This window comes from Sphingomonas colocasiae (genome assembly GCF_019880585.1).
Lineage (GTDB): Bacteria > Pseudomonadota > Alphaproteobacteria > Sphingomonadales > Sphingomonadaceae > Sphingobium_A > Sphingobium_A colocasiae.
Window position 1 is genome coordinate 1,185,485 of sequence record NZ_JAINVV010000004.1, and the last position, 56,880, is coordinate 1,242,364.

The following is a 56,880-nucleotide window of genomic DNA, read 5'->3' on the forward strand; positions in this document are numbered from 1 at the left end:
AATGAACCGCCTGATCGGTCAGGCCGCTCAGCAATATCCGGCCGACCAGCGCGAGCGCTTCATCCAGTTCATCCAGCAGGAGCCGATGGCGGCGGCGCAGCTTCGCGCGCCGCTCTACGAGGACAAGGTCGTCGACTTCCTGTTCGGCAAGGCCGAGATCAGCGACCGTGCGGTGAGCCGCGAGGAACTGGAAGCGGCGATCGAGGCCGAGGATGACGGCCATGTCCATGGCCCGGGCTGCGGCCATGACCATCACGACCATGATCACGCCGCCAAGCCGAAAAAGGCCGCGAAGAAGGCCGAGCCGAAGGACAAGGCCGAGGCCAAGGAAGACGTGAAGGCCGACGAGGCCGAAGCGCCGGCCGAGAAGGCGAAGCCCGCTAAAAAGGCGGCGGCGAAGAAGACGGCCGACGACGCGGAAGCGGCGGCCGAGGAAAAGCCGGCCAAGAAGCCCGCCGCCAAGAAGCCGGCGGCGAAGAAGTAATCGACGCCGGAGCGCTGGGGCATGGCGAACGGGGCGAGTGAGGCTGTCTTGCGGGGCGGCCTGCCGGCCGGGCTGCGCATCGCGGTTCTGCTGCCATGCTATAACGAGGAAGCCGCGATCGTGCAGACGATCGAGGGCTTCCGCGCGGCGCTGCCGGGCGCGACCATCTACGTCTACGACAATAACAGCCGGGACCGGACGGTCGAGGTGGCGCGCGCCGCCGGCGCGATCGTCCGCACCGAGCGGATGCAGGGCAAGGGCAATGTCGTCCGCCGCATGTTCGCGGACGTCGATGCCGATGTCTATGTGATGGCGGACGGCGACGCGACCTATGACGCGCCCGCCGCGCCGAAACTGGTGGCGCGGCTGGTCGACGAACAGCTCGACATGGTCGTGGGCGCGCGCAAGTCGGAGATCGAAGAGGCCTATCGCCGTGGCCACCGCTTCGGCAATGCGATGCTCACGGGTATCCTCGCCTGGATATTCGGCCGGACTTTCAGTGATATTCTCTCGGGTTATCGAGTCTTCTCAAGGCGATTTGTGAAGAGTTTCCCGGTGCTTTCGGCGGGTTTCGAGATCGAGACCGAGATCAGCGTGCACGCGCTGGAACTCCGCATGCCGGTGGCGGAGGTCGTCACCGCCTATGGCGCGCGGCCCGAAGGGTCGGTGTCCAAACTCTCGACCTATCGCGACGGCTGGCGCATTCTCAATACGATCGCGACCCTGTTCCGCATCGAACGTCCGGTTCTCTTCTTCGGGCTGATCGGCGGTGCGGTCGCGCTGCTGGCGCTGATCCTCGCGCTTCCGCTGGCGATCACCTATGTCCAGACCGGGCTCGTGCCGCGGCTTCCCACGGCGATCCTGTGCACCGGCCTCGTCACGCTCGCCGCGCTCAACGTCATGTGCGGACTGATCCTCGACACGGTGGTGCGCGGGCGCCGCGAGGTCCGTCGCCTGGCCTATCTGGCGTTCCCGGCGGTCGCCGCCGACGTCGAGCGCTGAAGCGGCGCGTCGATCCGCGCGCGATCAGCCACTTGAAGGCGGCTTGCCTTCACCCGATCTAAGCGCCTAGAGCCTGAACGTCAGCGGCGGAAACGGCGTAGTGTTTCCGCTGATGGTGTGAATCAGGCTCCAGTCAAAGGTCGAGACCTTGATTCACGTGTCAGGCTGTTTAGCCTGAGGCGACCAAGGCCTAGCAGAGAGCCTCACGGGCAAAGGACACGAGATTCCCATGAATAATCCGTTCGAGAACGGCCAGATCCACGACGCACTCGTCCCCATCGTCATCGAGCAGTCGAACCGCGGCGAGCGCAGCTTCGACATCTATTCGCGCCTGCTGCGCGAGCGGATCGTGTTCGTGACCGGCGGGGTGGAGGACCATATGGCCTCCCTTATCACCGCCCAGTTGCTGTTCCTCGAATCGGAGAATCCGAAGAAGGACATCTTCATGTACATCAACTCGCCGGGCGGGGTGGTGACGGCGGGCATGGCGATCCACGACACGATGCAGTACATCCGCCCGCGCGTCGGCACGGTGTGCATCGGCCAGGCCGCCTCGATGGGCAGCTTCCTGCTGGCGAGCGGCGAACCCGGCATGCGCATGGCGCTGACCAACGCCCGCATCATGATCCACCAGCCCTCGGGCGGTGCGCAGGGTCAGGCCACCGATATCGAGATCCAGGCGCGCGAGATCCTGCGTATCCGCCACCGGATGAACGAGCTTTACGCGAAATATACCGGCCAGCCGCTCGAAGTGGTCGAGAGTTCGATGGAGCGCGACAAGTTCATGTCGGCGGACGAAGCCAAGGCTTTCGGCCTGATCGACGAGGTGTTCGACAAGCGCCCGGTGCCGTCGGAAGAGACGAGCGCTGCGGCCTGATCTTCGCGCCCGACAGGCGGGCGTGACAGCGTTGTTGACGATCCTGCCGGCGTTGCTGATCGCAGCGCCGGCAAACGCTTCCGAGAAACAGGGGGCTGCGACGTCGATACGCGGCGGATCCGTCGATGCCGAACTGGCGGATCTTCAGCGCGAAGTGAGCGGACGCCAATATCGATCCGCGATCGATCGCCTCGATCGCATCGTGAAGATGCCATTGCCCGCCGAACAACGGCAACGCATGGCGATGCTGCAGGCCATGCTGTTCGTCGCCGACGGCGACCGGGCGAAAGGGTTGAAGGCGATCGCGGCCGTTCGGTCGCTCGATCCTCAGGCGATCGAGCCCGCCGTGATCATGCTGGAGTTCGCGCGCGGTTTCCGCGATCTGGAAATCACCCGGATGGCGATGGACGCGCTGATGGAACACGGTCCGACGGGCGCGCGGGAGATCGGCTTTCGCGACGCGATGTGGGTCGTCCGGAAACTGAATGAAGACAATCGCAAGTCCGAAGCGGATGCCTTTGTCGTCCGGCTGGAGGCGAGCGGCGGCGCCAGTGCCGAAATCGCCACGCGTGAAAGGCTGAAACTGATGGCCGCGCGGATCTCGATCAAAGCCGGGCGCATTGATGAGGCGGCACGGGCGATGCGGGGCGTGAATAGTCCCGGTCCGTTGCGGGAAGCCCTTGTCGACAGGATTTATGCGCCGATCTGGCCGGCGCTGGAGGCTCAGGCGGGCCCTCATATGCGGATCGCCGCCGCAGCCGCTGTCGAGGAGGCGCACACGGCCTGGGACGGATCCCGCGATCCTTCACCAGTCGTCATTCGCGCATTGGCCGAGGCCTATTTCCAGGCGGGCCGGTTCGAGGAAGCCGACGCTCTGGCTTCCCGCTTCGCGGCGACGGCCCAGGAGGCCGCTGCTGTCGGAAATGAGGGCGGCTGGGTGATCGATCTGCATGCCGACATTCTGCGCGTGATGGGGCGGGTGGAAGATGCCGACAAGCGCTATGCGGCGATGCCGAAGCTCGACGGCAGGGAAACGGCCTGGCTGGTCAGCATGATGATCAATCGTCTCCATATGCTGGTCGGCGATCGCCGTTGGACCGAAGCTTCGGCGCTGCAGGGCGATGTCGAACGCGCGGCGACGCAGCATGGGACGCCCTATGCCCGGCAGCTCGTTCGTCGAATGAAGCTGTGCATCGCGCACGCCGTGAAACCTGGGCAGGATCTCTCGGGCATGATCGGTGAAATCACTGCACACGAAAAGGATGCGGTCGGAAGCACGGCCGAGGCCCTGATGTGTGTCGGCCGGATGGATGAAGCCGAAGCGGAGGTGGTGAGGGCGCTTGCCGATCCTGATCATGCGGATTCGGCGATCGATTCGCTTCAGCCCTTTGCTTCCGCCCCTGATCATGTCCGCACGATCTGGACCGACGGATGGGCCGAACTTGGGCGGCGTCCGACGGTTCAGGCGGCGCTGGACAAGGTGGGACGCGTGCTTCCAGAAGCGCTTTGGCCGGTCAAAAAGGCGACGATGCGGTAGATTGGGGACGTCAACGGCTTGTTTCCGTCTTGCCAGTAGGCATATTGGGTATCCGGGCAACGCGGTCTTCGGTAGAATGCCGAATCCGGACGGCGAAGGGCCGGATCGAGAAGGTAAGTGATTTTATGACGAAATTGAGTGGCGGCGATTCCAAGAGCACCCTGTACTGCTCGTTCTGCGGCAAGTCGCAGCATGAGGTGCGGAAGCTCATCGCCGGCCCGACCGTGTTCATCTGCGATGAGTGCGTCGATCTCTGCAACGACATCATCCGTGAAGAGACCAAGACCGCGCTCGTCTCGAAGAAGGACGGCGGTGTGCCGACCCCGCAGGAGATCTGCGACTTCCTGGACGATTATGTGATCGGCCAGAAGCAGGCGAAGCGCGTGCTCTCCGTCGCGGTGCACAATCACTACAAGCGGCTCAACCACGGCCAGAAGGGCGCCGATGTCGAGCTGGCAAAGTCCAACATCCTGCTCGTCGGGCCGACCGGATCGGGCAAGACGCTGCTGGCGCAGACGCTGGCGCGCATTCTCGACGTTCCCTTCACCATGGCGGACGCGACGACGCTCACCGAAGCCGGCTATGTCGGCGAGGATGTCGAGAACATCATCCTGAAGCTGCTTCAGGCCAGCGATTACAATGTCGAGCGCGCGCAGCGCGGCATCGTCTATATCGACGAGATCGACAAGATCAGCCGCAAGGCCGAGAATCCCTCGATCACCCGCGACGTGTCGGGCGAGGGCGTTCAGCAGGCGCTGCTCAAGCTGATGGAAGGCACCACCGCCAGCGTGCCGCCCCAGGGTGGCCGCAAGCATCCGCAGCAGGAATTCCTGCAGGTGGACACGACCAATATCCTGTTCATTTGCGGCGGCGCCTTTTCGGGGCTGGAAAAGATCATCGGCGATCGCCTGCAGGGCAAGTCGATCGGCTTCGGTGCCTATGTGGCCGCTCCAGAGGAGCGCCGCACCGGCGAGGTGCTGCGCCAGACCGAGCCGGAGGATCTGCTGAAGTTCGGCCTGATCCCCGAATTCGTCGGCCGTCTGCCCGTCATCGCCACGCTTGAGGACCTCGACATCGAGGCGCTGGTGAAGATCCTGGCCGAGCCCAAGAACGCGCTGGTCAAACAGTATCAGAAGCTGTTCGACATGGAGGAGGTGAAGCTGGGCTTCACCGACGACGCGCTGACCTCGGTCGCGAAGAAGGCGATCGAGCGCAAGACCGGCGCGCGCGGCTTGCGTTCGATCCTGGAGGCGATCCTGCTCGACACCATGTTCGACCTGCCCGGCATGGACGGCGTCGACGAGGTGATGATCGACAAGGATGTCGTCGAGGGTCGCAAGGAGCCCGTCCGCGTCTTCGCGAAGAAAGAGAAGAAGGCCGGCGACGCCGCCTGATCTTGCGGCAACGCGATAGATAGGGATTGAACGAACGATGAGCGACGCGAGCGAACGCACGCGCCTGCGCCCCTTGCCGGCACTGATCTTCAGCTCGCGCTGGCTGCAATTGCCGCTCTATGTGGGCCTGATCGTCGCCCAGTGCGTCTACGTCGTGCTGTTCCTGAAGGAACTGAAGCATCTGGTGCTGCACGCCTGGGAGTTCAGCGAGCAGCAGATCATGTTGCTGGTGCTCGGCCTGATCGACGTGGTGATGATCTCCAACCTGCTCGTGATGGTGATCGTCGGCGGCTACGAGACCTTCGTGTCGCGATTGCGGCTGGAGGGGCACCCCGACCAGCCCGAATGGCTGAGCCATGTGAATGCCGGCGTGCTGAAGGTGAAGCTGGCGATGGCGATCATCGGCATCTCGTCGATCCATCTGCTGCGTACCTTTATCGAGGCGGGCGCGATGGGCACGGCGACCGGCCGCGTGACCGAGACCGGGGTGATGTGGCAGACGATCATCCATATGTGTTTCATCGCCTCGGCGATCGGCATCGCCTTTGTCGACCGGATGACGCAGTCGAAGCATTGATCTGCCGGCGGGCGGAATTTCGACACGGTAATTTTGCGTATATGCCGATTCATTGATCCTGCGGGATGGCGCGCCCATATAGGTGCTACCCGTTCACCGGAGTCTTCATGACCAAGTCCTATCCCGTTCTCCCCCTGCGCGACATCGTCGTGTTTCCGCACATGATCGTGCCGCTGTTCGTCGGCCGCGACAAATCGGTCGTTGCGCTGGAAAAGGCGATGGAGTCGGACAAGGAGATCTTCCTCGTCGCCCAGCTCGATCCCGCCGAGGACGATCCCGGCCGCGACGACCTGTACGATCTGGGCGTGATCGCCACCGTGCTCCAGCTTTTGAAACTGCCCGACGGCACGGTGCGCGTGCTCGTCGAGGGCAAGCAGCGCGCGACGCTCGAATCCTTCGATTCCGCGGGCGGCCATGCGGTTGCGTCGGTGACGCCGATCGAGGATCGCGTGACCGAGAAGGATACCGAGCTGAATGCGCTGATGCGCTCGGTGGTCGAACAGTTCGAGAATTACGCCAAGCTCAACAAGAAGCTGCCGGCCGAGACGGCGGTTCAGTTGAGCGAGATCGAGGATGCCACGCGTCTGGCGGATTCGATCGCGGCGAACATCTCGATCAAGGTCTCGGACAAGCAGGCGCTGCTTGTCGAACTCGATCCCGCGCGTCGCCTGGAGATGGCGTTCGCCTTCATGGAAGGCGAACTGGGCGTGCTTCAGGTCGAAAAGAAGATCCGCAGCCGCGTGAAGCGGCAGATGGAGAAGACGCAGCGCGAATATTATCTCAACGAGCAGTTGAAGGCGATCCAGCGCGAGCTGGGCAATGAGGGCGAGGAGGGCGAGGGCGACGAACTCGCCGAACTGACCCAGAAGATCGCCACGCTCAAACTGTCTCAGGAAGCGCGCACCAAGGCGACCGCCGAGCTCAAGAAGCTCAAGACCATGGCGCCGATGTCGGCCGAGGCGACGGTCGTCCGCAATTATCTCGACGTGCTGCTGGGCCTGCCCTGGGGCAAGAAGTCGAAGCTGAAAAAGGATATCGCGCAGGCGCAGAAGGTGCTCGACGAGGACCATTATGCGCTTGAGAAGGTGAAGGACCGGATCGTCGAATATCTGGCGGTCCAGGCGCGCACCAACAAGCTGAAAGGCCCGATCCTGTGCCTGGTCGGCCCGCCGGGCGTGGGCAAGACCAGCCTGGGCAAGTCGATCGCCAAGGCGACGGGGCGCGAGTTCATCCGCCAGTCGCTGGGCGGCGTGCGCGACGAAGCCGAGATTCGCGGCCACCGCCGCACTTATATCGGCTCGCTGCCGGGCAAGATCGTGACCAACCTGAAAAAGGCCGGCACGTCGAACCCGCTGTTCCTGCTCGACGAGATCGACAAGCTGGGCCAGGATTTCCGCGGCGATCCCGCATCGGCGCTGCTGGAGGTGCTCGATCCGGAACAGAACAACAAGTTCCAGGATCACTATCTCGAGATCGATATCGATCTGTCGGACGTGATGTTCGTGACCACCGCGAACTCGCTCAACCTGCCTCAGCCCTTGCTCGACCGCATGGAGATCATCCGGCTGGAGGGCTATACCGAGGACGAGAAGGTCGAGATCGCGCAGCGCCACCTGATCGCCAAGCAGATCGAGGCGCATGGCCTGAAGGACGGCGAGTTCACGCTGACCGAGGATGGCCTGCGCGCGCTCATCCGTCATTACACCCGCGAGGCGGGCGTGCGCACGCTCGAGCGCGAGATCGCCAAGCTGGCGCGCAAGTCGCTGCGCCGGATCCTGGAGGGCAAGGCGGAGACGGTGACGATCACGCCCGACAATCTCTCCGATTTCGCGGGCGTGCAGAAATTCCGCCATGGCCTGGGTGAGGAAGAAAACCAGATCGGCGCGGTCACCGGCCTCGCCTGGACCGAAGTGGGCGGCGAATTGCTGACCATCGAGGCTGTCACCGTGCCCGGCAAGGGCGCGGTCAAGACCACCGGCAAGCTCGGCGAAGTGATGAACGAGTCGATCCAGGCCGCCTTCTCGTTCGTCCGCGCGCGTGCGCCCGCCTATGGCATCAAGCCCAGCCTGTTCGCGCGCAAGGACATCCATATCCATTTGCCCGAAGGCGCCGTGCCCAAGGACGGTCCCTCGGCCGGCATCGGCATGGTCACGTCGATCGTCTCGACATTGACCGGCATAGCCGTCCGCAAGGACGTGGCGATGACGGGCGAGGTGACGCTGCGCGGCCGTGTGCTGGCGATCGGCGGGTTGAAGGAGAAGCTGCTCGCCGCGCTGCGCGGCGGCATCACCACCGTGCTGATCCCGGCCGATAACGAGAAGGATCTCGCGGAGATCCCGCAGAACATCAAGGACGGGCTGAAGATCGTGCCGGTGAAGCATGTCGACGAGGTGCTCGCGCTTGCGCTCACCGAAACGATCGAGCCGATCGACTGGACCGAAGCCGACGAACTGGCGGCCCAGCCGCCGCAGTCTCCGCCCGGCGGGCATGGCGAAGCGGACGGCTTGCGCCACTAGACTCACCCCGTTCGACCCGCACCCAAAGCGCCCGGATTTCCCGATTTGGCGGGATTTCCGAGTCGCTGGGCGCCTGCCAATGCCCCGAAATGCCTCGCACAGGCGTCCGGACGCTAAAAAACCACGATTCAGGGGCCGATCCCCCGTGTTTTCAGTGGTTTTGCTTTGACAGGTCCTGAATCGTCCGCCTTAAATGCGCGCCGGCATTTGCCGGAGACTGATTCCAACCACATGATAAGGGGGTTCCCAGGGCATGAACAAGCAAGAGCTCATCGGCGCAGTCGCCGACGCATCGGGCCTGAGCAAGGGCGACGCCAGCAAGGCCGTTGAGGGCGTTTTCGACGCGATTTCCGGTGCGCTGAAGAAGGGCGACGAAGTGCGCCTGGTCGGCTTCGGCACCTTCTCGGTTTCCAAGCGTAAAGCCTCGCAGGGCCGCAATCCGCGCACCGGCGAGCCGATGGCCATCAAGGCGTCCAGCCAGCCGAAGTTCAAGGCGGGCAAGGGCCTGAAGGACGCCGTCAACTGATCCTGTCGCCAGTGGCGCGATTCTGATCGTTTCAGGGTCAAGCGTTTTGGAGCGATTTGTAGTTCGATGGACTCATCGAGCGACTCGAAAATCGCGATAAAACAGGAATCTGGAGCATGTGATCCGCTTTCGGCCGATCACGATATGCTCTAGGACGGCGGCCCTGGATCGATATAGCCGCCCCAAGGGTGCGAAGCTGTGCTGCACCGGGGGCGGAAGCAGCATTGCTTTCGCCGGGCGGCCCGGGCTCGCGCCACTCGCTTCACCCCGACCGGCATTGGCCGGGAAATCGCCTCGGCGCTTTGCGTCAGGCGCAGGCGGCGCTCCGGCGTCGCCTTTTTTATTGCGATTTTTTGGCTGGCATGTTGCGTGTCCAATCGCGCGCCGCTATGGACCCGCCTCCGGCCGCTTTCCGGCGGACCGGCCCAAGCGTGGGCGCGTAGCTCAGTGGTAGAGCACACCCTTCACACGGGTGGGGTCGTAGGTTCAATCCCTACCGCGCCCACCACGCTTGAAACCCTCCTGACAATCCCGGTCCCCTGCGCTGGAGCGATGGTCAATAGACGCGGCAGATGCGGTTTGCGCCCATGGATGCCGCAGCGCAGTTTTCCCGATACTGGCTCTGGTTGAGCGCGCGCGCGTTCTCGAACGCCTTTTCCCAGCTCGAGACGAAGCCTGATCCCGAGGATGCCGGGGCGGTGGAGCGGTTGCAGACGATCGACTGGCGCTGCCAGCAGATCTGCCGCTTGATGTCCGGATCGAGCCGGAGGCCGAGCGCTTCATATTGCCCTTCCAATTGAGCCGCCATCACGTCGCGCTGCAGGTCCATCAATCGCCAGCCCTGGACCTTGCCGGCCTTTGCCTCCTGCATGCGCACCTTGATCGCCGCGATCCTTGCCTGGCTCGCCGCCTTCGCCTCGGCTTCGGCTTCCAGCTGGCGCTGTATCTCGCGCTGCTTGTTGGCGCGATCCTCCGCCATCACCTGCGCGACGAACGCTTTCAGTTCCGCTTCCCGTGCGGCGGTCGCTGCTTCCGGTGTCGGGAAGATCTTGCGCACGAACGGATCCATCCATCCGGCGGCGGTGCGCACCATCGCCAACCGATCGGTCAGATAGAGATCGAGATAGGCTTCGCCCGTCGGTTCGGCACCCAGAACCGGCTTGCCCGAATGATGCTGATGATAGCGCATGCCATTCGGCGTGCGGCGGACGATCCACATATAGGATCCGCCCTGGACCATGCCGACGATGCCGGGCGGCAGCGCCTGAGGCGTGCCGTCGCTGGCGAGCGGCGTGAGCAGGATGCTGCTCCTGCCCGTGCGAGCGCCCGGGCCCTTGATTTCAGCGGGTAGCGGACCGCTCTCGATGAAATATCCGTATCCATAGCCCGTATCCGAGCGGAGCTTGTACGCGGTGAAGGGATCCTCGCCGCGCACGTCGAGCTTTCGATCCCCGATACCGATCAGATTATAGGGCAAGGTGCGCGGCATGCTGGAGAAGATGAACGGATTGACATTCTCCACGCGCAGGCCGGTATCCCCGCCGCTCGCTTCCAGGATCGCCACCTTATGCGGCGCCTGCCATGTGGCGGGCTCGACGCCGAGCAGATAGGGCGGTCCGTCCGCGTCGCCGGCATTGGTCGGCCAGATGCTCCGCCACGGCGTCGCGCGGATTTCCCCGCTTTTGAGGTCGATCAGAAAGGCGCGCTGAGAGAGCAGCGTATTCTTTGGGTCGGTGGGCATTTCTCCCACAACGAGATTGCGCGAGACGGCGTAGACGCGATCGAAACGGGCGGCGGCGATCTCGCGCCCGTTCATATCGGCGACCCCCACTTTGGGCAGTTCCTTCTTCTTCTGCGCGGGGATGACGATCGCACGGGCCAACGGCGCGCCTTTCTCGTCCATCAGGATCGTGTCGCCATGATATTGCGTGCGCCCGCCCGGCTTGCCTGGGCAGGAACTCGCTTCCCGGCCAAAGGGGTCGAAACAGCGCTGCGCCAGGGCGGACTCGCCGGGCAGGAAAATCAGGGCCGTGAGCAGGGGAAGCGGGAAACGCCACATCATGGAACATCCTTGCCGGCGCGACCCGGAGCGGGCTTAGGATGGTTCGTCGCACGATGGAATATCGAAGGGCGTGAAAATCTCGACGCGGGCTTCATGCCGGCAATATGTGCTTGGGAAGCGTGGTTTCGATCACCTCGCCATTCCTTCGCGTCACGTGGAAGGCGTTGCTCTTGTCATCGAGCGCGACGACCTGCTTGACCGTGCCGTTCTCGAAATAGATGCCGGCGCGGTCGTCGCAGGCATAGCCCGGCTTGAATTCGCCGCTCTTGATCTTCGCATGATACAGCGGCCTGCGGCCCGCCTCCGCATCGTAATGCGGGCAATGGCTGCCGGCGATGAAACCCAGCCCCTCAACCGTGGAGAGGTCGCCGGGGCGTGAGTCCGTCGTGCCCTGTTCGAACCAGCAGAGCGATCCCGCGCTGCCGCCGCCCAGCACCACGCCATTCTCCCAGGCCGTCCTCAGCGCCTTGTCGATGCCTTGCGCTTTCCAGACGGCGATCATGTTCAGCGTATTGCCGCCGCCGACCAGAATGGCGTCCATGCCGGCAAAGACTTGCTCGAACGCCTCCTTCTGGTTGTGCGAGGAGATGAAGGCGCGCTGCACGAAGGGCCTGATCGGCAATTTCGTGCAGATCTCGAACCACCGCACGATATTGCCCGGCGCATCGCCAGACGCCGTCGGCAGGAAGCATATCCTGGGATCCTGCTTGCCCGTGAGCGACGCCGCATAGCGGACGAAGCCGGCATTGAAGTCTCCACCATAGATGAAGAGCTTCCGAACGGCGGCCTCGGCGCGGGCAGGGGATGGCCGCCACATCGGCAGGCCGGCAAATGACAGCGCCGCACCGGCGCGCAGGATATCCCGGCGGTTCATGATGGTCCTCCCCCTCAGGCACACCCAAGGCAACAAAGTCGCACCGGTTTGTCAAACCACCGGTGGGGATCTCCAGCTCCGCGAAAATCCGGCCGAGGACGACCAGTGCCCATGGTTCGCGGATTTATCCTGAAGGATTGGTGAAGCGGGGCTGCCCGAGCCCGGCGGCTGGTCACAAATCAGTCATATGACAGTCTTCGAACCGTCTCATAACTCGCACAAGCGCGTCACCAACCATCTCTAGGGCCGCAGCCGAGGGCGAAGGGGGCTGCGAGTCGGCCAAGCATATCGCCTCTCCACAAGCTCAAACCCCGGACCAGCCGGGAGCGGAGATATCATGGCCACGATCAAACGGATTAGCTCTATTCTTCTTGCCGGCTGCGCGTTTTCGACGCTGGCGGCGTGCGGCGCGGACGACGTCGCCTCGCCCGGCGATGGCGTGATCATCGTGCCGACCCCGACCCCGACTCCCACGCCGACCCCCACGCCCACGCCGACTCCCACCGGCGGTGCCTATACCGGCGCGACGCCGGCAGGGATGATCGATCGCGGCGTCGTCGCCAACAAGCGCGTCTTCGAACTGCCGACGCGTTTCACGGCCGACACCACCATCCAGAATCTCCCCGGTGCGGTCTATTCGATCTCCGGCCCGGTCAATGTCGGCACCGATGTCGGCGGCAATGGCAGCGCCGCCGGCGGCCAGCCGGTGACGCTCACCGTCCAGCCCGGCACCATCTTCATGGCCTCGTCGGGTAACGACTATCTCGTCGTCAACCGTGGTTCGCGCATCAACGCCGTCGGCACCGCGGCCCAGCCGATCATCTTCACCGCCCGTGCGAATATCGAGGGCACGACCACCGACAGCAGCCAGGGTCTGTGGGGCGGCATCATCCTGCTCGGTCGCGCCCCGATCAGCGATTGCAACACGCAGGTTGCCGGTGGTTCGGAAAATTGCCAGCAGGTGATCGAGGGAACGACGAGCTCGCTTTACGGCGGCGCCACGGCGGCCGACAACAGCGGTACGCTCAAATATGTGCAGATCCGCTATTCCGGGTTCGCGATCGCGCCGGGTAACGAGCTTCAGGGCCTGACCCTGGGCGGCGTCGGCAGCAACACCACGCTCGACTATATCCAGGTCCATAACAGCTCGGACGACGGCATCGAGATCTTCGGCGGCCGTCCCAACCTGAAGCATCTGGTGATCACGGGCGCCGACGATGACGGTCTCGACACCGATCTCGGCTATCAGGGCTTCATCCAGTACGTCATCGCCGTCCAGCGTGACTCCAGCAACGGCGACTCGATGATCGAGGCGGATTCGAACAACAACGAAGACGCGCTGCCCCGCCAGAAGACGATGGTCTCCAACGCCACCTTCGTTCAGCGTTCGACGGTTCAGGGCGGCAACACCATCCTGATCCGCGGCGGCGCCGACTATCGTCTGGTCAACAGCGTCGTCGTCGGCACGCAGAACTGCGTCGATATCGACCAGACCGGCACCACGACGATGCGTCCCGCCGATGCGGGTCTGCAGGATGACGGTCCGCCGGTCTTCCGTTCGGTGTTCATGTCGTGCCCGACTCCGTTCCGCAACGAGGCGGATGTTTCGTCGGACGCGATCGCGGCGCTGTTCTCGGGCAACAACAATGTTCCCAACGGAACGTCGACGCTCGCCAACGTCTTCATCAATGGTGCCAACGAGACTGCGGTGACGCCGTTCGACGCGAAGACGCTGAACGCCTTCTTCGACACCACCGCCTATATCGGCGCCGTCCGGAATTCGTCGGACACCTGGTATGCCGGTTGGACCTGCAATGCGAGCTATGTGAACTTCGGTGCCACCAGCTCGAACTGCACGGCGCTTCCCACCACCTGATCGCCCGAAAATGCGAGGGGGCGGACGGCAAAAAAAGCCGTCCGCCCCTGCGTTCCGCTGACAGACCAGGGGGAATATCGAGATGAAGAAGCCCATTGCCTTCGGGAGCCTGCTCCTGCTTTCCACGGCGCTGATCGCGCCCGCCGCCGTCGCGCAGACGGCAGATGCAACCCAGAGCGCCCCCCCGGCCGCCGCGACGGCGGACGCGCCGCAAGAGGAGCAAGTCGACATCTCGGCGCCCGGCGCGAGCAGCGACGAGGAAATCGTCGTCACCGGTCGCTATATCCCCGAGCCCGTTCGCGCGACGCCAGCAGTGGTGTCCGTCCTGTCGTCCGCGGACATCGCGCGCACCGGTGAAGGCGATATCGCCGGTGCCCTGCAGCGCGTCACCGGCCTCAGTGTCGTCGGCAACGGCTTCGTCTTCGTCCGCGGCCTTGGCGATCGCTACTCGCTGGCGCTGCTCAACGGATCGCCGCTGCCCAGCCCCGAACCGCTGCGCCGCGTCGTCCCGCTCGACATCTTCCCGACCAGTGTGATCGCGAGTTCGCTTGTCCAGAAGAGCTATTCGGCCAATTATCCGGGCGAATTCGGCGGTGGCGTGATCAACCTGACCACCAAGGCCGTCCCGAACGAACCCTTTCTGAGCATCGGCATTTCCGGGAGCGGCGACACCGAGACCACGGGCAAGCTCGGCTATACCTATTATGGGAGCGCCCTCGACGTCACCGGATTCGACAACGGCGCGCGTGACTTTCCGGCGGCGCTCGCCAGCGTGATGAAAGCGGGCACGTTCAACGGCACCACGAGCGCGCAGCGTCGCGATTTCGCGGCCAGCCTGACCAATGCGCCCACCACGCTGCTCCAGCGCAATGGCGATATTCCGATGAACTTCTCGGCGGACATCAACGGCGGCGCGTCGTTCGATCTGCCCGATGGTCGTATCGGCTTCATCGCGGCGCTCGGCTACAAGAACGACTGGCGCACGCGCGATACGTTGCAGCAGATCTCGACCGATCCGGAACTTGCCGGCATTCCGCAGCAGAATTTCCGCACCGTGATCACCGATAATCGCATCGTCGTGAACGGAATGCTGGGCATCGGTGCGGAGTTCGGCGATCACAAGGTGCGCTGGACCAACCTGTATATCCGCGACACGCTGAAGCAGGGGCGGCTGTCGGCCGGCTACAACCGCAACGTCGCCGACCAGGAACCCAATCTGCCGCCGTCGTTGCTGGAACAGAACACCTATTGGTTCGAACGCCAGTTGATCGACACCCAGTTCGTCGGCGAATTCAAGTTCAACGATCTCAGCGTCGACGTGCGCGGCACCTATGCGAATTCGCAGCGCGAGTCGCCCTATGAGCGTTCGATCGGCTATTCCTACCTTGGCGACGGCAACCCCGACACCAAGAGCACGAGCGACGTTGACGACTATATCAACAACCTCACTTCGGGCGGCCAGTATGCGACGGTCGGCTTCAGCGATCTGAGCGAGGACGTCTATGCCGGCGGAATCGATCTGGGTTACAAGCTGCCCGGATCGATGCCGATCACGCTGTCGGCGGGCTATAACTACAACAAGACCGAACGGAGCGCCTCGCGTTATCTGTTCCAGTATTTCCGTCCGGATGGCGCGCTGCCGTTGGGCGTGGCGCAGGAACGGCCGGATTATCTGCTCTCCGACTATAATATCTACACCTACAACATCCAGCTTCGTGACATTTCGGGTGCGGAGGGCGCGGCGGCCTATGATGCCGATCTGCGCGTTCACGCCGGATATGGCCAGGTGGAGGTGCAGCCCGTCGACGGTGTCCGCGCCACGCTCGGCGTCCGCTACGAAGACGCCGTCCAGACGGTTCGGCCGGTGGGCAATCTGGCGGCAACGTCGCTGTCGAACAGCTATTGGCTTCCCGCCGCCACGGTGACGTGGAACTTCGCGGAAGACATGCAGCTTCGTCTGCACGCCTCCAAGACGCTCGCCCGCCCGCAGTTCCGCGAACTGGCGCCGCAAATCTACCAGGATTTCGAGTCCGATCGCGAATTCACCGGCAATCCGTTCCTGCGCGACAGCAAGCTGTTCAACGCCGAAGCGCGCTACGAATATTATTTCGGGCGCGGCGAACGGCTGACGGTTGCGGGCTTCTATAAGAAGATCGACAATCCGATCGAGGCGGCAGCGTTCTTTGCGGGCGGTGGCCAGCTTCGCACCGGCTTTGCCAACGCACCCCAAGCTCAGCTCTACGGCGCCGAGATCGAGGTGCAGAAGCATGTCCCGCTCGAAGGCCTGGGGGGTGATTTCTTCTCCACCCGCCGGCTCGTCCTGATCGGCAACTACACCTACACCCAGTCGAAACTGAAGGTGGACGACTCGATGGTGATCGGTCCCGATCTTCAGCCGGTGGCGGCGAATCTGCTGTTCCAGGACGGTGCGCAACTCACCGGTCAGTCGGACCATCTCGCCAATATCCAGATCGGCATCGAGGATACGGACAAGATCTCTCAGGCGACGCTGCTTCTGACCTATGCAAGCAAGCGGGTCACCAATCGCGGTCCGATCCAGGGCCTGTCGCGTCAGCCCGATATCATCGAGAAGCCCGGCTTCCGCATCGATTTCGTGGCGCGTGAAGAGGTGACTTTCCTGGGTGCGAACATGGAACTGAAGCTGGAAGCACGGAACCTGACCGCGCAGAAATATCAGGAATTCCAGCAGTTCGGCGCGAACCGGGTCGACATCAACACCTATAATGTCGGTCGCAGCTTCTCGCTGGGCGTGCAGCTGAAATTCTGATCGAACGGGATGTGAACGCAGGCGGCGCGAGAGCAATCTCGCGCCGTTCTCGGTTCAGACGGGCCATGGCCTTTCCCTGAACCATTTGGTCACGACATATTTGGTGCCGGCGCGCACCTTCATGCCGTGGTGCAGCGTGGCGGGATTGGGGGTGCCGTCCGCGCGCTGGTTGTTCCAGCACAGCAGCTTTCCGGTTTCCGGCTGAACCAGTTTCCCGACGGTCAGGAACCGCGTGGCGCCGCCGGCTTCGGGTTCGTTGAGGTAGAGCATCGCCGTCCAGGTCCGTTGGCCGGATATGGCGCAATGTTCGTCGAAGTCGGTCCCCTTGGGCTCGAAATAGTCGGTATGTTGCTTGAATTCCTGGCCAACCGCATAGCGCTGGCCCTGGAGCGGTTCGCCGAAGCGGGGATCGATGCCGAGAAAGGCGGCGATCCGTTCCTCCAGCGCGGCGACGACCGGATCGGCGCGGTCGAGATCGCAGGTCTCGCTGGTCCGATAAAGCGGGTCGCCGTTCGAATCGGCGATGGTGGAAGGGCGGCGGCGCGCATCGATACGGTCGATGATCGCGGCGCATTCGCCGGGGTCGGAGAAACCCTTGCGGATGAACAGGCTGAGCTTGGGGCTGGGAACGCGCTGAACGCGCGGCTGGCCGATCAGATGATGGCCCGCATCCGGCCCGGTTCCATTGCTGATGATCGCGGTCATCGCACGGTTAAGCCGATGCGATGCGGCAATATCAAGCCGGAAATCGGGCGGTTGCCCGTTGAAATAATAGCGTCATATTACCGTCATCGACCGGCAACACTATCGCTCTAGCGGAGCGTGTCGCCGCGGGGGAAACCACATGCGTCTAAGTCTTGATGGCAAAGCCCGGCGCTGGTTGCGAAGCCTGCCGCGCGTCAATGTCTACAGCGTGGCCGAGGTCGCGCTGCTGTTGCTGCTCGCCGTCCAGTGCGCGCGGCTGGTCTGGACCGTGGTGACCCCCGTCGGGCCGCTGGGCGACTGGCGGCTTGCCGATCGCACCGCAGGCGCCGTCGCCAATCGCACCGAGCTGTTTCGTGGATTCGATCCCTTTTTCCGGCTCGCCGGGGGCGGTGAAGGGGCCGCCGTCGTCACCTCGTTGCAGCTCAAATTGTTCGGCACGCGGATCGACGAGGTCAATGGCCGTGGTTCGGCGATCATCGCGGGGCCCGATGGAATCCAGAACAGCATCGCCGTCGGTGACGAGATCATGCCGGGCGTGATCCTGAAAGGCGTCGCGTTCGACAGCGTGACCATCGATCGCGGCGGCACGATCGAGCAGCTCTTCATCGATCAGTCGGTGCCCGCGCCCGAAGCCGCGACGGTCGCGCCGGCACTGTCGCTCGACGGTGGCCAGCCGGCCGCCGCGCCGCCGCCGGGCGGGCGCACCATTTCCGCCGCGCAGCTTCGCGGCGGCATCGGTTTCGTGCCGCGCACCGATGGCGGTCTCGTCACGGGCCTGATCCTGCGCCCCAATGGCGACGGTGCGGCATTTCGCGGCGTCGGCTTTGCCGAGGGCGACATATTGGTGGCGGTCAATGGCCAGCAGATCACATCGGCGTCCGATGCCGAGCGGATGATCGCTCAGGCCACGCCCGGCGCCAATGTCACCGCCAGCGTCGAACGCGGCGCGAACGTCATTCCCATCGTCCTTTCGATTGCGAGATAATGCGTAAAGTATTGACCGGCGCCGCAACGGCCATCGCGCTTCTCCTGTGCCAGCCCCTGGCCGCGCAGCAGACAACATTGAACGTGCGCGACGCCGATGTCCGCGCCTTTATCCAGGACGCCGCCCGCGTCACCGGTCGAACCTTCATCGTCGACCAGCGCGTGCAGGGGAAGGTTTCGGTCGTGACCGACCGGCCGCTCTCCAAATCCGAATATTTCGAGGTTTTCCTGGCGACGATGCGCGCCAACGGGCTCGTCGCGATCCCGACGGGCGGTGGTGCGTTCCGCATCCAGCCCGCCGACACCGCCGCCGCCCAGCCCGGGCGCGTCGGCACGCGCGGCAGCCAGCAGAATGCCTTTGTCACCGAAGTCTTCCGTCTGCGCTCGATCGATGCCACCTCGGCCGTCGAGACGCTGCGCCCGCTGGTCAGCAAGGAAGGCTCGGTCACCGCCAATCGTGCCGGCAATTCGGTGGTGGTTGCGGATTATGCCGACAATGTCCGCCGTATCCGCCAACTCGTCCAGCAGATCGACCGCGACAGCGCATCGACGACGCTGATCGCGCTCAAGAACGCCGGCGCGCGCGAGATCGCGACGTCGCTCCAGCAACTCGTCGGCAATGGCGCGGCAGGGGCCGACGGCGCGGCGCGGGGGCCGTCCGCCACGATCGTCGCGATCGACAGCTCCAATTCGGTGGTGCTGCGCGGCGATCCTTCGACCGTCTCGCGCCTCGCCGAAGTCGCGCGCGATCTCGATAAGCGTGCCGAGAGCGGCACCGAGATCCGCGTCTTCTGGCTCGAATATGCCGATGCCGGCCAGCTTCTGCCGGTGCTCCAGCAACTGACCGGCAATCCCGCGAGCCAGGCGACAAGCTCGGTGGGGAGCGATGCGAGCGCCGCCAAGAGCGCTTCGGGCGCCACGGCGGCGCCCGCCCAGACCGCCGCCGCCATTTCCTCCGTGCCGGCCGGGCAGGGCATTCAGGGGCGCGCCCAGGCGATCGTCACCCGCTTCGAAGGCGCCAACGCCATCGTCATCGCGGCGCCGGCCGACGTGCAGCGTCAGCTCGGCGAGGTCGTTCGCCAGCTCGACACCCGGCGTGAGCAGGTGCTGGTCGAGGCGATCATCGTCGAGATTTCGGACAATGCCGCGCGCAACTTGGGCGTGCAGTTCCTGTTCGGCGGCAAGCCGGGCAGCGGCGTCCCCTATGGCGTCACCAACTATTCGAACGCGACGCCCAATATCGCGACCATTGCAGGGGCGATCGCGGCGCGCGAGCTCGACCGCACGACCACCGTCATCAATGGCACCACGGTCACCACCAGCAGCGGCTCGGCGATCAGCGATCAGCTCCAGGCGGCGGCGGCGCAGCAATTGCTCGCGGCCAAGGGCGGTATCGCCGGTATCGCCTTCGATATCGGCAAGGACGCGATCTTCGGTGCGATCATCAACGCGGTGAAATCGGACTCCAAGTCCAACCTGCTTTCCGCGCCCTCGCTGATGACGCTCGACAATCAGGAAGCCAAGTTCCTCGCCGGTCAGGAAATCCCGGTCACCACGGGAGAGGCGTTGTCGGGCAATTTCGACAATGCCTTCCGGACCGTGCAGCGCCAGAATGTCGGTATCCAGCTTGAAGTTAAGCCGCAGATCGGCGCGGGGGGATCGGTGAAGCTGTTCCTGCGCCAGGAAGTTTCGTCGATCGCGGGCCCTGTTTCCAGCGACTCGTCGGACCTGATCCTCAACAAGCGCGAGATCACCACCACCGTCGTCGTCGATGACGGCCAGATCGTCGCGCTGGGTAGCCTGCTCGACGACAATGAGCGGCGGACGATCGAGAAGATCCCCTTCCTGGGCGATCTGCCCGCGATCGGCGCGCTGTTCCGCTCCAAGGCGCGGTCGCGCGCCAAGACCAATCTCGCGGTCTTCATCCGCCCGACGATCATCAAGGGGCGCGACGACGCGCGGAGCATCGCGGAACGGCGCTACGGCTATCTGCGCGATCAGCAATTGCTCGACCGGCCCGATCGTGAACCGACGCTCGACGAACTGGTGCGCGACTATATGGGCGCCCAGCCGCCGATCCCGGTGCCGCAGACCGCTGCCGATCAGGTGGTCGCGCCGCCGCCCGCCGCGCCGGCCGTGGAGCCGAGGCCATGAAGATAGCGCGGGGCGAAGCGCCCGAGGAAGCGCTGCTGGCGTCGGCTGACGAGGCGGATGCCGTGCCGGTGCTCGTCGTCAACATTCCCTATGGCTTCGCGCGCAAGTTCGGCGTGGTGCTGCTCGGCAAGGATGACGGGCGTTTCGCGGTGGCGCTGCGTGACGGCAGCGATCCGCGCGCGCTGCTCGAAATCCGTCGCTGGCTCGGCCAGCCGCTGGCCGTCGAGACCGCCGATGCCGATGCGTTCGACCGGCTTTTATCCGAACGCTACGCGATGGATGGCCAGGCGGCGGCGATGGCGGCGGGGTCGCTCGGGCTTGGCGACGAACTCGATATGCTGGCGACCGACCTGCCGACCGCCGACGATTTGCTCGACAGTGCCGACGATGCGCCCGCGATCCGGCTGATCAACGGCATCATCGCCGAAGCGGCGCGCCAGGGCGTGTCCGATATCCATATCGAACCCTATGAAACCGGCCTGGTCGTGCGGATGCGTGTCGATGGCGTGCTGCGGGAGACGCTGCGGATGCCGGCGCATGTCGCGCCCGTGGTCGTCAGCCGCATCAAGGTGATGGCGCGTCTCGACATCGCCGAACGCCGCCTGCCGCAGGATGGCCGGATCGGCCTGACGCTCGGCGGCAAGCTGCTCGACGTTCGTGTTTCCACGCTGCCCAGCCGGGCGGGCGAACGCGTCGTGCTGCGTATCCTCGACAAGGAGAATGCCGGCATCACGCTCGACGTGTTGGGCATGACCGCCGACACCAACGCGCTGCTGCGCGAAGCCTTGTCGGAGCCGAACGGCATCATTCTCGTCACCGGGCCGACCGGATCGGGCAAGACCACCACGCTCTATGCCGGGCTGCGCCTTCTCAACGACGGGACGCGCAACATCCTGACCGTCGAGGATCCGGTCGAATACGCGATGGACGGTGTCGGCCAGACGCAGGTCAACGCCAAGGTCGGCCTGACCTTCGCCGCCGGGCTGCGCGCGATCCTGCGCCAGGATCCCGATGTGGTGATGGTCGGCGAAATCCGTGACCGCGAGACTGCCGAGATTGCGGTGCAGGCTTCGCTCACCGGCCATCTCGTGCTCTCGACTGTCCATACCAACGATGCCGTCGGCGCGATCACCCGGATGCGCGACATGCGGATCGAGCCGTTCCTGCTCGCTTCCACGCTGCGCGCGGTGGTCGCGCAACGGCTCGTGCGCCGGCTCTGTCCGTCATGCCGCCGTCCGGTCCAGGCGTCGGGTTCGGTCAGTTCGTTGCTCGGCTTCGATCCCGGCACCGTCATCTACGAGCCGGTCGGGTGCGAGGATTGCAACGGCACCGGCTTCAAGGGGCGGATCGGCGTGTTCGAGGCGATCCGCATCGACGATACCATCCGCCGACTGATCAACGATGGCGGAGACGAGGCGATCATCGCGCGCCACGCCTTCCTCAACGCGCCCAATCTGGGGTCGGCGGCGCGCAAGCTGGTGCGGGAAGGGCTGACCACGCCCGAGGAGGCGGTGCGCATCTCGCGGCGTGAGGCGTCCGATGCGTGACGGCCGTCATGCCTGACTATGATTATCTCGCGCTCGATACGGCGGGCCGCGAACAGCGCGGCAGCATCGCGGCGCCGAGCATCGACGATGCGCGCGCGCGGCTCGATCGCAAGCGCCTCTATGTCGTCCGGATCGAGCCGGGCAGCGGCGCCGCCCCCCGGCCGCCCTTGCTTTCGAAATCGATCTTCGCGCGCCGCAGGCTCGGCCCCAAGCAGTTGACGTTGTTCACGCGGCAGCTCGCGACGCTCGTCCAAGTCACGCCGCTGGAGGAATCGCTCCGCACCATCTCGCGCCAGGGCGAGGAAGCGCATGTTCGCTCCATCATCGAGGCTGTTCATGCAGGGGTGGTCGAGGGGCGGCGCCTGTCCGAGGCGATGGGGCGTCAGCCCAGGAGTTTCCCGCCGCTTTATCGCGCGATGGTTTCGGCGGGTGAAAGTTCGGGCACCTTGCCCGTGATCCTCGAACGGCTGGCCGATCTTCAGGAACGGCAGGCGCAAGTGCGCAGCAAGGTGATGAGCGCGCTCGCCTATCCGGTCGTGCTCGCGCTTGTCGCGATCGGCGTGGTCGTCGCGCTGATGATGTTCGTCGTGCCGAAGGTGGTGGAGCAGTTCGATACGGTCGGTCAGCAATTGCCCCTGCTGACGCGGATGGTGATCGGCCTTTCCGAATTCCTGGTTGGCTGGTGGTGGGCGCTGCTGGCGGCCGCTGCGATCATCGGCGTGGTCGGCTGGCGCGCGCTCAGGGATCCGGGGCTGCGGCTGCGTTTCGATCGCGCATTGCTGCGTATTCCACTGATCGGCCGCTTGATCCGGGACCTTCACGCCGCGCGCATGGCGCGGACGCTGGCGACGATGGTGTCGAGCCGGCTGCCCCTGCTCGAAGGGCTCACCCTGACTGCGCAGACCGTCCATAATCGCGCGCTGCGGCATGCCTCGGAAGAGATCGTCGAGGCGATCCGTGGCGGTGGCAGCCTGTCCGCCGCGCTCAAGCGCGCGAATGTGTTTCCGCCGCTCCTGGTCTATCTCACCGCCAGCGGCGAGACGGCCGGTCGGCTCGATCTGACGCTGGAACGTGCCGCCGACTATCTCGAGCGAGAATTTGACGGCTTCACCGCCGCCGCGCTGTCGCTGCTCGAACCCGCGATCATCGTCGTGATGGGCGGTATCGTCGCGCTCATCATCCTGTCCATCCTGCTTCCCATCCTCCAGCTCCAGTCGCTGGCGGGCATCTGAGGTAATGTTGTCATGACGCGTTCCACTCCACCGTGTCATTCCCGCGAAAGCGGGAATCCAGAGGATCTTTCCGCTCCCACCCTTGTCGACGAGCACCGTATGGATCCCCGCTTTCGCGGGGATGACATCGGGGAGGGAGGGAGTGACGAACGCGGCTTCACGCTTGTGGAGCTGATGGTCGTCATCGTCATCATCGGCCTGCTCAGCACCATCGTGCTGATCAACGTGATGCCGAGCCAGGACAAGGCGATGAGCAAGAAGGCGGAGGCCGATGTGCTGACGCTGGAACAGGCGATCGAGCAATATCGGCTGGACAATCTCACCTATCCCGCGGCGTCGGACGGGTTGCGCGCGCTGATCCAGGCGCCACCGTCACTGACCCGGCCCGAACGGTACCGGCGCGGCGGCTATATCAAGCGTCTGCCCGAGGATCCCTGGGGCCGGCCCTATCTCTATGCCGTTCCCGGCCGCAACGGCAGCTTCGACGTCTATTCGCTGGGCGCCGACGGCCAGGAAGGCGGCGAGGGTGAAAATGCCGATATCGGCAACTGGCGCTGAGGCGGAACAAGGCTTCGGGTCTGTTTGGCGTTCCGCCGAACACGGCTTCACGCTTGTTGAACTGATGATCGTGATCGCGATTATCGGCGCGATGTCGGCTATCGTCATGTTGACGCTTCCCGATCCTCGTGGCCGGCTGGTCGACGCCGCCGAAACCTTCGCCGCGCGCGTCCGCATCGCGCGCGATGGCGCGGTGGTCGATGGTCGCGAGACCAGCCTGACCATGGATCCGCTCGGCTATGGTTTCGAACAGCGCAGCCGGGGCGCCTGGCGTCCGGTGCCGCTGCGTGAACTGCGTCGCGCCGAATGGGGGCAGGGGATCGGCGTTGCGATCGGCCGCGATGCGCGCAAGACCGTGAGTTTCGACAGCACCGGCCTGCCCAGCGAGGCGGTGACGGTGACGTTGCGTCGCGAGGGCGAACAGGTGGCGGTCGCGATTGGACAGGATGGGACGATCAATGTCGCGCCCTGAAACCATCCGCCAGCGTTCCGCCAAACACGGCTTCACATCCATTTGGCCTTCCGCCGAAAACGGCTTCAGTCTTTGCAGACGTTCCGCCGAACACGGCTTCACTCCAGCTTGGCGTTCCGCCGAAAACGGCTTCACGCTGATCGAAATGCTCGTCGCGCTGGCGGTGTTCAGCCTGGCCGCGCTCGCCCTGCTGCGGTTGGAGGGGGCGACCCTGTCGAGCACGCATGAACTCGATCGCCGGACGATGGCGCAGATCGTCGCGCGCAATCTCGCGGCCGAGGTCCTGACCGATCCCGTGGCGCCCACGCTGGGGGAAACGAAGGGTGAGGAGGTCAATGGCGGCAGCACCTGGCACTGGACGCGCGCGGCGCGCCGTATCGGCGACGGCGTCGCGATCCGCATCGACATCGCGGTCGCTGACGAGGCTGGGCAGGCGATGGCGGACCTGACCTTGGTCAGGAGGGCGCAGTGATGCGTGCGCCTCACCATTCCGCCGAAAACGGTTTCAGCTCTTGCGGGCGTTCCGCCGAAAACGGCTTCACGCCCCTTCGGCGTTCCGCCGAAAACGGCTTCACGCTTGTCGAACTGATGGTGTCGTTGCTCATCTTCGGCATTCTGGCGGCAGGCGGGGTGATGCTGCTGAGCTTCAGCGTCGGCGCCCAGGCTTCGGCCAAGACCCGGCTCGACGATATCGCGACGATCCGCCGGCTGGGATCGGCGCTGACCGGCGATCTGGCGCAGGCGGTGCCGCGCACGACGCGCTCGCTGTCAGGTGATCGGACGCCGGCCTTTCGCGGCACATCCGGCGCGGGAGTGGAGCCGCTGATGGCGTTCGTGCGCGCGGGCTGGAGCAATGGCGCCGGGGCGTCGCGCCCGTCGCTTCAGAAGGTGGAATATCGATTGGACGGCGATCGACTCGAAAGAGTCGCATACCCCATGTTAGACGGCGGAGAGGCGCAGGCGGGGGCTGTGGTGCTTGAAGGGGTTCGCTCGATACGCATGCGCTACCGCAAGGATGGCGAATGGCTGGACGTCTGGGCCGAATCCCAGCCCGAACTGTTGCCGAGCGCGGTGGAGATGGTGATCGATCGCGGCGATGGTGCCCCGATCCGTCAGGTGTTCGTCGCCGGATCGGGCTATCGCCAATGAAACGCGGCGTCATCAAGAAGGGAGAGCGCGGCGCGGCGCTGCTCAGCGTGCTGCTGCTCGTCGCGGTGATGGCGGTGCTGTCGGTTTCCGCGCTCGAACGGCTCAAGCTCTCGACGCATCTCGCCGCCAATGCGGCGGCGATCGATCAGGCGCGCGCCTTCGGCCAGGCGGCGGAAACCTTGGCGTTGATGCGGATCGACGATCTCGTCGCGCGCGATCCGGCCAAGACCACGCTGGCGGGCGGCTGGAACGGCCGCAGCTTCAACCTGCCGATCCCCGGCGGTATCGCCACCGCGCGGGTGCGCGACGGTGGCAATTGCTTCAATCTCAACAGCGTCGGCATCGGCCAGATCCCGACCAAGCTGCAGCCCAATCCCACCGGCATCGCGCAATTCGTCGCGCTGATGGAAGCGATCGGCATCGAGACCAAGGTCGCCCGCCGTGTCGCCGCCGCGTTGGCCGATTGGGTCGATGCCGATGACATGCAGGCGCCCGAAGGCGCGGAGGACGATTATTATCGCTCGCTGGCTGTGCCGTATCTCGCCGCCAATGCCCGCATCACCGACGTCAGCGAACTGCGCGCGGTCGCGGGCGTCACCCCTGAACTTTACGCGCGCCTGCGCCCCTGGATCTGTGCCTTGCCCAGCAATTCGCTTTCGCCGATCAACGTCAACACGCTGCTTCCCGATCAGGCGCCGCTCTTCGCCATGTTGATGCCCGGCCGTCTCGACGTGCCGCGCGCACGGCAGATGCTCGCGCAGCGGCCGCCGGGCGGCTATGCCAGCACCGTGGAATTCTGGCGCCTTCCCGCGCTCGAGGCGCTCAATCCCGGTCAGGAAGTGATCGGACAGACCAAGCTGCGCACCGAATGGTTCGCGCTCGACATCATGGTCGAGCTGGGTGGCGCCGAACTGGAGGAAACCGCCCTGATCGATTCGACCCGCGAGCCGGCCCGGCTGGTTTCCCGCCAATGGGGCGATCCGACATGAGTGCGCTGCGGCTGTTGTTTCTGTCCGCCGATCCCATGGCGCCTGTCGCATGGCGGCTTCTTGAGGATGGCCGCGAAAGCGCGGCCGGTGACGATCTGGTCGCGTGCCCGCCCTATGCGGGGGAGGTGCGCGTCGTCGCCATCGCCCCGGCGGCCGCCACCATGGTCAATTGGGCGGAATTGCCGGCGCTTGCTCCGGCTCAGGCCCGCGCGGCGGCACGCTTGCTCGCCGCCGAAAACAGCGTCGTGCCGCTGGATACGCTGCATGTCGCGGTGGGTGAACCCGATGATCTCGGCGATCGCGCGCTCGTCACCGTCGATCGGGCGTTGCTGACGAGCTGGATCGCGCAATTGCAGGCGTTGGGGCACGATCCCGATGCGATCCTGCCCGCCGCGCTGCTGCTGCCGCGTCCGGACGAAGGCTATGTGCGTGGCACGGTCGCCGGGCAGGCGCTTGTTCGTGGCCGCGGCAGCGGCTTTCTCGACGAACCGGGGCTTTCGGGCCTGATCCTCGCTGATGCCCCCGTCGTCACGCTCGCCCCGGATGAAGCGGAGGCCGCACTCCTGGCGGGGGTCGAGCGCGCTGAAGTGGACCTGCGTGCCGGCGGCTTCGCCAGGCGCAAGCCCTGGCAGCTCGACTGGGGATTGATCCGGCGGCTGGCGTGGCTGGGCGCCGGGATATTGATCGCGACGCTGCTCATCCACATGGTGCTGATCCTCAAATATTCGACCGCGGCCGACGCGATCGAGTTGCGCACGCGCGCGGTGGCGCAGAGCGCGCTGCCCGGCGGCAGCGGCGACGCCAATGCGCTGTTCGCGCTCGACGAACGGCTGGCGGCGGCGCGCGGCGGCGGGGCCGGATTTTCCACGACCGCGGCTTCGATCTACGCCGCGGTGCGGGCCGTGCCCAATATCGAGCTGACCGCGTTCGACTTCGCGGTCGATGGTTCGTTGCGGATCACCATCGCGGCTGCGACGGTCGAGGATATCACGGCGTTCCAGCGCCAGCTCGAGCGCTACGGCTTCGATGGAACGGCGACGCAACCGCGCGTCGAGGCGGGGCGGCAGATGGTTGAAATGACGGTGAGGCTGCCATGAGTGAACGGTTCCGGACTTGGTGGCGCGATCGCTCGCAACGCGAGCAGCGACTGCTGTTGGTGATGATCGCGCTGATGGCGGTGGTGATCGCCTGGTTCTTCGTGCGCATGATGGACGATGCGCTGTCGGATGCGCGCGAACGCCATAGCCGCGCCGTCGTCGAACAGGCGGAGGTGAAGGGCAAGGTCGCTGCGCTGAAGGCGTTGGAGCGGGGTGCGGGACGCCGGCTGGAAGCCCCTGTCGACGTGGTCGTCGGCCAATCGGCGAACGAGGTCGGCTTCGTGCTGTCGCGCACCGAGCCGCAGGGGCGGGACCGCGTCGTGATCGCGATCGCTTCCGCGCGGCCCCAGGCCTTTTTCGGCTGGCTCAATGATCTGGAGGCGCGAGGCGTCTTTCCCGAGCGGCTGACCGCGCGCGCCAATAGCGATCAGACATTGTCGATCGAGGCGACGATGCGGGGACGGGGGCTGTGATGCGTATTCGTCTGCCGCTTGGGCGCAGTCTGTTCTTCCTTTGCGCTTTCCTCCTCGCGCTGGTCGCGCTGACTCCGTTGCGGCTGGCGCTCGGCTGGCTCGCGCTCGACCAGAAGGGATTCTCGGCACGCAAGGCCGAAGGCAGCATCTGGCTGGGCGGCCTGACCGAGAGCCGGATCGGTGATGCGCCGCTGGGCGATCTCACGGCGCGATTGTCCCCGATCCAGCTTCTCGTCGGCCGCGCGCGTATCGATATCGCCAATCGCGAGGATGGCCGCGGCCGAATCGCGGGGGGGCTCGGCGTGACGCGCAACAGTTTCGGTGTCGACGATCTGACGGCCGCGATTCCCGTCGCCTCCGTTTTCGCGCCGCTGCCGATCGACACGCTCGACCTGTCCGATGTCAGTGTCCGATTCGAGGATGGCCAGTGCGCGCGGGCGGACGGGCAAGTGAAGGCGGCGCTTTCCGGCGACATCGCGGGAATCAGCCTGGCGCAGGGGCTGACGGGCAATGCCCGTTGCGAGGGCGGCGCGCTGTTGCTGCCGTTGCAGGGGCAATCCGGCATGGAACGGCTGGCGCTGAAACTGTTCGAGGATGGCCGCTACGAACTCGATCTGTCGATCCGCCCGGCCGATCCGGCGATCGGCCAGCGCCTGGCCGCTTCGGGCTTTCGCCAGACGGCACAGGGCTATGCCTTCCAGCTTCAGGGGCGCTTCTGAAATTTGACGCCTGCGGGCATGGTTCGGTGCCGAGAGGTGCTTGACCGCCCCCCCGCGTCGGCGTAAGTGCGCGCCCGGCCTTCGGGCCAGTGGCGATCGTAGCTCAGTTGGTTAGAGCACTGGTTTGTGGTACCAGGGGTCGGGGGTTCAAGTCCCCTCGGTCGCCCCATTTTATTCCGGACAGCGTTGATCGCATATCGCGCTGATCCTCAATTTTTTCCGATCCCATCTTTCCCGGGAACGCCGATGCGATGTCGTATCGGCCGCCTGATTTCGGCCCCTGGCGATAGCCGGCCGGAGGTGGAGCTCGGGGGAAAAGCCCTGCACTTGATGGAGCGGGGTGGTCCCGGTAGAGCGATGCGTCTCTCACCCAAGGTCAAGCCGCTTTCCAATGCATGGTTTCGCCAATCCGGCGCGGTTTCTCAGGATCGCCAGACCGCTGACGCCCTGGCTGGCGTGGGGCGGGGTGCTGCTGATCGCGATCGGCATGGTGGCGGGCCTGTTCTTCACGCCGCCCGATTATCTTCAGGGAGAGACCGTTCGCATCCTCTACATCCATGTGCCCGCCGCCTGGCTGGGTATGGGGGGATGGACCGGGATCGCCATCGCCGGTCTCGCCCAGCTCGTCTGGCGCCACCCGCTTGCCGGCATCGCGGCGCGCGCGATCGCGGCGCCGGGCGCGCTGTTCACCGCGCTCTGCCTCGCCACGGGATCGATCTGGGGCCGCCCCGCCTGGGGAACGTGGTGGGAATGGGACGGGCGGATGACCTCGATGCTGGTCCTGCTGTTCCTCTATTTCGGTTATATCGCGCTCGCCAGTGCCGATGACGAGCGTGGTGGCGTCAGCCGCGTGACCGCGATCTTCGGGCTGGTCGGGGCGATCAATATCCCGATCATCAACCGATCGGTGGTGTGGTGGAACACGCTGCATCAAAAGGCGAGCATCACCATGTCAGGCTCCAGCATCGATGGATCCCTGCTCTGGCCGCTCGGTTTCACCACGCTCGGTTTTTCCTTGCTGTTCGGCGCGATCGTGCTGATGCGCATGCGGGCGAGCCTGGCGCAGATCCGGGTCGAGGCGCGTTTGAGAAGGATGGCGGGCGAATGAATCACTGGGCCTATGTCGTGGCCGCCTATGGGCTCACCATCGTCACGACGACGGCGGTGGCGCTGTGGGCCTTCGCATCGATGCGCCGCGCCGAGCGTACGGCCGATGCGCTGAGGCGCGACGCATGAAGGCGAAACATCAACGCCTGACGCTCGCGCTGGTGGCGCTGGCGGCGCTCATCGGCGCCACCTTGCTTGCCATGTCCGCGCTCAAGGATCAGGCGGCCTATTTCTATTCGCCGGGCGACGCGAAAAAGGCGAATGTCGCACCGGGGCAGGCGATCCGGCTGGGCGGCATGGTCGAAAAGGGATCGATCGCGCGCGATCCCGATGGCGTTACAATCCGCTTCGCGCTGACCGACGGCCGGGCGAGCGTGCCCGTCCGCTTCAAGGGCATCGTGCCCGATCTGTTCAAGGAGGATTCGGGCGCCGTCGCCGAAGGGCGTTTCGACGCGTCCGGCACCTTCGTCGCCGACAATATCCTCGCCAAGCATGACGAGCGATACATGCCGCCGCAGATCGCGGGGGACATGCACAAGACGGGCAGGGTCGAATGATCGCCGAAGCAGGTCTCGCCGCGCTCTGGCTCGCCTTCGCGCTGGCCGCGCTCCAGTTCGTGCTCGTCCTGCTCGGCATGACGGGCAATCGCGGCGAACTGCTCGGCGCCGTCCGCCCGGTGGCGGTGGTGCAGGGCCTTTTCGTCTGCGCCGCGTTCGCGCTGCTGATCTGGCTGTTCCTGCGCTCCGACATGTCGGTGAAGCTGGTTGCGATGAACAGCCATTCGGCCAAGCCCTTCATCTACAAGTTCGCGGGCGCATGGGGCAATCACGAGGGCTCGATGCTGCTCTGGGTGGCGGTGCTCGCGCTGGCGGGGGCGGGCGTGGCGCTGTTCGAACGCCGGCTGGAGCGGCCGACACTGATGGCCACCCTGGGCGCGCAGGCGTTCATCGCCCTGGGTTTCTACGCTTTCCTGCTGTTCGCCTCCAACCCCTTCGCACGGCTCAGCCCGGCGGCGGCGGAAGGGCAGGGGCTCAATCCGCTGCTTCAGGATCCCGGCCTCGCCTTCCATCCACCGACGCTGTACTTCGGCTATGTCGGGCTTTCGATCGCCTTTTCCTTCGCGGTCGGCGCGCTCATCACCCGCGACGTCGGTCCGGCCTTCGCCCGCGCGATGCGCCCCTGGGTGCTGATCGCCTGGGTCTTCCTCACCATCGGCATCACTGCCGGCAGCTATTGGGCCTATTACGAACTCGGCTGGGGCGGCTGGTGGTTCTGGGACCCCGTCGAGAACGCCTCGCTGATGCCGTGGCTCGCGGCCACCGCATTGCTCCATTCGGTGACGGTGCTCGCCACGCGCGACGGGCTGCGCGCCTGGACGGTGATGCTGGCGGTCGTCGCCTTCTCGATGTCGATGGTCGGTACCTTCCTGGTGCGATCGGGCGTCTTGACTTCGGTCCACGCTTTCGCGGTCGATCCGACGCGCGGCAGTTTCATCCTCGCGCTGCTCGCCATCTATATCGGCGGGGCGATGGCGCTTTATGGGCTGCGCGTCGGCACGGTGAAGGAAGGATCGCAATTCGATCCGGTCAGCCGCGAAGGCGCGCTGGTCGCCAACAATCTGCTGTTGTCGGTCATTCTTTGCCTGGTCTTCCTCGGCACGCTTTATCCTCTCATCACCGAGGCTTTGGGCTTCAAGGTTTCCGTTGGGCCACCCTATTTCAATCTCGTCACAGGGCCGATCGCGCTGATCCTGGTCGCGATCATGGGGGCGGGGCCTCTGCTCAAATGGCGCCGGGACGAATTGAAGCCGCTGGTCAACCGGCTCGCCTTGCCCGTCCTGATCTCGGCGATCGCGCTGTTCGCGCTCGTGGCGTTCGCGCCGCGCGCGCATATCCTGCCGCTGCTTGGCCTGGTCGTGGCCGCCGGCGTTGCCGCCGCGAGCGTGGCGCCGCTCTGGAAGCGCAATCTGCGTCGTACGCCCGGCTTCGTCTGGGGCATGGTGATCGCGCATCTCGGTATCGCCGTCTCGATGGTCGGCATGGCGGCCGAAAGCAGCTTTACCAAGGAAACGCTCGTCGCCGCGCGGCTGGGCGAGAGCGAGACCGTTGGCCCCTTCACCGTGCGCTTCGACAAGATCGAGCCGATCGCGGGGCCGAATTGGACCGCGCTGGAAGCGACGCTCACCGTCGTGCGCGGCGACGGCAAGCCCTTCGTGCTCAAGCCGCAGGCGCGGATGTTCTCGTCGCCGCCGACAGAAACCAACGAGGCCGCGATCGCGACGCGGATCGATGGGCAGCTTTATACGGTGCTGGGCAAGGAGGATGAGCAGGGCCGCTGGCAGCTTCGCCTGTGGTGGAAGCCATGGGTGACGCTGATCTGGCTGGGCGGCGGCATGATCGCGCTCGGCGGCCTGCTGTCGCTTGTCGGCCGTGTCCGGCGCGAACGGCGCGCCCATGATCGAAAGGCCTATGCGTGATGAAGAAGGGGTGGCTCCTGTGGTTGCCGCTGGCGGTGTTCGGACTGTTCTTCGGGATCGTCGCCTATGGCCTGATCAATCCGGCGGAACGGACGATCGACTCGAAGCTGATCGGCAAGCCGCTTCCGCAGTTCGCGCTTCCCGCCGCCGCCCCCGGCATCGCCGGCCTCAGCCAGGCAGATCTCGCCGAAGGCGGCGAACCGCGCCTGCTCAATATCTTTGCAAGCTGGTGCCTGCCGTGCATCGCCGAAGCGCCGGTGCTCGAAGGACTGGCCGGGCAGGGCGTGCAGATCGATGCGATCGCGATCCGTGACAAACCGGAGGATGTGGCCGCCTTTCTGAAGCGTCACGGCAATCCGTATAAAAGGATCGGGTCGGACGTCGACAGCCGCGTCCAGCTGGCGCTGGGTTCGTCGGGCGTGCCCGAAACCTTCGTGATCGATGGCAAGGGCATCATCCGCTATCAGCATATCGGCGATATTCGCCCCGAGCATGTGCCCGTCATCCTCGATCAGTTGCGGAAGGCGCGGTGAAGCGCGCCCTGGCCTTGTTGCTGATCCTGGCGCCGATGCCGGTGCTTGCGGACTCGTCGATGCCGGCCGCAGCGCTTGCGGACACGCAACTGGCCGATCCGAAACAGGAAGCGCAGGCGACCGCGCTCATGGAAACATTGCGCTGCGTCGTGTGCCAGGGCCAGTCGATCGCGGACAGCGATGCGGAGATCGCGGGCGATATGCGCGCGATGGTGCGCGAGCGGATCCAGCGCGGTGAGACGCCGGACCAGATCCGCGCCTGGATGATCGAGCGGTACGGCGAATGGATCAGCTATGATCCTCCATTGTCCGGGCGCACCGCCATATTGTGGATCGCGCCGCTGCTGTTGCTGGGTGCGGGCGTCTGGCTGGCGCGTGGACGGTTTCGCAGGAGGCGGCGCTGATGGGCTGGGTGATGGTCATCGCGATGGCGGCAGTCGCCTTCCTGGCACTGTGGCGTATCGGCCGACTGCCGCGGCAGAGCTGGGAACTGGTGGGCGCCGGCCTGTTGCTGGGGCTTGCCGGCTATGCCTGGCAGGGCAGCTCGGGGCTTGCCGGCACGCCGCTCGCCGCGAGATCGGCGGCCGCCGAGATCGATCCCAAGCTGATCGAACAGCGCAAGGCGATGATGGGCAGTTTCGGCACCGAGGCGCAATGGCTCGACACCGCCGACACCTTCGGCCGGCTCGGCTCCACCCGCGATGCGGTGACGGTGATGCTTGGCGGCGTGCGGGCCTATCCAAAGAGCGCGGACATGTGGGTCGGGCTCGGCAACGCGCTGGTCAACCATGCCGACGGCATGATGACCCCGGCCGCGCAATACGCCTTCCAGACGGGCGCGACCTTGTCGCCCGAGCATCCAGGGCCGCCCTTCTTCATGGGGCTTGCGCTCGCCCAGTCCGGCCAGTTCGACAAGGCCGAAGCGATCTGGAGCGCGCTGCTCGCACGCACGCCGCCGCAGGCGCCGTGGCGCGCCGATCTGGAGGCGCGGCTTGGCGCGTTGCGGGTGCAGCTTGGCCGGCCGCCGGCGCAGGAACCGTCCGCACCGGCACCCGATCAACGCGCGTCCTGACTTTGGAGCTGGCCTGTCATCCCCACGTGCGCGGGGATGCCAGGTTTGGCCGACAGGTCAGTTGAAGGGCAGATCGAGCGCTTCGGCGACAGCCTGATGCCGGATCTTGCCGCCCGATACGTTCAGGCCGGCCGCGAGATGGGGATCGGCGGCCATCGCCGCCTCCGCGCCCAGATTGGCGAGCCGCAGCGCGAAGGGCAGGGTGGCGTTGTTGAGCGCGAAGGCCGATGTGCGGGCGACCGCGCCGGGCATGTTCGCCACGCAATAATGGATGACGCCCTCCACCTCGAACACCGGGTCGTCATGGGTGGTTGCGTGACTGGTCTCGAAGCAGCCGCCCTGGTCGATCGCGATATCGACCAGAACCGATCCGCGCTTCATCGTCTTCAGCATGTCGCGCGTCACCAGCTTGGGCGCGGCGGCGCCGGGCACCAGCACCGCGCCGATCACGAGGTGCGCGTTCTTCACCGCCGCCGCGATCGCCGCCTTGCTGGCATAGGCGGTCTTGATCTGGCTGGAGAAGAACATGTCGAGTTCCGCCAGGCGATCGTTGCTGATGTCGTAGATGGTCACGTCGGCGCGCATGCCGACCGCCATCTGCGCCGCGTTCACGCCGGCGACGCCGCCGCCCAGGATCGCGACCCGCGCGGGGGCGACCCCGGGCACGCCGCCCAGCAGCACGCCGCGTCCGCCCTGTTCCTTCTCCAGATAATGCGCGCCGACCTGTACCGACATGCGCCCGGCGACTTCGGACATCGGCTTGAGCAGTGGCAGGCCGCGGCTGGGCGAGGTCACCGTCTCATAGGCGATGCAGGTCGCGCCCGACTTCATCAGCCCTTCGGCCTGGGGCTTGTCGGCGGCCAGGTGGAGATAGGTGAAAAGCAGATGGCGGGGCTCCAGCAGCGCGATTTCCTGCGGCTGCGGTTCCTTCACCTTCACGATCATGTCGGCCTTCGCGAACACTTCGGCGGCGGTGGCCGCGATCGTGGCGCCAGCGGCGACATAGTCGTCGTCGCCGAAATCGATGCCCGATCCGGCCCTGGTTTCGACCACCACGTCATGGCCGGCCGCGATCAGTTCGGCGACCGACGCGGGGGTCAGGCCGACGCGATATTCGTGATTCTTGATTTCCTTGGGAACGCCAATGCGCATCGCTCTCTCCTGTATCAGGATTTGGCGCAGAATAATCCCGATCGGGCGGGAAGTGCTTGCAAAATGAAGGGATGTGAAGGCGTTGATCGGGATGTGATTGTGCAGATTCCGAAATTTGTGCAAGATGATCTGGCATGGATGCAATAGACCGCAAGATTCTCGCTCAGCTCGTCAACGACTCGGCGCTGACCAGCGAACAGCTCGGCGCCCGCGTCGGACTGTCGCCGTCCGCAGCGCATCGGCGGGTGAAGGCGCTGGAGGAGGACGGGCTCATCCTCGGTTATCGCGCCCGGCTGTCGAGCGCCGCGCAAGGCAATCCGTCGACCGTGTTCGTATCGGTCACTCTGGTCGATCAACGCCAGGCGACGATGATGGCGTTCGAGGCCGCGCTCGCGCGCACAACCCAGGTCCGTGAAGCCCATCTGATGAGCGGAGAATCCGATTATCTGATCAAGGTGCTGGTGCGTGCAGACGACAGTTATGAACGCGTCCACCGCGAAATCCTCTCGGCGCTGCCTGGGGTCCACCGGCTGGTCACCCAGTTCACGATCCGTACGCTGGCGGCGGGGGATTGATATCCGGATGGATGAGCTAAGCTCGTCGTATCCGGATATCAGCCCGCGCGGGGGGCTTGAGCGTCGCTAGAGCCTGAATCAGGCTCTACTCCGATGGTTTAGGTGCGGATGCATCTGCATCCCTGCCCCATCGCACGGGCCGCATATTGCTGTGCGATGAACGAGGTGCTAATGGCCCGCGGGCTCCATTGCCGGGGCGGTTGAGAGTCGGTCTTTTATGGCCTTTTTCCTAGACATTCTGGCGCGCTGACGCCCCCATGAGCACATCGGCAACGGATGTGGAGGCTGACGGGTCTTCACACGCACCGGACAGCCAGCCTCTGGTGAAGCTGGCGGTCGCGGCGATCGGCATCGTCTTCGGCGACATCGGCACCAGCCCGATCTACGCCTTTCGCGAAACCTTCACGTCCGAGCATCACAGGCTCCCGCCCGATCAGCTCCATATCTATGGCGTGCTGAGCCTGATCTTCTGGTCAATGATGATCGTGGTGACGATCAAATATGTCAGCATCATCATGCGTGCCGACAACAAGGGAGAGGGCGGCAGCCTTGCCCTGCTCGCGCTGATCAACCGCGAAACGGGCAGCGCCAAGCGCTGGACCGCGCCGATCGTGATGCTGGGCGTATTCGCGACCGCCTTGTTCTACGGCGATTCGATGATCACGCCGGCGATGTCGGTGTTGTCTGCGTCCGAAGGTCTGGTCACCGTCGATCCGCATTTCGGCCCCTGGGTGCTGCCGATCGCGGTTGCCATCCTGATCTTCATCTTCTCGATCCAGGCGCGGGGAACCGCGCGCGTCGGCCAGCTTTTCGGCCCGATCATGCTGGTCTATTTCATGACCATCGCCGTGCTCGGGTTGATGCACGTGATCCGCGACCCTTCGGTGCTGATCGCGCTCAACCCCTGGTATGCCGTCCAGTTCTTCATGGCCGAAAAGCTGCTGGCCTTCCTGGCGCTGGGTTCGGTGGTGCTGGCGGTGACGGGCGCGGAGGCGCTTTACGCGGATATGGGGCATTTCGGGCGCAATCCGATCCGTGTCTCCTGGCTGTTCTTCGTGCTGCCCGCGCTGATGCTCAATTATCTGGGGCAGGGGGCGATGATCCTGTCGCTCGATCCGGCGGGCGCCGCAGAGGCGATCAAGAACCCCTTCTTCATCCTCGCGCCCGAGGCTTTCCGTCTGCCGCTCGTCGTCATCGCGCTGATGGCGACGGTCATTGCCAGCCAGGCTGTGATCTCGGGCGCCTTCTCGCTGACGCAGCAGGCGATCCAGCTCGGCTTCATGCCGCGCATGCAGATCCTCCACACCAGCGCCAGCGCGGCCGGGCAGATCTATATTCCGGTGATCAACTGGGCGCTGTGCGTGGCGGTGATCGTGCTGGTGCTGTTCTTCGGATCGTCGAGCAATCTCGCCGCCGCCTATGGCATCGCGGTGACGGGCGCGATGTTCATCGATACCTGCCTGCTCGCCGTCGTGCTGTTCAGCCTCTGGAAGTGGAACAAGCTGGGCGCGACGCTGGCGATCACCATCTTCCTGGTCGTCGATCTCGCCTATTTCGCGGCGAACCTGACCAAGGTGCCCGATGGCGGCTGGTTCCCGCTTGCCGTCGGCTTCTTCGCCTTCACCATGCTCACAACCTGGTCACGCGGCCGCAAGCTGATGATCGAACGGATGCGCGAGGCGGCGATGCCGGTGAAGGTGTTCGTCACCTCCGCCGCCAATTCGGCGACGCGCGTGCCCGGCACCGCCGTGTTCATGACGTCGACGGCGGACGGCGTGCCGCATGCGTTGCTCCACAATCTCAAGCACAACAAGGTGCTTCACGATCGTGTTATACTGCTGACCGTGAAGATCGCCGACGTGCCCTTCGTCGTGCAGGAGAATCGCTGCATGCTCGAGGATCTCGGGCAGGGGTTCCACCGGCTCGTCATCAAGTTCGGCTTCATGCAGGAACCCGATGTGCCCGCCGCGCTCAAGCTCGTCACCGGCTGCGGCGCCGAATTCAAGATGATGGACACCAGCTTCTTCCTCGCGCGGCAGACGCTGCTGCCGTCGGAACGGCCGGGCATGGCGCTGTGGCGCGAGCGGCTGTTCGCCTGGATGATGCGCAATTCGGAAAGCGCGATGGACTTCTTCAAGCTGCCGACCAACCGGGTGGTCGAACTCGGCAGCCAGGTCGAGATCTAGATCGGCTTTCGATGAGCAGGTCTCATCGAAAGCCGATCGAGCCCGCGCGGCGTTTGAGCGAAACGATCCCGGATGCGCGAGCGTCCTCGGGATCGCATACGGCATCCGCGCCGATCATCGTGTCGGCTCTGTTCGGTGCGAGCGATCATGCGCGGCTGACCGCGCTGCGAACCGAACATTATCCGGCCGAGCGTAACCGGCTCGACGCGCATCTGACGCTGTTCCACCATCTGCCGCCTTCGGTGGCGCCGGAGTTGCGCGCGCGGTTGGGGGAGGCGGCGAGGGCGCGTCCGCCCGAAGCGATGATCACGGGGATCATGGATCTGGGCCGGGGCACCGCGTACGCTGTCTCCAGCCCGCCGCTGGAGGATATCCGCGACGCGCTCGCCGATGCCTTCGATCCGCTGCTGATACCGCAGGATCGCGCGCCCTGGCGGCCGCATGTGACCATCCAGAACAAGGTGGAACCCATGGCCGCACGCGCGCTCCAGCGTAGCCTTTCCGCGGGTTTCAAGCCCAGGCCGCTCACGATCTCCGGGCTTGCCGCATGACATTATCGCGACGGTTCATGGGAAGTTGCATCGCGCCATCCGTTCCGTGGTTGACCGACTCCCCAAGCCTCACTATAGCCCGCCTCCGCGCTACGGCGCACGCCTTGGGGCGGAGTAGCTCAGCTGGTTAGAGCAGCGGAATCATAATCCGCGTGTCGGGGGTTCAAGTCCCTCCTCCGCTACCATTTCTCAATGCAGCAGAAAATCAGATTGCCCTTGGCCAATGGCTGTTCCGGGGTGATCACATCCTGGCCTTTGGATGGCCATGCTTGCGGATTTCGCGCGTAATCGCGGCCGATTGCCGCCTTCTCCATATTTCCGGCACCCGCCGGCATCGATCTACAGGTTGTTGACTCACGCTTTGTGTGGCAATCGCTTCTGCTCAAAGCGGGCGCAAGCATATGAATTCGGTTTCATGGACTGATATGAGGCGGTGTTCCACAATATGCACGTGCCGCCGATGTGCTTGTAGTGTCGCTGGGTTGTGTGTGATTGCAAATGTGCTCGTTGCGGAAACTTCATGATGGCTGATTGTATTGTTTTTGACATACGTCAGCTGCAAAAGAGTATTTTACTCTATAGGCCAGTAGATCGGATATTCGTCCATCTTATCGATGGGGTGATTTCATCTGTTCCGGAAGAAGTGTCCGTAAAAATCTTTGCGAATCATGCGCAAGAGATCCCATCCGCCGTTGCGCATCTGTCTGAACGCGTCGTCTGTTCTCTGCCCTTTTCTCGAGAGCCGGTGATTGTCGTCGAGCTGGCCGGTTCGGGCGCAGGGTTGCGAGATTTGTTTTCGCCTCAGCTTCGGGCGATGACCCAGGTCGTCACCATAGTCGATGGCGGCTTGGCCGATCCGGCGGATGGCAGGCAGATCCTGGTGCTTCGTTTGCGTTCGACGGCGAGCGACTGTGAGGCCGATGAGGAACTGAGGGTGGCGCTTCCCGTTATCGTGGAAGAAGATCTGCGCGGGGAACCCGATCCGCTGGACGCCACCCAGCTGGAAATGCTCTTCGGCGACTCGGTTCCTGTCATAGCGGTTGATGGAGCCCTGGCGACGGACAAGGATATCATGCGTGCTGTGCTGGGCCTGACCCGGCGCAATCCGGCACGGATTCTCGTCTGCGGCGACAGGAGCGTCGTCGATGCGCCTGAGATTTCAGTCCTGCGTGCCGGCCCCGCGCTGCTGGCGCGGATCGCACGCCGATCACTTGCTGTGCTGGTTCCCAGGGAAGGCGGTGCCGAAGCCCTGTCGATGTCGGAGGTTATGCAGTTTGGAGGCCGGTGCGTCGCCGTGGGAGATGTGCTGGAGGTGCAGGACATAGGTGAATTGGCGGCATTGCCGGTCGTTCCGTCACCGCGGCACGAAAGGCCGGACTATGGTGCGCTCTGGGCCCGCATCGTGGCATCGCTGCCGACAATCTCTCCGCCTGCGGTCCCGGAGCGACCCAGGATTGCCCTAGTCACGCCGATCTTTCCGCAAAAGGGCGGCCCCCCGCATTCGTCGCTGGATTTTGCAATGGCGCTGGCGGAGGTTGCGGACGTTGAAATCTGGACTGACGGCGACATGCTTCCGGCGCACCGCTCTCGGGTGAACGCCGTATTTCGGCTGGATGGGCATTTCGATCCCGAGCGCTATGACGGGATCGTCTATGTGCTCGGCAATCATCCGATGTATCTGAAGATCTTCGATCTGATGCGCGAACATGGTGGTGCGCTTATTCTTCACGACGCGCACATGATTGATTTCCTCAATCATCGTTACGGCGGCAAGCGACTTGGCGCCCTTCTGTCGGAGGAATATGGTGCCCCGGTCGATGTGTCTGATCCGGGACGGGTCATCGGTAATCTCGCCAGTTACGGGCGCCCTTTCCTTCAGGAGATTGTAAGGTACGCGAGCCCTACCATCGTTCACAGTCCGACGTCGGCGGCGCTGCTGCGCAGCCTCTACGGTGTTGAGGCGAGTTATTTTCCGGTGGCCATGCCCTATCCATTCGAGCGAAGCGAACTGACGTCAGAAGCGCGCCTTCAAGCGAAGCTGGCCCTGGGTATCGCACCCTCGCGCCCCTGCATCGCCTCTTTTGGTGAAGTGCACATGCTCAAGGGGGCAAAGCAGTGCCTGTTCGTCATGAAGGAACTCGCTGATTGGGGGATCGACTTCCAGTTTCTTTTCGTCGGACCGGTCGATCAGGTGCTCGGTGGCGAACTGAGGGATCGTATCGCGCAATATGGGCTGCAGGACCATGTCATGATAAAGGGCGCTGTATCCGAGGCGGATTACATTCAACATTTGAAGGCGGTCGATATCGTCCTTCAGATACGGCAGATACCGTTCGGGCAAGTGTCGGGAGCGCTTCTCGATGCGGTTTCGGCGGGTATGCACGGCGTGGCGTCGGAAAACCTTGCCCGATCGATCGAGGCTCCGGCGATGGTGCGGCGGGTCAGCGACAAGGCATCGCCCACCATATATGCGGAACAACTGGCCGAGATGATCCGGGCGAAAAGTTATGAAGAGCGGCCTGGCCCGGGATGGGAGGACTTTGCCGCAAGACATGACTTTGGCCGGTACGCGCGGAAATTTCTGTCCCTTCTCTTCCCTGGCCGGCATTGAGAGCGGCTGGAATGACGACAGCCAGTCTCGCGCAGGCCCTGATCCGCGACAAGTTCCTTATAAATTTCAATAATCTCGTGTCGAATCCGATGCGAACGGGTATTCAGCGCGTCTGCTATGAATTCTGCTCTCGCTGGCCTTATCTGGACGATACGATCGCTTTCGTCGAATTGGGCATGGACCGGATCGGGATACTCGATCCCGGTTTCTTCGAACACGTGCGCGAACTGTTCGAGGAGAATGACGATATCCTGAGATCGCTTGCCCGGGAATTCGACGACCTCGCGATCGACTCCAGCCCTGGCTGGATCGGACTTCTTTCCGCAAGGAACCGTATTCTCTGCGAAGTGTCGGTCGTCGAGGCCCTGGAAGCCTGTCGCGCCGTCATCTCACTCGAGGAATCCCTGAATCTGGAATTCTTCAGCCTTGCCGCCGCGACGCGCCCTGAGAAGATATTCAATCTATGCCATGATTTCCTGTCATGGACGCATTCGGAGTTTTTCTCGACCGACTGGCGTACGGCTGACAACGTTGCGTTGTCCTTGGCGAACAGGCGAAAATACACGCATAATATCTTCACTTCCACCACGACACGCGACGTGTTTGTGAACCGGATCAATCGTGGCGACAATCGGCCTTATCGCGTCATTGCTCCCGGTGCCGACGGTCTCGGCCGCACCTACAGGAAAACCGCACCACGATCGCTTGAGTTCCTCGTGGTGGGCACTCTCGAACCTCGCAAGCAATCTTTGCACATCTTGCGGGCATTCGAGCGGCTACAGGCCCAGGGGCATGACGCACGTCTATGCTTCGCCGGCAAGATGGGGTGGCTGGAACCAGACGACAAATTGGAATTGAAGGCTGCCTTCGAGCGTCACGCCTGGTTGCGCTGGGTCGACAGCCCCGCAGACGACGAGTTGCGGGATCTCATGATGGATTGCCGCGCGACGATCTATATGTCGGTGGCAGAGGGCTTCGGATCACCGCCGGTGGAGAGCCTGGCGCTGGGCGTTCCCTGCATCGTGACCGCCGACCTTCCCAGCATTCTGGATCTTGCTTCCGGCGGCCAACTGCGTGTGGCGGCGCACGATGGTGACGGGCTCGAACAGGCTGTGCGCAGCCTGCTCGACGACGACGCGATCCTGGCCTTGCAGGCCGAGATTGAGACGCTGGCGTTGCCGACATGGCAGGCATTTGTCGATGGCCTGGCCGCCTTGATCGTGGAAAAGGCGCCCCCATCGCCGGATTATGAGTCATCGACGAGTTATAAGTCCCGCCTTGGCATCCTGGCCTCGCTGACGTTGATGAGGCAGTTGGATCGGACCGAACTCATCGAGCACCTGCTTGGCGGCGCCATTCCCGGTATTGGCGAGCGGGATGTGATCCGGTGGCAGATCAAGGCGGAACGAGCGGGCTGGTCCAACGGGGAACTCGTGCTCAATCTTTTGGCAGCCTACCCACGGATGCTTCCCGCGCGCCTGGTGAACGATGCCGTGGCCGGGACTCTGGAAGTGCCGAACTATGTGCCGACCAACTTTGCCAAGCAATGGCAGGCACGGTTTCGACGACTCATGCGGATCCCCGCCTTTCCTGCATTCTATGATGCAATCTATACGGACTTGCTGATGCGCGCTCCGGCCCCCGATGAGGTTGGGGCGCACATGCCCTATGACGAACGCGAGCAATTGCGTACGACATATCTGCGCACCGCGATCGGGAGCAAGGAGTATCGGGAGCGGCTTGCTTCGGGCGTTCTGCACAAGTCTCCGGAGGGGTATTTCGACGCGGTTGCGTTGCCCACGATCGGCTGGAAGCTGCATGTGCTCGATCAACTCGCCAACGAGGCTGCGGTTGAAAGGGCGATGCTGGTTGATGACGACGGAGAATTCCTGGAGATCGCCAGTCTCGATCTGACCGGACAACTCCCCTCGCGAGATGCCCGGGCACGTTTCGAGACCGTGCTGCGGTCGCGGCATGGGCGCGAGAAAGTCCTGCTTCGTCTGCTTCTGTCGGAAGCTTGCCTGCGACGGGTGAGGGATTCGGGCAGTCATCTCGACCTGGTCCACCAATTGGCGACTCGCGCGAAGCTGGCGGCGCCGAAACGCATCGACGTGCACGCGATCGCCGGCAAGGTAAATGCCGTCATCGCGCTTCCAACCCGCCAGCTCTTGGCGGGATTCTCGGTGTTCTTTGGACGAACGCCCAAATCTGCGGAATTGGCGCTGGTCGACATCGAACAGGGCGCGCCCGGGAATGGGAATGACGCACGACTGCTTGCCGCCCGGTTGCTTCTCTATGGAACCTTGCGGGGCGATATCGCCTCGTCGTCGCTGTTCGTCTCGTGGTCTGCCGAGTGTCTGAATGCGAACCGCTCGGCGTCCCTCGTGCAACGGCCCACTGATCGCCAGTTTGTTTCGCCTGGAGCGGCATTTGCCGAATTCTTCGGTCGCGAGCCGGAAGGCGCGGAAGGTTCGGTTCTCGCAGATGCCGCCGCAGATGGCCTGGAGCGGGAATTGATCGTCGATGCGGTGCGCATCGCGGCGATCCGGGCTGGCATGATCAGCGATCTTGCCGTTGAACTCGACCATTTTGCCCGGAGCGTTTCGCAACTGACCACACAGTTCGATCGGTTGGACATGCTCGCGGATCGACTGCTGGCCGCCGCTCCGGAGCAAAGGGGCAAGGCCTGGAGCAGGCCCTTGCCGCTTGCCAAAGACAATGTGAGTTCCGATTCTCCCGCCGCAAGTGAGCCCGGGCTGGTCGCGCGCGCGCGGATGCCCGACGGCGAAGTCGTGACCGTCGATCAGTTGATGGCCATCGATGGAAGCGATTTTGTGCGCGAGGCCTATCGCAAGCTGCTGTTGCGCGAAGCCGATGAAGGCGGACTCCAGACCTATATGAAAGCGCTTCGGGGTGGCCGCAGCAAGGCGGCGGTGATCTACAGCCTGCGCACAAGCGCAGAGGGCAGGGCTGCCGATGCCAATCTGGTGGGCCTCGAAGACCTGCTTGCCCGCCAGCGCAAGATGCGGCGCTGGCCGGTCCGGAAACTGCTGCAGCTTGTCGGCGTTTCCCTCTGATTTTTCTCCTGAACTGAAACGAGATCATCAAATGTTCGAACGGCTGATCCACCGAAACGTCCGGGCACGTGCGCCGTTGCGTCTGGGTTTGGGAGGCGGCGGTACGGATCTGAAGCCCTATTGCGACGACTTTGGCGGTGTCGTGCTCAATGCGACGATCGATCGCTATGCCTATGCCCATCTTGCAAGCCGGGATGATGCCCGGATCCTGTTCCGCGCTGATGATCTGGGGCGGGAGGACGAGCTGGCCTGCGATCTCGATTTCGAGATCCGTGAAGGTCTCGTCCTGCATCGCGCGACATACAAGCTCATGATGGAACGTTACAATGACGGGCGGGCCATGCCGCTCACCATTTCGACCACGATCGACGTGCCAGCCGGATCGGGCCTGGGCGCGTCCTCGGCGCTGACGGTGGCGCTAATCGAAGCCTTCGCGCTCGCGATGAAGCTGCCGCTCGGGCCCTATGAGATCGCTGAAATGGCCTATGATCTGGAACGGGTTCAGCTTGGAATGCTCGGTGGCAAGCAGGATCAATATGCTGCAGCGTTCGGCGGCTTCAACTTCATCGAATTTCTGAAGGGCGGCAGCGGGGTCATCGTCAATCCGCTCCGCCTGCACCGCGAATATCTGAACGAGTTCGAATCCTCACTGGTCATCTGTTTTAGCGGACAGTCGCGGGAGTCTGCGCGGATCATCGAGGATCAGGTCTCCGGCTTGAAGCAGATGGACGACAGGACGATCGCTTCGATGCATGAAATCAAGAACCATGCGATCAGCATGAAAACGATGTTGCTCGGCGGGCAGATCCGGCAGACGGCCGACGTGCTGCAACAGGCTTGGTTATCCAAGAAGAACACGGCCTCGACCATTTCCAACGGGACTATCGACAGCTTGCTCGACGTTGCCCTGGGCAATGGGGCCTGGGGCGGCAAGGTCTCGGGTGCGGGCGGGGGTGGTTTCATCATGCTGCTGGCCGACCCGTCCTTGCGTCATCGCCTGATCGAGGCCCTCAACGAGGCGGGGGGGCAAGCCAGCGCGGTGCGCCTGACTTTTGAAGGCGTGGAAGCCTGGTCGGTGCCGGAATGATGGCAATGGCGACGGGGGCGGAGTGCTATCCGCATGGTTGATCAATGCGCGATCCTGCTCGGAGGCCTGGGCACCCGCCTCGGAACCCTGACTCGCGAGACGCCCAAGCCGCTGCTGCCGGTCGGCGGCACGCCGTTCATCGAACTGCTGATTCAGGAAGCGTGGCGGAAGGGTTTTCGCGACGTGGTGCTGCTCGCCGGGTACAAGTCGGAACGTGTGTTCGATTTTGTGGAGGCGCTGCAGACGAATTTGCCGCGGGGGAAGAGCATCGATGTGGTCGTGGAGCCGGAGCCTCTCGGGACCGGCGGCGCTGTCGCCAATGCGCTTCACAGGCTGGATAGCCGTTTTCTACTGTTGAATGGCGACACCTGGTTCGACTGTAACTGGAACGAACTGTGTGCCGACGACGGTTCCGGCGGTGCGGCGCTTGCAGTTCGCGAAGTGCCCTTGGCGGATCGATATGAAACCATCGATTTCGCGCGCGATGGGCAGGTAAGGGCGGTCGTACCGCGTGGCAAGGCCATCGTGCCGCCATATTATGTGAACGGAGGGGCCTATTGCCTGTCTCGGGATCATGTGACCGGATATGGCGAGCGCTTCTCGATCGAACAGGACATATTGCCCGCGCTGGCCGCGGAGGGGAAACTGCACGCGCGAAGCTTCGAGGGGTATTTCCTCGATATAGGCGTTCCGGAATCCTACGAGCGCAGTCAGGTCGAGGTGCCTGCTCAGCGCCGCAAGCCCGCGCTGTTCCTGGACCGCGATGGCGTACTCAATCACGACGATGGCTATGTCGGAACGATCGAACGATTCCGCTGGATCGATGGTGCGAGGGAAGCCGTCCGCCTGGCCAACGACTTGGGCTATTACGTTTTCGTCGTGACCAATCAGGCCGGTGTGGCCCGCGGCTATTATCCGGTGTCGAACGTGCAAGACCTGTTCGACTGGATGAACGAGCAACTGCGCGTTGAAGGCGCCCATATCGACGACTGGCGTTTTTGCCCCCATCATCCGGAAGGCACCGTTGCTGAATACAGCCGGGCCCATCCTTGGCGTAAACCCGAGCCGGGGATGCTGCTCGATCTGTTGGAGCATTGGCAGATAGACATCCGCGCCAGCCATCTGGTGGGCGACCAGGAAACCGACCTTGCTGCGGCTCGCAGCGCCGGCATCGCCGCGCACAAGTTCACCGGCGGAGACTTGCGCGAATTCGTCGCCCCGCTCCTTGTCCGCCAGAATAATTGTACGGAACCTACAGTATGACGCAGCGTATCGCGGAACTTGAGCAGGAAGCGCGTAACTGGCTGACCGGCGTCGCGGCTCCCTTCTGGAGCAGTCGGGGAAGGACCGCATCGGGGCTTTTTCCCGAACGGATGACGCTGGAGGGGATTCCGAAGGACGATTATTTCCGTACCTTCGTGCAAGCGCGTCACATTTATTCGATGGTCGCGGCGGGCAAGGCGGGCTGGACGGGCCCGTGGCGTATGTTGGTCGACGAGACCATGCGCGTTCTGCTCGTGCGCGCCAGGCGCGCCGACGGTTTCTTCGTCCATCGCCTCGACCGGGATGCTGAGATACTCGATCGTCGCGCGGATCTCTACGATCAGGCTTTCGTGCTGTTCGCGCTCGGCACTGCGGGCGGCGCTCTTGCCGAGCCCCTGTTTTTCGATGAGGCCGAGGCTCTGCTCGACACTATCGAGGCCAAGTGGGCGCACCAGCGGGGCGGGTTCAGCGAGGGTGAGATCGTGGATCCCTCCGTCCGCCGCCAGAATCCGCATATGCACTTGCTGGAGGCGTTCAGCGCGCTTCATGAGGCGAGCGGGCGGAAACGGTTCGCCGATGCGGCGTTCGGCATCGCCGATTTGTGCCGAACCCGTTTTATCGATCCCGCGTCAGGAGCACTGCTCGAATATTTTGACGAGGACTGGACGGCGGCACCCGGGGAGCAGGGGCGCATCGCCGAACCCGGCCATTGCTTCGAATGGGCCTGGCTGTTCGAGCGCCTGGCTTCGTGGGGGGGGGCCAACGCCGTCGCTGCTTCCGACGCGTTGACTGGTTTCGGCCGCCGATGGGGCATCGACCGCGAACGCGGCGTGACCATCAATGAAGTGCTGACCGACGGGGTGGTGATCAATGGCAAGGCCCGCCTCTGGCCGCAGACCGAACGGCTGAAGGTGGCGGTGGTGCGCTATCATCGGACCGGAAGCGAAGAGGACTTGGGCGAAGTGGCCGATGCCTGGCTTGGCCTGCGCGTTTACTTCCTGCCCGGCATGCCGAGCTTGTGGCGCGACAAGATGAATGAGGACGGGAGCTTCATCGAGGAACTGGCGCCTGGCAGCTCGCTGTACCATATCTCCTGCGCGATCGGGGAGTTGTGCTCCCTGCGCGATATCTAGGGCATCGTGCGGAAAAAGCCCGCCCTCCCGCGCGGTCGGGGATCGGTCTTCCGCAGAAGCCATATGATCGCAAACATCAGGAGCGATTTCCAGTCGGATGGCCCCATCTGACGACTCGAATCCGCAGGTCAGCGAAGCTTAAATCACGTTGATGCAACAGCTTGCTGCGCACTTCGCGATTCAGGTCTTGCGAAGTCCGCCCCAAGCGGCGCCCATACGGGGCTCCCGATGGCTTTTTCCGGTCGATCCCTCCTGGGCGGCCAGCAGTCAGACCAGTTCGCAGATATGATCGATTTGACGTTGAAACAGGGGATGTGGCTCGATTGAACCGGCGGCAAGCCGTTCATAGCTTTCGAAGCAGCCCGTAAGGAAGCTCGCCAGGTCGAGCGGCCGGTAGCTGCCCACATTCTTGAATGTATAGCTACCGGGCACTCCCAATGCCTCGCCGATTTCCGGATAGACCGCAAAGCCGGCGCCGGCTGCGAGATTGTCGTGCGGAACGATGGCATTGGCGAAGGGCTTCTTGTTTAGGGCGCGCAAAAGTTCGGCGGCGATGTCGTGCAAGACATGGATGCGCGGGTGGTTGATGCTGTACATGAACGCGCCTTGCCGGCCCCATGATCGGATCGGAAGGCTGATGTCGAGCCCCAAGCCCGCCAGTTCGCCGATCAGGCGGTCACGTTCGGGCAACCACATGCCCATATAGCCGCAGCGTTCGAGAAAGCTGCCGGTAAAGCGTTGGATTGTATCGGCGACGCTCATTTTCTTGAGGAAGCAGGCATAGGCGATTGCTGAATGATAGTCGCCGGCCGGTCCACCGACCGGGCGGCCATCATGCAGGAGATAGACAAGATCGGGGTGGAATGCCCGGCACGTGAACATCGGAAGGGCGATATGGTCGGCGATCCTATCGATCCGGGCGGACGCCAACTCGGCCTTGACGCCGTCGGCGATGAACAGCTTGCTGTAGCGCTCCATTTCCGAATTGAAGCGCTCGGGATCCGAGTTGAAGAGGAGGGTATCCACGCCGGTGACAAGGACATCGTCGGCCTGCGCCTGAAGGCAATTGGCGAGGCCGAAGGTCTGGCAGTTCGAAATGACGAGCCACTGCTCCATGAATGACATCAGATCCTCACACTATCCATGATTTCTTCGTCGCAGACGATGTCGCTGGCCGAGGCTGAGCGTACGGCCTCGGGCGCGATGTCGGTGGCCGTGCTCCCGCGTCCTTCGATGTAATTATTCATGAAGCAGCGCATCGCATGGGAAACACCCAGTGCATTCACCTCGCGCCAGTCCGGCTGGTAGTAGAGGCCGCCCGAAAAGCTGCCGGTGATGATCTCGTAGGAGGGGAAATAGTCCACCCAATCGAATTCCCTGATCGCCATTTCAGCCGCCACGCGTAGCACGGACTTGCTGTAGGTGGTCGAGACGAGCACCGAGCGCGGCTCATATGTCGCGATCAAGGGAATTGGGGAGACTGTCAGCAGGACTTTGACACCGGGATTGATGACGTGGAGCTTTTCCAGGAAGCGGCTCAGTGCGTCATAGGTCTGGGCCACGTCGAAATTGACGAATTCATGCTCTGTATCGTCGAAAGCGCCCCCCACGACCCCTGGGGCGGCCGAAAAGACCGATCCGTCCCGACGCGATCGCCAGGCTTCGGTCAGGCCCAGGGTGAAGACGAAGATGTCGGTGTCCTCGAACAGGCGGCGTACCGCGGCAAGGTGCCTGCTCCTGTCCGCGAGAACGGCATCCTCATCGGCGAAGCCCGGCGGTTCGACTTGCTGGCGGTAGGGGTCAATGAAACGCCCGTCCGGCCTGATCCACGCCCGATCAAGGGGAACGCGTTCGCCGAAAGCCTCTTCGAAGAGCTGCAGCAGTTGGACGGTGGTGTAGATATTGCCGTAGCGTGCGGAAAAGACGCCGTAATTGTTGGCCACGCGCGCCTGTTCATCGAAGCCTTCGCCGGTTTCAGTGACGAGATAATTGAAACCTGACGCCATGATCCGCCGCGATATGTGCTGCGCAAAACAGCTTCCGGCCGTACCGACCTGGGCATTCCGCCCGATCTTGAAACGCGTTTGCGTCACAGGATCGATCCGGTGAGGTTCGACCGTGGAAATCGATCGGCGCCAGAATTGATGGGCTGGTAGCCCCTTGTAAGGGCTGGACGAAGTCTCGTCCCTATCCGCCGGACGCGTCTTCACCGCCAGGCTCTTCAGCAACAGGCCGAGATTGCGGCCGTCGTCGCCCATGCCATAGCGGGAAGGCTGGCCAGGATGGTCGATGTTGAGCAGGATCTCCAGCGGCTTGCCGACGTTATCCTCGGCAAGCGACACCGGTACCTCCAGGATTTCGCGTTGAAAGTGTGCGGAGAAGCGCAGGGTTGCAGCGGTTGTTCCATTCACGATGACCGTCACAAGCTGTGCACCGATATCCGGGGCGACGAAGGGCCGGGCGTCCAGCGTCAACACCAGTTCCCGTGGCCGGTCGGTATCGCCGGCAACCATGATCCGGGCGATTTCACCATCTGTCCATCGACCGATTGGTTCGACTCCCGAGAAGCCATCCAGTGAAAGATCCAGGTGGGGCTGTGTGAAGTCGAATTCCTGGAGAATGATATTCGCGCTCATGGTGGCCTTTTCGATGCGGCATCAAGCCCGGTTGAGGCGGAGGGGCGTGGCCGCCTTCCTAGAGTGATTTCGAGGCAGGTGGAATCACCTCCCGGCTCGGGGATCGCGGTCAACACACAATTGCCATGGGATGATCCGCTTCGATCTGAACCGGATCGCCTGTGGCACCTGCGTCAGGCGGCGGATGGACTGGCGTTCATTGCCGGCAACAAGGCATCATTCCACAGGCCGTCATGGATATCAACGAATTGCAAAATTCGATCATTCTTCGCGAACGGTCGATCGGCTTTTCGATGGCTCAGCCGGTTTCGTGCAGGTTGCGCAGATGCGCCTCATAGGCCTGATCGAAATCGGGATAGAACAGCATGTCGCCATCATGGAGGACGGCAAATCGGCCGCAATGCCTGCGCACATATTCCGGATCGTGCGAAATGATGAGCATCGCGCGATCTCCGCGCTTCTCGAACAGCTCGACTTCGCAGCGTTCGTGAAATCTGGCATCGCCGACGGCGCTCACCTCGTCGATGAGATAGCAGTCGAATTCGATGATCATCGAGACGGCGAATGCCAGCCGTGCCCGCATGCCCTGTGAGTAGGAGCGAACCGGTTCTTTAAGATAGAGGCCCAGCTCGGTGAAATCAGCGACGAAATCGATGTTGCGCTGATAATCCTGCCGGTAGATCCGGCTGATGAAACGGACGTTGTCGAGCCCTGTCAGCGCGTTCTGGAAAGCGCCTCCGAAAGCGAGCGGCCAGGATACCGACATGTCCTGCGTAACCTTGCCTGATGTCGGTCGCTCGGCGCCGCTCAAAAGCCGCGCCAGCGTGGACTTGCCGGCACCGTTGCGGCCCAGCACGCCCAGTTTTTCGCCACGCGCGAGCGCGAACGATATATCCCTCAGCACGACCCTGTCGCCGGCGCGGGTGGGGTAGATCTTGTGGACGTGTTCGGCCGTGATCATTCGGGCGTGATTCCCCTGTTGATCACGGCGGTTTGGGCCAGGGCCAGAACGGTGAGCACCACACAGCAGGTAAGCATGTAGAGGAGATCGTAGTGAACGCGGACTTGGTCGCCGAAATAGCCCTGGCGCACAATCTCGACGCCGTTCACCATCGGCACGTAAAGAGCATATTTCTGTGCGGCGGGCGGGAGCGCATCGACCATGAAGGCCGCGCCGGACAATGGAAAGGCCAGGTAGGAGATCGGGTGCCACAGCCTTTCGACAAGTTCGCTTTTCTCCGACAGAGCGCCCAGGAACATGCCGAGACCGGCGCCGAACCATGCGATCATGAACCATCCCCCGGCCACGACGAGCACATCGACGGGAGGATCGAGCCATCCGATATAGATGTAGAAGAGGCTGAGCGTCATGAACGAGATTGTCGCGCCGCCCGCTTCCAGGAGGATGCGAGCCAGAAAAATATCGATCGGGCGGACATTGCGGTGATACATCAACGCCAGGTTGGGCTGGATCGCGCCAATGCAACGCCCCGGCATGTTGCGCCACAACAGGACGCTGGAATAGCCCGTGAGCGCGAAGGCGACGATTGGCAGCGAGGAACCATGCAGCGACTGTGTGAGCGTCCACAGGATCGTGACGCCGGTCGTGAACAACATGGGTTCGATGAACAACCAGAGAAAGCCGATATTGTGCCGTCCGTAGCGCGTCAGGATTTCGCGCATCAGCAGTGCGTAGATCACGCGCCCCTGAATTTGCGCGCTTCGTCCGATGGCTGCGAGCTGCGAAGGCATGGCGTGACGCTCAGTCCCGATGCTCGAGCATCCCGGCAACCAGCATGCTGATGATGGCCCAGGCCGCAAGCCCCAGGATCAGGGTTGAGAGGATGCCACGCAACCTGCGTGGTTCCAGCGGATCGTCGGGAAGGTTGGGTTGCACGATGCGCTCGACATAGGCCTGTTTGCGCCGCGCTTCATTGCGGGCGTCCTCAAGCGAAGCCATCGCGCTGGCGAGTTGCTTGTCGGCGAATTGACTCTCAAGCCATAGCCGCTGGTAGCGCGCGGCGCGCGTGGACAGGGACTTGCTGCTGCCAGCCACCTGGCCAAGCTGATCATCGATCTCGGCGGCAAGGCCGGCCGCACGCGTGTCGAGCACCGCGATCTGAGGATTCTGCGGCGTGAAGGCGCGCAACTGGCGCAATTGCGTGCGTGTGGCGATCAATTCGTCCTGCAGCTTGGAGATCATCTGGATCTGCACCTGCGCCTGCTTCTCGGGATCGACCACCCCCGCCTGGTTGCGATAGGTCGACAGGGCCAGCGCCGCATCCTGCGACTTGCGCTTGGCATCATCCACCTCGACCTGTGCGAAGCGGATCAGGTCCTGTTTGCCGCGTTCGTTGAGCTTGTTGACCGTTGCTTCCGCCATTTCCAGCAATTGTTCGTTGAAGCGGCGGGCATCCTGTGGGGTGAACCCACGCACGCTCATTGTCACAATCGATGAGGTCGTATCCTGATCGATGGCCACCTTCTTTTCGTAATATTTATACAGATCTTCAAAGGTACCAGCGAAGCCGATGGGGTTGAAGCGGTCGAAGATCGAGACGGATGATCCCGTATAGGCTCGCGCGAAGGCTCCGTTCTTGTTCAGGGCGCTAAGGGCGTCGCGGGACAATACGAAGCTTTGTGCCGCGTAGATCTCGTCTCCGGCATTGGCAAAGCCGGTGCTTTTTAGCAATACGCCCAGCCCCGTGCTTGCCGGTTTGTCGGGGCTCCTCACGATGAAACGGGATTCGGAAATATAGACATCCGACGCGAAGATTCCGAAGTACAGCATTGCGGCCAGCACGGGCGCGATCACCGTTACAAAGAACAGCGATCCAATGCGTCCCATTCTTTTTCTCAGAATATTCAAGATTCCGGATTGCTGTCCTGCCGTTTCCAAGCTGTCCTGCCGTATTTCAGCGAGCGAAGCCATGTTCGCGTCGACATTATTCATCACTCGACGATCCTGCGCCCGCATTCGCGGTCTCCGGCTGCGAGCAAGCGCAAGCCCATAGCCGCAAGTCCATTTTGCGTCCAGCCTAAGAAAGGAGGGGGCGTAGTGGCGGGGATCGTGGCGGAGTCTCCGCAGCTTGATCTGTTGCCCGGTTTGCGCCATAATCGGGCTCACCAGGCCGATGCCCCCCAATTGTACATATTTGGCTGAATTCTCGATGAAAAAATCAGTTGCTTCAGCCCGCGTCATGGGAGTGGGGTGCCTTGCCGCATTGCTTTCCGCCTGCGCCACCATGCCTTCGTCGGGGCCGTCCGCACGGAGCGTGGGCAAGATTGATGAGCGGGCTGCGGCGGATTTCCCTATCAAGGTCATCGACGTTACCGACAGCGTGGCGAGGAACATCCTGGCCAGCAGACGGCAGACGTTGTTTTCCGAGGAGCTGGGCGATGGCCAACCGATCGGATCGGTGATCGGTCGAGGCGATGTTCTCGATATCGCCATCTGGGAAGCGCCGCCGGCGGCGCTGTTCGGCGGTGTGGGAGGGGATTCCCGGCTGGCGGCATCCTCGGCGTCGTCGAGCCCCACGGCACGCGGTACGGTCCTGCCCGAGCAGATGGTCGACAGCGATGGGCAGATAACGATCCCGTTTGTCGGCAGCGTCCAGGCAGCGGATCGCACCCCGCAGGATATCGCGCGCGAGATCACCGCGCGCCTGCGGGGCAAGGCACATCAACCACAGACGATCGTGCGGCTCGTGCGCAATGCGGCGGCGAATGTGACGGTGGTGGGAGACGTATCGAGCAGCGCCAGGGTTCCGCTGACATCCCGGGGCGAGCGTATCCTGGACGTTCTGGCGAGTGCGGGCGGCGTCAGGCAGCCGGTCGGCAAGACGACGATCCAGATCACGCGGGGCGCGAAAGTAAGCATGCTTCCACTGGAGACGGTGATCCGGGATCCGCGACAGAATGTTCGCCTCAGGCCCGACGATGTGATGACCGTACTGTTCCAGCCGTTCAGCTTCACCGCGCTGGGCGCTACCGGCAAGAACGAGGAATTGCCGTTCGAGGCGACCGGATTGACGCTGGCGCAAGGGCTCGGCCGGGTCGCTGGCCTGCAGGACGCGCGCGCCAATGTGAAAGGTGTATTCATCTTCAGGCTCGAGAATCCGGAGGCATTGGATCCCGCGATCCGCGCGACGGCAAGGTTGACGCCCGACGGCAAGGTTCCGGTCATCTATCGGATCAACATGAAGAATCCCGAGACCTTCTTCATTGCGCAGAGCTTCCCGATCCGCGACAAGGATGTGCTCTATGTCTCCAACGCGCCGCTGGCCGATATCCAGAAGTTCGTGAACGTCATCTATTCGACCTTGCTTCCGGTGGCGACGACCGCGACAGCCATGTGACCGCTTTGATACGATCGATGCGCGTCCTTTGATGGCTATTCGCTTGCCAACCTTTTTCAGCCTGTTGCCGTCGCGCTTCGACGAAATCGTGGGTACGCGGTTCATGCGCGGCGTCCATGTCCGGCGTCGGCGTGCGCGCAAGGGCAAGGGGATTGCGGAGCTGGGGGGGAAGCCCAGATTGTTCGTGGATTTGGCGGTGATCAGCAAGCATGACGCCGGCACCGGCATCCAGCGCGTGGTGCGGGCGCTGGCGCTGGCGTTAAGCGCCTCCGCGCCGGAAGCGGGTTGGGATATCCGTTTCGTATCCGCGACCAGGCGCAAGGGGTATCGCCCGATTTCCTGGCCGCTCCAGGAACATGTGGAGCATGTCGCGGAAATCGAAGGGCGACCCGGCGATGTTTTTCTGGGGCTGGATTACGCGCTGGATACGATCCGCTGGCATCGACGGCAGCTTGCGCGGTTTCGGCGCAATGGTGGTCAATTATGGTTTCTCGTCCATGATCTGCTGCCGTTGCAGCGGCCGGACTGGTTTTCGCGTAATACCGGGCTGCGCTACAAGGCATGGCTGGATGTGCTGGCCGGCCTGGCGGACGGTTTCCTCTGCAATTCGCACCAGACCGAAACGGATCTGCGACAGGCGCTGAACGAACGTTACGGGCTGACGGATGGCTATCGGACGAATGTTATCCCGATGGGATCGAACATCCTGGAATCATTGACCGTCGCCTCGGCGGGCAAGGGCGCTGACATTGCGCCGCGGTTCGACGTTGCGGTTCCGTATTTCCTTATGGTCGGCACCCTGGAGCCAAGAAAGGGGCATGAGGACATTCTCCTTGCCTTTGATGCGTTGTGGCGCCTGGGGGCGAGGGAGAATCTGGTGCTGGTGGGGCGCCAGGGCTGGCAGGTCGCACCTTTGGTGGAGTGGATAGGTTCACATCGCGAGCACGGGGCCAGATTGTTCTGGTTCGACGATGTCGGTGATCAGGAGTTGGTCGAAATCTACAAGGGGTGTGCGGGCGTCATCATCGCCTCGCATGCGGAGGGCTTCGGCTTGCCGCTGATCGAGGCGCTGAACAATGACAAGCCCGTGCTCGCTCGCGATCTTGCGGTTTTTCGCCCACATGAAATTCACGGTGTGCGGTATTTCCCGGCCGATGCCGGGACTCAAGACTTGGCGGAGAATATTCGCTGTTGGGTTGATGACGTGCTTGCGGACCGTATCGCGGTTACACAACCTGAGTCCGACTGGCGTCTTTCCGCGACCAAATTATTGGCGGCATTGCTTCCGGGCGTCTGACGGGCAGTGCTGCCGCCTCGTTTCGTGCCGCTCCGCCGATCCCGTGCCGAGGCATCGAATCGCTATCAGCCGGCGCCACGCTCGCCATCCAGCGCGCCGCGCACGCCGACTGGTCGCCAGGGTTGGCCGATCCGCGCTTCCAACCTGTCGCGCAGGCCCCAGAGCCAGTTCACCCTTCGCTCCGCGATGCCGGGCAGGCTGAGCAGATCGGCGCCAAGCCATGGCAGAAACGGGTTGCGCCGAGCATATGACCAGATCTCCACCCGCTCACCTGGCCGGGCCGCAGCGCCGCGGGCATGGAAACCCAGCGTGTCGGCCACTACCAGCGTGTTTCCCGGGACCGCAAATGCTTCTGGCTCCCCCAGTTTCATCGCGGCAAGATCATCCGGCGAGACACGCGGGGAGCCGCGCGCCGAGAGCCGGTCGATCGCGCGCGGGTCCGCCATGCTGCGGCGGCGTTCCCAGTCGAGCCGCTCGGGCGTGAAGCGGTGCGAGCCGCGCACAAAGGTGAACGGTCCCTCGTCCGCGGCGACGGGATTGAGAAACAGCCAGGCCTTGAGCGAGGAATGGAAACTGTCCGCATGCAGCGTTTCCTGCGGGTCCGCCTCATTGCAGCCGTCATGGCTGACGATGGTCTGGATATAGTGCAACGGTGTCGTGCGAAAGCTCGCGACATAGTGGAACAGCGCCGTGAGGTCCGCGCGTGCGAGCAGCGCTCCTACGGACGGAATCGCGGCAAGCATCGCGGGGTCGATCGCCAGCCTGCGGGTGATCGCATCACCCTGCCGCATCTCGCGCGCGGGGCCTTGATAGGCGAGGATGCCGCTACGCATCGCCGCGAACTCGGATGGGGGAAGCACGTCATGGATGACGACGAAGCCGTCGCGGTTGAACGCCTCGCGCCAGTCCGTCCGCACCTTGCGTGCGAGCCGGCGACGGCGCCAGGCGCAGAGCCTTGCTGCCAGCCGGACCCTTGCGACATGGAGACCTCGCGCGTTGAACCGCTGCGATCCCAAAATCGGGTTGTCGAGAAAGCTCTTCGCGGATGTGGCGAGTTGCAACGCCCAGATCGGAGCCTTGAGCCAGTTCGCGATCCGCGTGCGCAGCCTCGTTCCTGTTTCACCCGCGAACGCCATGTGCCGCCATTTCTTCCAACAGCGGGGCAGATGCAACC

49 protein-coding genes, 3 tRNA genes and 1 pseudogene (1 of these 53 running past the window's edge) are annotated in these 56,880 nt (G+C 63.7%); 43 read left to right on the forward strand and 10 right to left on the reverse strand.

The genetic code is table 11. The features are described 5' to 3' along the window. From tig to K7G82_RS11960, 9 genes are all read left to right on the forward strand, one after another. Positions 1 to 484, forward strand: the 3' end of a protein-coding gene (gene tig / locus K7G82_RS11920) for a trigger factor (RefSeq protein ID WP_222990041.1). The gene continues 1,115 nt to the left of window position 1, outside the view; only the last 484 of its 1,599 coding nucleotides appear in the window; its start codon lies beyond the left edge, outside the window; its stop codon occupies positions 482 to 484. Positions 485 to 532: 48 nt separating this feature from the next. Continuing rightward, on the forward strand, positions 533 to 1,486 hold the full coding sequence (locus K7G82_RS11925) for a glycosyltransferase family 2 protein (protein ID WP_246623421.1): 954 nt from the start codon (positions 533 to 535) through the stop codon (positions 1,484 to 1,486). 229 nt (positions 1,487 to 1,715) lie between these two features. Continuing rightward, positions 1,716 to 2,363 (forward strand): ATP-dependent Clp endopeptidase proteolytic subunit ClpP, encoded by a 648-nt coding sequence (clpP, locus tag K7G82_RS11930; RefSeq protein WP_222990043.1) that lies wholly within the window; start codon positions 1,716 to 1,718, stop codon positions 2,361 to 2,363. Between the two features lie 22 nt (positions 2,364 to 2,385). Next, on the forward strand, positions 2,386 to 3,900 hold the full coding sequence (locus K7G82_RS11935) for a hypothetical protein (protein ID WP_222990044.1): 1,515 nt from the start codon (positions 2,386 to 2,388) through the stop codon (positions 3,898 to 3,900). A 125-nt stretch (positions 3,901 to 4,025) separates the two neighbouring features. Further along, entirely contained in the window at positions 4,026 to 5,294 is a 1,269-nt protein-coding gene (gene clpX / locus K7G82_RS11940; protein WP_222990045.1) for an ATP-dependent Clp protease ATP-binding subunit ClpX, read from the forward strand. A gap of 37 nt (positions 5,295 to 5,331) precedes the next feature. Then, positions 5,332 to 5,871: a TIGR00645 family protein gene (locus tag K7G82_RS11945; protein WP_222990046.1), complete on the forward strand. Its 540-nt coding sequence runs from the start codon at positions 5,332 to 5,334 to the stop codon at positions 5,869 to 5,871. Between the two features lie 107 nt (positions 5,872 to 5,978). Then, on the forward strand, positions 5,979 to 8,387 hold the full coding sequence (gene lon, locus K7G82_RS11950) for an endopeptidase La (protein WP_222990047.1): 2,409 nt from the start codon (positions 5,979 to 5,981) through the stop codon (positions 8,385 to 8,387). A 253-nt stretch (positions 8,388 to 8,640) separates the two neighbouring features. Further along, complete coding sequence (locus K7G82_RS11955; RefSeq protein ID WP_222990048.1) at positions 8,641 to 8,913, forward strand: HU family DNA-binding protein; 273 nt, start codon at positions 8,641 to 8,643, stop codon at positions 8,911 to 8,913. Positions 8,914 to 9,346: 433 nt separating this feature from the next. Continuing rightward, positions 9,347 to 9,421, forward strand: a tRNA-Val gene (locus K7G82_RS11960). A gap of 48 nt (positions 9,422 to 9,469) precedes the next feature. Here the strand turns inward: K7G82_RS11960 and K7G82_RS11965 are convergent. After that, positions 9,470 to 10,975 carry a hypothetical protein gene (locus K7G82_RS11965; protein WP_222990049.1) on the reverse strand — a complete coding sequence of 502 codons (1,506 nt, stop codon included), beginning with the start codon at positions 10,973 to 10,975 and terminating at the stop codon, positions 9,470 to 9,472. A gap of 91 nt (positions 10,976 to 11,066) precedes the next feature. Further along, positions 11,067 to 11,849 (reverse strand): Type 1 glutamine amidotransferase-like domain-containing protein, encoded by a 783-nt coding sequence (locus K7G82_RS11970; protein WP_222990050.1) that lies wholly within the window; start codon positions 11,847 to 11,849, stop codon positions 11,067 to 11,069. 337 nt (positions 11,850 to 12,186) lie between these two features. Between K7G82_RS11970 and K7G82_RS11975 the strand changes: the two genes are divergently transcribed. Together K7G82_RS11975 and K7G82_RS11980 are read left to right on the forward strand one after the other, a co-directional pair. Next, positions 12,187 to 13,725, forward strand: coding sequence for a hypothetical protein (locus K7G82_RS11975; RefSeq protein WP_222990051.1), 1,539 nt, complete (start codon positions 12,187 to 12,189; stop codon positions 13,723 to 13,725). 82 nt (positions 13,726 to 13,807) lie between these two features. Next, the gene (locus tag K7G82_RS11980) at positions 13,808 to 16,513 is read left to right on the forward strand and encodes a TonB-dependent receptor domain-containing protein (protein ID WP_222990052.1); all 2,706 of its coding nucleotides are present in this window, start codon (positions 13,808 to 13,810) and stop codon (positions 16,511 to 16,513) included. A 54-nt stretch (positions 16,514 to 16,567) separates the two neighbouring features. Here K7G82_RS11980 and K7G82_RS11985 read toward each other — a convergent pair whose 3' ends face one another. Further along, complete coding sequence (locus K7G82_RS11985) at positions 16,568 to 17,218, reverse strand: prolyl hydroxylase family protein (protein ID WP_222990053.1); 651 nt, start codon at positions 17,216 to 17,218, stop codon at positions 16,568 to 16,570. 139 nt (positions 17,219 to 17,357) lie between these two features. Here K7G82_RS11985 and K7G82_RS11990 point away from each other — a divergent pair, with 139 nt between their 5' ends. The 21 genes and pseudogenes from K7G82_RS11990 to K7G82_RS12080 all read left to right on the forward strand — a co-directional run bounded on the left by K7G82_RS11990 (position 17,358) and on the right by K7G82_RS12080 (position 33,780). Further along, on the forward strand, positions 17,358 to 18,203 hold the full coding sequence (locus K7G82_RS11990; RefSeq protein ID WP_222990054.1) for a type II secretion system protein N: 846 nt from the start codon (positions 17,358 to 17,360) through the stop codon (positions 18,201 to 18,203). After that, positions 18,203 to 20,356 carry a type II secretion system secretin GspD gene (gene gspD / locus K7G82_RS11995; protein WP_222990055.1) on the forward strand — a complete coding sequence of 718 codons (2,154 nt, stop codon included), beginning with the start codon at positions 18,203 to 18,205 and terminating at the stop codon, positions 20,354 to 20,356. The genes K7G82_RS11990 and gspD overlap by 1 nt, the downstream gene beginning before the upstream one ends. Then, a complete protein-coding gene (gene gspE / locus K7G82_RS12000; protein ID WP_222990056.1) occupies positions 20,353 to 21,903 on the forward strand; it encodes a type II secretion system ATPase GspE in 1,551 nt (516 codons plus the stop codon). Before gspD ends, gspE begins: the two co-directional genes overlap by 4 nt. A gap of 8 nt (positions 21,904 to 21,911) precedes the next feature. Next, positions 21,912 to 23,135: a type II secretion system inner membrane protein GspF gene (gene gspF, locus K7G82_RS12005; protein ID WP_222990280.1), complete on the forward strand. Its 1,224-nt coding sequence runs from the start codon at positions 21,912 to 21,914 to the stop codon at positions 23,133 to 23,135. A gap of 99 nt (positions 23,136 to 23,234) precedes the next feature. Continuing rightward, positions 23,235 to 23,693, forward strand: a complete 459-nt coding sequence (gene gspG / locus K7G82_RS12010) for a type II secretion system major pseudopilin GspG (protein ID WP_222990057.1) — start codon at positions 23,235 to 23,237, stop codon at positions 23,691 to 23,693. After that, a pseudogene (locus K7G82_RS30300) lies at positions 23,668 to 23,796 on the forward strand (prepilin-type N-terminal cleavage/methylation domain-containing protein); the annotation flags it as partial. The gene gspG and the pseudogene K7G82_RS30300, both read left to right, overlap by 26 nt. 3 nt (positions 23,797 to 23,799) lie before the next feature. After that, complete coding sequence (locus tag K7G82_RS12015; protein ID WP_425517266.1) at positions 23,800 to 24,165, forward strand: GspH/FimT family protein; 366 nt, start codon at positions 23,800 to 23,802, stop codon at positions 24,163 to 24,165. A 145-nt stretch (positions 24,166 to 24,310) separates the two neighbouring features. Continuing rightward, positions 24,311 to 24,637 carry a type II secretion system minor pseudopilin GspI gene (gene gspI, locus K7G82_RS12020; RefSeq protein ID WP_246623423.1) on the forward strand — a complete coding sequence of 109 codons (327 nt, stop codon included), beginning with the start codon at positions 24,311 to 24,313 and terminating at the stop codon, positions 24,635 to 24,637. Then, positions 24,637 to 25,314 carry a type II secretion system minor pseudopilin GspJ gene (gene gspJ, locus K7G82_RS12025; RefSeq protein ID WP_222990060.1) on the forward strand — a complete coding sequence of 226 codons (678 nt, stop codon included), beginning with the start codon at positions 24,637 to 24,639 and terminating at the stop codon, positions 25,312 to 25,314. The genes gspI and gspJ overlap by 1 nt, the downstream gene beginning before the upstream one ends. Beyond that, the gene (gene gspK / locus K7G82_RS12030; protein ID WP_222990061.1) at positions 25,311 to 26,303 is read left to right on the forward strand and encodes a type II secretion system minor pseudopilin GspK; all 993 of its coding nucleotides are present in this window, start codon (positions 25,311 to 25,313) and stop codon (positions 26,301 to 26,303) included. Before gspJ ends, gspK begins: the two co-directional genes overlap by 4 nt. Continuing rightward, positions 26,300 to 27,400: a type II secretion system protein GspL gene (gene gspL, locus K7G82_RS12035; protein ID WP_222990062.1), complete on the forward strand. Its 1,101-nt coding sequence runs from the start codon at positions 26,300 to 26,302 to the stop codon at positions 27,398 to 27,400. The genes gspK and gspL overlap by 4 nt, the downstream gene beginning before the upstream one ends. After that, positions 27,397 to 27,873, forward strand: coding sequence for a type II secretion system protein GspM (gene gspM, locus K7G82_RS12040; RefSeq protein WP_222990063.1), 477 nt, complete (start codon positions 27,397 to 27,399; stop codon positions 27,871 to 27,873). Before gspL ends, gspM begins: the two co-directional genes overlap by 4 nt. Beyond that, positions 27,873 to 28,592, forward strand: coding sequence for a type II secretion system protein N (locus tag K7G82_RS12045; RefSeq protein ID WP_222990064.1), 720 nt, complete (start codon positions 27,873 to 27,875; stop codon positions 28,590 to 28,592). The genes gspM and K7G82_RS12045 overlap by 1 nt, the downstream gene beginning before the upstream one ends. 92 nt (positions 28,593 to 28,684) lie before the next feature. Next, positions 28,685 to 28,761: transfer RNA gene (locus K7G82_RS12050), tRNA-His, on the forward strand. 222 nt (positions 28,762 to 28,983) lie between these two features. Beyond that, a complete protein-coding gene (gene ccmC, locus K7G82_RS12055; protein ID WP_222990065.1) occupies positions 28,984 to 29,700 on the forward strand; it encodes a heme ABC transporter permease CcmC in 717 nt (238 codons plus the stop codon). Next, positions 29,697 to 29,828 carry a hypothetical protein gene (locus K7G82_RS30030; protein ID WP_281422984.1) on the forward strand — a complete coding sequence of 44 codons (132 nt, stop codon included), beginning with the start codon at positions 29,697 to 29,699 and terminating at the stop codon, positions 29,826 to 29,828. The genes ccmC and K7G82_RS30030 overlap by 4 nt, the downstream gene beginning before the upstream one ends. After that, the gene (gene ccmE, locus K7G82_RS12060; RefSeq protein ID WP_222990066.1) at positions 29,825 to 30,256 is read left to right on the forward strand and encodes a cytochrome c maturation protein CcmE; all 432 of its coding nucleotides are present in this window, start codon (positions 29,825 to 29,827) and stop codon (positions 30,254 to 30,256) included. Before K7G82_RS30030 ends, ccmE begins: the two co-directional genes overlap by 4 nt. Continuing rightward, on the forward strand, positions 30,253 to 32,175 hold the full coding sequence (locus K7G82_RS12065; RefSeq protein WP_222990067.1) for a heme lyase CcmF/NrfE family subunit: 1,923 nt from the start codon (positions 30,253 to 30,255) through the stop codon (positions 32,173 to 32,175). The genes ccmE and K7G82_RS12065 overlap by 4 nt, the downstream gene beginning before the upstream one ends. Further along, the gene (locus K7G82_RS12070) at positions 32,175 to 32,708 is read left to right on the forward strand and encodes a DsbE family thiol:disulfide interchange protein (RefSeq protein ID WP_222990068.1); all 534 of its coding nucleotides are present in this window, start codon (positions 32,175 to 32,177) and stop codon (positions 32,706 to 32,708) included. Before K7G82_RS12065 ends, K7G82_RS12070 begins: the two co-directional genes overlap by 1 nt. 35 nt (positions 32,709 to 32,743) lie before the next feature. Continuing rightward, the gene (locus K7G82_RS12075) at positions 32,744 to 33,112 is read left to right on the forward strand and encodes a cytochrome c-type biogenesis protein (protein ID WP_222990281.1); all 369 of its coding nucleotides are present in this window, start codon (positions 32,744 to 32,746) and stop codon (positions 33,110 to 33,112) included. Then, positions 33,112 to 33,780, forward strand: coding sequence for a tetratricopeptide repeat protein (locus K7G82_RS12080; protein ID WP_222990069.1), 669 nt, complete (start codon positions 33,112 to 33,114; stop codon positions 33,778 to 33,780). The genes K7G82_RS12075 and K7G82_RS12080 overlap by 1 nt, the downstream gene beginning before the upstream one ends. 57 nt (positions 33,781 to 33,837) lie before the next feature. On the opposite strand, the gene ald is transcribed toward K7G82_RS12080, so the two are convergent. Next, entirely contained in the window at positions 33,838 to 34,932 is a 1,095-nt protein-coding gene (gene ald, locus K7G82_RS12085; RefSeq protein WP_222990070.1) for an alanine dehydrogenase, read from the reverse strand. A 134-nt stretch (positions 34,933 to 35,066) separates the two neighbouring features. On the opposite strand from ald, the gene K7G82_RS12090 reads away from it, so the two are divergent. From K7G82_RS12090 to K7G82_RS12130, 9 genes are all read left to right on the forward strand, one after another. Beyond that, positions 35,067 to 35,507, forward strand: coding sequence for an Lrp/AsnC family transcriptional regulator (locus K7G82_RS12090; protein ID WP_222990071.1), 441 nt, complete (start codon positions 35,067 to 35,069; stop codon positions 35,505 to 35,507). 257 nt (positions 35,508 to 35,764) lie between these two features. Then, positions 35,765 to 37,693 (forward strand): potassium transporter Kup, encoded by a 1,929-nt coding sequence (locus tag K7G82_RS12095; RefSeq protein ID WP_222990072.1) that lies wholly within the window; start codon positions 35,765 to 35,767, stop codon positions 37,691 to 37,693. A gap of 11 nt (positions 37,694 to 37,704) precedes the next feature. Then, entirely contained in the window at positions 37,705 to 38,244 is a 540-nt protein-coding gene (locus tag K7G82_RS12100; protein ID WP_222990073.1) for a 2'-5' RNA ligase family protein, read from the forward strand. Positions 38,245 to 38,352: 108 nt separating this feature from the next. Further along, positions 38,353 to 38,429 (forward strand) — tRNA-Met (locus K7G82_RS12105). A gap of 338 nt (positions 38,430 to 38,767) precedes the next feature. Then, positions 38,768 to 40,855 carry a glycosyltransferase family protein gene (locus K7G82_RS12110; protein ID WP_222990074.1) on the forward strand — a complete coding sequence of 696 codons (2,088 nt, stop codon included), beginning with the start codon at positions 38,768 to 38,770 and terminating at the stop codon, positions 40,853 to 40,855. Positions 40,856 to 40,866: 11 nt separating this feature from the next. Further along, on the forward strand, positions 40,867 to 43,932 hold the full coding sequence (locus tag K7G82_RS12115; protein WP_222990075.1) for a glycosyltransferase: 3,066 nt from the start codon (positions 40,867 to 40,869) through the stop codon (positions 43,930 to 43,932). Positions 43,933 to 43,963: 31 nt separating this feature from the next. Continuing rightward, on the forward strand, positions 43,964 to 45,019 hold the full coding sequence (locus tag K7G82_RS12120) for a GHMP family kinase ATP-binding protein (protein ID WP_222990076.1): 1,056 nt from the start codon (positions 43,964 to 43,966) through the stop codon (positions 45,017 to 45,019). 33 nt (positions 45,020 to 45,052) lie between these two features. Further along, positions 45,053 to 46,282, forward strand: a complete 1,230-nt coding sequence (locus K7G82_RS12125; RefSeq protein ID WP_222990077.1) for an HAD-IIIA family hydrolase — start codon at positions 45,053 to 45,055, stop codon at positions 46,280 to 46,282. Positions 46,283 to 46,392: 110 nt separating this feature from the next. Beyond that, complete coding sequence (locus K7G82_RS12130; protein ID WP_246623424.1) at positions 46,393 to 47,415, forward strand: AGE family epimerase/isomerase; 1,023 nt, start codon at positions 46,393 to 46,395, stop codon at positions 47,413 to 47,415. A 267-nt stretch (positions 47,416 to 47,682) separates the two neighbouring features. On the opposite strand, the gene K7G82_RS12135 is transcribed toward K7G82_RS12130, so the two are convergent. From K7G82_RS12135 to K7G82_RS30200, 5 genes are all read right to left on the reverse strand, one after another. Next, positions 47,683 to 48,540 (reverse strand): WcbI family polysaccharide biosynthesis putative acetyltransferase, encoded by an 858-nt coding sequence (locus K7G82_RS12135; protein WP_222990079.1) that lies wholly within the window; start codon positions 48,538 to 48,540, stop codon positions 47,683 to 47,685. Beyond that, the gene (locus K7G82_RS12140) at positions 48,540 to 50,051 is read right to left on the reverse strand and encodes a GSCFA domain-containing protein (protein WP_246623425.1); all 1,512 of its coding nucleotides are present in this window, start codon (positions 50,049 to 50,051) and stop codon (positions 48,540 to 48,542) included. Before K7G82_RS12140 ends, K7G82_RS12135 begins: the two co-directional genes overlap by 1 nt. Before the next feature lie 298 nt (positions 50,052 to 50,349). Next, the gene (locus K7G82_RS12145; protein WP_222990080.1) at positions 50,350 to 51,012 is read right to left on the reverse strand and encodes an ABC transporter ATP-binding protein; all 663 of its coding nucleotides are present in this window, start codon (positions 51,010 to 51,012) and stop codon (positions 50,350 to 50,352) included. After that, positions 51,009 to 51,803 carry an ABC transporter permease gene (locus tag K7G82_RS12150; protein ID WP_222990081.1) on the reverse strand — a complete coding sequence of 265 codons (795 nt, stop codon included), beginning with the start codon at positions 51,801 to 51,803 and terminating at the stop codon, positions 51,009 to 51,011. Before K7G82_RS12150 ends, K7G82_RS12145 begins: the two co-directional genes overlap by 4 nt. A gap of 10 nt (positions 51,804 to 51,813) precedes the next feature. After that, on the reverse strand, positions 51,814 to 53,505 hold the full coding sequence (locus K7G82_RS30200; RefSeq protein WP_343228564.1) for a KpsE/RkpR family capsule polysaccharide export protein: 1,692 nt from the start codon (positions 53,503 to 53,505) through the stop codon (positions 51,814 to 51,816). On the opposite strand from K7G82_RS30200, the gene K7G82_RS12160 reads away from it, so the two are divergent. After that, on the forward strand, positions 53,471 to 54,409 hold the full coding sequence (locus K7G82_RS12160; protein WP_343228565.1) for a polysaccharide biosynthesis/export family protein: 939 nt from the start codon (positions 53,471 to 53,473) through the stop codon (positions 54,407 to 54,409). The two genes, K7G82_RS30200 and K7G82_RS12160, sit on opposite strands and share 35 nt — an antisense overlap. Positions 54,410 to 54,440: 31 nt before the next feature. Then, a complete protein-coding gene (locus K7G82_RS12165; RefSeq protein ID WP_222990083.1) occupies positions 54,441 to 55,706 on the forward strand; it encodes a glycosyltransferase family 4 protein in 1,266 nt (421 codons plus the stop codon). A gap of 65 nt (positions 55,707 to 55,771) precedes the next feature. Here K7G82_RS12165 and K7G82_RS12170 read toward each other — a convergent pair whose 3' ends face one another. Next, a complete protein-coding gene (locus tag K7G82_RS12170; protein WP_222990084.1) occupies positions 55,772 to 56,842 on the reverse strand; it encodes a phytanoyl-CoA dioxygenase family protein in 1,071 nt (356 codons plus the stop codon). Positions 56,843 to 56,880 lie beyond the last annotated feature (38 nt).

What these genes read in the sequence shown, in the direction of transcription:
- clpP (WP_222990043.1), top strand. Translation starts at nt 1,716, where the DNA reads ATGAATAATCCGTTCGAGAACGGCCAGATCCACGACGCACTCGTCCCC.
- clpX (WP_222990045.1), top strand. Translation starts at nt 4,026, where the DNA reads ATGACGAAATTGAGTGGCGGCGATTCCAAGAGCACCCTGTACTGCTCG.
- K7G82_RS11945 (WP_222990046.1), top strand. Translation starts at nt 5,332, where the DNA reads ATGAGCGACGCGAGCGAACGCACGCGCCTGCGCCCCTTGCCGGCACTG.
- lon (WP_222990047.1), top strand. Translation starts at nt 5,979, where the DNA reads ATGACCAAGTCCTATCCCGTTCTCCCCCTGCGCGACATCGTCGTGTTT.
- K7G82_RS11955 (WP_222990048.1), top strand. Translation starts at nt 8,641, where the DNA reads ATGAACAAGCAAGAGCTCATCGGCGCAGTCGCCGACGCATCGGGCCTG.
- K7G82_RS11965 (WP_222990049.1), bottom strand. Translation starts at nt 10,975, where the DNA reads ATGATGTGGCGTTTCCCGCTTCCCCTGCTCACGGCCCTGATTTTCCTG.
- K7G82_RS11970 (WP_222990050.1), bottom strand. Translation starts at nt 11,849, where the DNA reads ATGAACCGCCGGGATATCCTGCGCGCCGGTGCGGCGCTGTCATTTGCC.
- K7G82_RS11975 (WP_222990051.1), top strand. Translation starts at nt 12,187, where the DNA reads ATGGCCACGATCAAACGGATTAGCTCTATTCTTCTTGCCGGCTGCGCG.
- K7G82_RS11980 (WP_222990052.1), top strand. Translation starts at nt 13,808, where the DNA reads ATGAAGAAGCCCATTGCCTTCGGGAGCCTGCTCCTGCTTTCCACGGCG.
- K7G82_RS11985 (WP_222990053.1), bottom strand. Translation starts at nt 17,218, where the DNA reads ATGACCGCGATCATCAGCAATGGAACCGGGCCGGATGCGGGCCATCAT.
- K7G82_RS11990 (WP_222990054.1), top strand. Translation starts at nt 17,358, where the DNA reads ATGCGTCTAAGTCTTGATGGCAAAGCCCGGCGCTGGTTGCGAAGCCTG.
- gspD (WP_222990055.1), top strand. Translation starts at nt 18,203, where the DNA reads ATGCGTAAAGTATTGACCGGCGCCGCAACGGCCATCGCGCTTCTCCTG.
- gspE (WP_222990056.1), top strand. Translation starts at nt 20,353, where the DNA reads ATGAAGATAGCGCGGGGCGAAGCGCCCGAGGAAGCGCTGCTGGCGTCG.
- gspF (WP_222990280.1), top strand. Translation starts at nt 21,912, where the DNA reads ATGCCTGACTATGATTATCTCGCGCTCGATACGGCGGGCCGCGAACAG.
- gspG (WP_222990057.1), top strand. Translation starts at nt 23,235, where the DNA reads ATGGATCCCCGCTTTCGCGGGGATGACATCGGGGAGGGAGGGAGTGAC.
- K7G82_RS12015 (WP_425517266.1), top strand. Translation starts at nt 23,800, where the DNA reads ATGTTGACGCTTCCCGATCCTCGTGGCCGGCTGGTCGACGCCGCCGAA.
- gspI (WP_246623423.1), top strand. Translation starts at nt 24,311, where the DNA reads ATGCTCGTCGCGCTGGCGGTGTTCAGCCTGGCCGCGCTCGCCCTGCTG.
- gspJ (WP_222990060.1), top strand. Translation starts at nt 24,637, where the DNA reads ATGCGTGCGCCTCACCATTCCGCCGAAAACGGTTTCAGCTCTTGCGGG.
- gspK (WP_222990061.1), top strand. Translation starts at nt 25,311, where the DNA reads ATGAAACGCGGCGTCATCAAGAAGGGAGAGCGCGGCGCGGCGCTGCTC.
- gspL (WP_222990062.1), top strand. Translation starts at nt 26,300, where the DNA reads ATGAGTGCGCTGCGGCTGTTGTTTCTGTCCGCCGATCCCATGGCGCCT.
- gspM (WP_222990063.1), top strand. Translation starts at nt 27,397, where the DNA reads ATGAGTGAACGGTTCCGGACTTGGTGGCGCGATCGCTCGCAACGCGAG.
- K7G82_RS12045 (WP_222990064.1), top strand. Translation starts at nt 27,873, where the DNA reads ATGCGTATTCGTCTGCCGCTTGGGCGCAGTCTGTTCTTCCTTTGCGCT.
- ccmC (WP_222990065.1), top strand. Translation starts at nt 28,984, where the DNA reads ATGCATGGTTTCGCCAATCCGGCGCGGTTTCTCAGGATCGCCAGACCG.
- K7G82_RS30030 (WP_281422984.1), top strand. Translation starts at nt 29,697, where the DNA reads ATGAATCACTGGGCCTATGTCGTGGCCGCCTATGGGCTCACCATCGTC.
- ccmE (WP_222990066.1), top strand. Translation starts at nt 29,825, where the DNA reads ATGAAGGCGAAACATCAACGCCTGACGCTCGCGCTGGTGGCGCTGGCG.
- K7G82_RS12065 (WP_222990067.1), top strand. Translation starts at nt 30,253, where the DNA reads ATGATCGCCGAAGCAGGTCTCGCCGCGCTCTGGCTCGCCTTCGCGCTG.
- K7G82_RS12070 (WP_222990068.1), top strand. Translation starts at nt 32,175, where the DNA reads ATGAAGAAGGGGTGGCTCCTGTGGTTGCCGCTGGCGGTGTTCGGACTG.
- K7G82_RS12075 (WP_222990281.1), top strand. Translation starts at nt 32,744, where the DNA reads ATGCCGGTGCTTGCGGACTCGTCGATGCCGGCCGCAGCGCTTGCGGAC.
- K7G82_RS12080 (WP_222990069.1), top strand. Translation starts at nt 33,112, where the DNA reads ATGGGCTGGGTGATGGTCATCGCGATGGCGGCAGTCGCCTTCCTGGCA.
- ald (WP_222990070.1), bottom strand. Translation starts at nt 34,932, where the DNA reads ATGCGCATTGGCGTTCCCAAGGAAATCAAGAATCACGAATATCGCGTC.
- K7G82_RS12090 (WP_222990071.1), top strand. Translation starts at nt 35,067, where the DNA reads ATGGATGCAATAGACCGCAAGATTCTCGCTCAGCTCGTCAACGACTCG.
- K7G82_RS12095 (WP_222990072.1), top strand. Translation starts at nt 35,765, where the DNA reads ATGAGCACATCGGCAACGGATGTGGAGGCTGACGGGTCTTCACACGCA.
- K7G82_RS12100 (WP_222990073.1), top strand. Translation starts at nt 37,705, where the DNA reads ATGAGCAGGTCTCATCGAAAGCCGATCGAGCCCGCGCGGCGTTTGAGC.
- K7G82_RS12110 (WP_222990074.1), top strand. Translation starts at nt 38,768, where the DNA reads ATGGCTGATTGTATTGTTTTTGACATACGTCAGCTGCAAAAGAGTATT.
- K7G82_RS12115 (WP_222990075.1), top strand. Translation starts at nt 40,867, where the DNA reads ATGACGACAGCCAGTCTCGCGCAGGCCCTGATCCGCGACAAGTTCCTT.
- K7G82_RS12120 (WP_222990076.1), top strand. Translation starts at nt 43,964, where the DNA reads ATGTTCGAACGGCTGATCCACCGAAACGTCCGGGCACGTGCGCCGTTG.
- K7G82_RS12125 (WP_222990077.1), top strand. Translation starts at nt 45,053, where the DNA reads ATGGTTGATCAATGCGCGATCCTGCTCGGAGGCCTGGGCACCCGCCTC.
- K7G82_RS12130 (WP_246623424.1), top strand. Translation starts at nt 46,393, where the DNA reads ATGACGCTGGAGGGGATTCCGAAGGACGATTATTTCCGTACCTTCGTG.
- K7G82_RS12135 (WP_222990079.1), bottom strand. Translation starts at nt 48,540, where the DNA reads ATGTCATTCATGGAGCAGTGGCTCGTCATTTCGAACTGCCAGACCTTC.
- K7G82_RS12140 (WP_246623425.1), bottom strand. Translation starts at nt 50,051, where the DNA reads ATGAGCGCGAATATCATTCTCCAGGAATTCGACTTCACACAGCCCCAC.
- K7G82_RS12145 (WP_222990080.1), bottom strand. Translation starts at nt 51,012, where the DNA reads ATGATCACGGCCGAACACGTCCACAAGATCTACCCCACCCGCGCCGGC.
- K7G82_RS12150 (WP_222990081.1), bottom strand. Translation starts at nt 51,803, where the DNA reads ATGCCTTCGCAGCTCGCAGCCATCGGACGAAGCGCGCAAATTCAGGGG.
- K7G82_RS30200 (WP_343228564.1), bottom strand. Translation starts at nt 53,505, where the DNA reads ATGGCGATATCGAGAACATCGCCTCGACCGATCACCGATCCGATCGGT.
- K7G82_RS12165 (WP_222990083.1), top strand. Translation starts at nt 54,441, where the DNA reads ATGGCTATTCGCTTGCCAACCTTTTTCAGCCTGTTGCCGTCGCGCTTC.
- K7G82_RS12170 (WP_222990084.1), bottom strand. Translation starts at nt 56,842, where the DNA reads ATGGCGTTCGCGGGTGAAACAGGAACGAGGCTGCGCACGCGGATCGCG.